Annotated in this window: 56 protein-coding genes and 2 pseudogenes (1 of these 58 only partly in view); 36 read left to right on the top strand and 22 right to left on the bottom strand. The window is 62.8% G+C overall.

What is annotated here, in order from left to right; translation table 11 throughout:
- Both BMF89_RS07615 and BMF89_RS07610 read left to right on the top strand, forming a co-directional pair.
- Positions 1–621: the 3' portion of a GntR family transcriptional regulator gene (locus tag BMF89_RS07615; RefSeq protein ID WP_078106488.1), read on the top strand. 33 nt of this gene lie to the left of the window's left edge; the window shows 621 of its 654 coding nt (coding positions 34–654); the start codon falls outside the window, past its left edge; it ends in the stop codon at positions 619–621.
- A gap of 684 nt (positions 622–1305) precedes the next feature.
- Positions 1306–2670 (top strand): ParB/RepB/Spo0J family partition protein, encoded by a 1365-nt coding sequence (locus tag BMF89_RS07610; RefSeq protein WP_078106487.1) that lies wholly within the window; start codon positions 1306–1308, stop codon positions 2668–2670.
- A gap of 414 nt (positions 2671–3084) precedes the next feature.
- Here BMF89_RS07610 and BMF89_RS22600 read toward each other — a convergent pair whose 3' ends face one another.
- On the bottom strand, positions 3085–3210 hold the full coding sequence (locus BMF89_RS22600) for a hypothetical protein (protein ID WP_290439668.1): 126 nt from the start codon (positions 3208–3210) through the stop codon (positions 3085–3087).
- 756 nt (positions 3211–3966) lie between these two features.
- Positions 3967–4350 carry a hypothetical protein gene (locus BMF89_RS22400; RefSeq protein WP_253190747.1) on the bottom strand — a complete coding sequence of 128 codons (384 nt, stop codon included), beginning with the start codon at positions 4348–4350 and terminating at the stop codon, positions 3967–3969.
- On the opposite strand from BMF89_RS22400, the gene BMF89_RS22395 reads away from it, so the two are divergent.
- The 7 genes from BMF89_RS22395 to BMF89_RS07575 all read left to right on the top strand — a co-directional run bounded on the left by BMF89_RS22395 (position 4310) and on the right by BMF89_RS07575 (position 8522).
- Positions 4310–4465, top strand: a complete 156-nt coding sequence (locus BMF89_RS22395; RefSeq protein ID WP_253190749.1) for a hypothetical protein — start codon at positions 4310–4312, stop codon at positions 4463–4465. The genes BMF89_RS22400 and BMF89_RS22395 overlap by 41 nt on opposite strands.
- A 463-nt stretch (positions 4466–4928) precedes the next feature.
- Entirely contained in the window at positions 4929–5195 is a 267-nt protein-coding gene (locus tag BMF89_RS07600; protein WP_078106485.1) for a glutaredoxin family protein, read from the top strand.
- Complete coding sequence (locus tag BMF89_RS07595) at positions 5195–5932, top strand: single-stranded DNA-binding protein (protein ID WP_253190746.1); 738 nt, start codon at positions 5195–5197, stop codon at positions 5930–5932. The genes BMF89_RS07600 and BMF89_RS07595 overlap by 1 nt, the downstream gene beginning before the upstream one ends.
- A gap of 75 nt (positions 5933–6007) precedes the next feature.
- Positions 6008–6613 (top strand): DNA-binding protein, encoded by a 606-nt coding sequence (locus BMF89_RS07590; RefSeq protein WP_078106484.1) that lies wholly within the window; start codon positions 6008–6010, stop codon positions 6611–6613.
- Complete coding sequence (locus BMF89_RS07585) at positions 6610–6885, top strand: hypothetical protein (protein WP_078106482.1); 276 nt, start codon at positions 6610–6612, stop codon at positions 6883–6885. The genes BMF89_RS07590 and BMF89_RS07585 overlap by 4 nt, the downstream gene beginning before the upstream one ends.
- Before the next feature lie 111 nt (positions 6886–6996).
- On the top strand, positions 6997–7485 hold the full coding sequence (locus BMF89_RS07580; protein WP_078106481.1) for a hypothetical protein: 489 nt from the start codon (positions 6997–6999) through the stop codon (positions 7483–7485).
- A gap of 14 nt (positions 7486–7499) precedes the next feature.
- Positions 7500–8522 carry a zeta toxin family protein gene (locus BMF89_RS07575; RefSeq protein ID WP_078106479.1) on the top strand — a complete coding sequence of 341 codons (1023 nt, stop codon included), beginning with the start codon at positions 7500–7502 and terminating at the stop codon, positions 8520–8522.
- An 89-nt stretch (positions 8523–8611) separates the two neighbouring features.
- On the opposite strand, the gene BMF89_RS07570 is transcribed toward BMF89_RS07575, so the two are convergent.
- The 5 genes from BMF89_RS07570 to BMF89_RS07550 all read right to left on the bottom strand — a co-directional run bounded on the left by BMF89_RS07570 (position 8612) and on the right by BMF89_RS07550 (position 13852).
- Positions 8612–10093, bottom strand: coding sequence for an HAD family hydrolase (locus BMF89_RS07570; RefSeq protein ID WP_078106477.1), 1482 nt, complete (start codon positions 10091–10093; stop codon positions 8612–8614).
- A 45-nt stretch (positions 10094–10138) separates the two neighbouring features.
- On the bottom strand, positions 10139–10618 hold the full coding sequence (locus BMF89_RS07565) for a hypothetical protein (protein ID WP_078106476.1): 480 nt from the start codon (positions 10616–10618) through the stop codon (positions 10139–10141).
- Between the two features lie 271 nt (positions 10619–10889).
- The gene (locus tag BMF89_RS07560) at positions 10890–11786 is read right to left on the bottom strand and encodes an AAA family ATPase (RefSeq protein WP_078106474.1); all 897 of its coding nucleotides are present in this window, start codon (positions 11784–11786) and stop codon (positions 10890–10892) included.
- Between the two features lie 18 nt (positions 11787–11804).
- Positions 11805–13256, bottom strand: a complete 1452-nt coding sequence (locus tag BMF89_RS07555; RefSeq protein WP_078106472.1) for a Mu transposase C-terminal domain-containing protein — start codon at positions 13254–13256, stop codon at positions 11805–11807.
- Positions 13257–13270: 14 nt separating this feature from the next.
- Positions 13271–13852, bottom strand: a complete 582-nt coding sequence (locus tag BMF89_RS07550) for a recombinase family protein (protein ID WP_078106471.1) — start codon at positions 13850–13852, stop codon at positions 13271–13273.
- Positions 13853–14036: 184 nt separating this feature from the next.
- On the opposite strand from BMF89_RS07550, the gene BMF89_RS07545 reads away from it, so the two are divergent.
- The 5 genes and pseudogenes from BMF89_RS07545 to BMF89_RS07525 form a co-directional block, all read left to right on the top strand.
- On the top strand, positions 14037–14597 hold the full coding sequence (locus tag BMF89_RS07545) for a hypothetical protein (protein WP_139359589.1): 561 nt from the start codon (positions 14037–14039) through the stop codon (positions 14595–14597).
- A 183-nt stretch (positions 14598–14780) separates the two neighbouring features.
- Positions 14781–15335, top strand: a complete 555-nt coding sequence (locus BMF89_RS07540) for a barstar family protein (protein ID WP_078106468.1) — start codon at positions 14781–14783, stop codon at positions 15333–15335.
- 213 nt (positions 15336–15548) lie between these two features.
- A complete protein-coding gene (locus BMF89_RS07535; protein WP_078106466.1) occupies positions 15549–16130 on the top strand; it encodes a recombinase family protein in 582 nt (193 codons plus the stop codon).
- A 214-nt stretch (positions 16131–16344) separates the two neighbouring features.
- On the top strand, positions 16345–17025 hold the full coding sequence (locus BMF89_RS07530; protein ID WP_139359588.1) for a hypothetical protein: 681 nt from the start codon (positions 16345–16347) through the stop codon (positions 17023–17025).
- Positions 17026–17149: 124 nt separating this feature from the next.
- Positions 17150–17362, top strand: a pseudogene (locus BMF89_RS07525) (DUF4258 domain-containing protein); the annotation flags it as partial.
- Here the strand turns inward: BMF89_RS07525 and BMF89_RS22755 are convergent.
- On the bottom strand, positions 17293–17466 hold the full coding sequence (locus BMF89_RS22755; protein ID WP_366214760.1) for a hypothetical protein: 174 nt from the start codon (positions 17464–17466) through the stop codon (positions 17293–17295). The pseudogene BMF89_RS07525 and the gene BMF89_RS22755 sit on opposite strands and share 70 nt — an antisense overlap.
- Here BMF89_RS22755 and BMF89_RS07520 point away from each other — a divergent pair.
- A complete protein-coding gene (locus BMF89_RS07520) occupies positions 17425–18879 on the top strand; it encodes a TM0106 family RecB-like putative nuclease (protein WP_171983429.1) in 1455 nt (484 codons plus the stop codon). The two genes, BMF89_RS22755 and BMF89_RS07520, sit on opposite strands and share 42 nt — an antisense overlap.
- A 260-nt stretch (positions 18880–19139) precedes the next feature.
- Here the strand turns inward: BMF89_RS07520 and BMF89_RS07515 are convergent, their stop codons facing one another.
- Together BMF89_RS07515 and BMF89_RS07510 are read right to left on the bottom strand one after the other, a co-directional pair.
- Positions 19140–20306, bottom strand: a complete 1167-nt coding sequence (locus tag BMF89_RS07515; protein WP_078106460.1) for an XRE family transcriptional regulator — start codon at positions 20304–20306, stop codon at positions 19140–19142.
- Positions 20303–20872: a hypothetical protein gene (locus tag BMF89_RS07510; protein ID WP_139359587.1), complete on the bottom strand. Its 570-nt coding sequence runs from the start codon at positions 20870–20872 to the stop codon at positions 20303–20305. The genes BMF89_RS07515 and BMF89_RS07510 overlap by 4 nt, the downstream gene beginning before the upstream one ends.
- 530 nt (positions 20873–21402) lie before the next feature.
- Between BMF89_RS07510 and BMF89_RS07505 the strand changes: the two genes are divergently transcribed.
- On the top strand, positions 21403–22497 hold the full coding sequence (locus tag BMF89_RS07505) for an endonuclease NucS domain-containing protein (RefSeq protein ID WP_078106504.1): 1095 nt from the start codon (positions 21403–21405) through the stop codon (positions 22495–22497).
- A gap of 347 nt (positions 22498–22844) precedes the next feature.
- A complete protein-coding gene (locus tag BMF89_RS07500) occupies positions 22845–24143 on the top strand; it encodes a competence protein CoiA family protein (RefSeq protein ID WP_078106458.1) in 1299 nt (432 codons plus the stop codon).
- A 347-nt stretch (positions 24144–24490) separates the two neighbouring features.
- Here the strand turns inward: BMF89_RS07500 and BMF89_RS07495 are convergent, their stop codons facing one another.
- Positions 24491–24808 (bottom strand): hypothetical protein, encoded by a 318-nt coding sequence (locus tag BMF89_RS07495; RefSeq protein WP_078106456.1) that lies wholly within the window; start codon positions 24806–24808, stop codon positions 24491–24493.
- Positions 24809–25003: 195 nt separating this feature from the next.
- On the opposite strand from BMF89_RS07495, the gene mobC reads away from it, so the two are divergent.
- From mobC to BMF89_RS07470, 5 genes are all read left to right on the top strand, one after another.
- Positions 25004–25396, top strand: coding sequence for a plasmid mobilization relaxosome protein MobC (gene mobC, locus BMF89_RS07490; protein WP_078106454.1), 393 nt, complete (start codon positions 25004–25006; stop codon positions 25394–25396).
- 29 nt (positions 25397–25425) lie between these two features.
- The gene (locus BMF89_RS07485; RefSeq protein WP_253190745.1) at positions 25426–26952 is read left to right on the top strand and encodes a relaxase/mobilization nuclease domain-containing protein; all 1527 of its coding nucleotides are present in this window, start codon (positions 25426–25428) and stop codon (positions 26950–26952) included.
- Between the two features lie 17 nt (positions 26953–26969).
- Positions 26970–27758, top strand: a complete 789-nt coding sequence (locus BMF89_RS07480) for a hypothetical protein (protein WP_078106451.1) — start codon at positions 26970–26972, stop codon at positions 27756–27758.
- Between the two features lie 221 nt (positions 27759–27979).
- Complete coding sequence (locus BMF89_RS07475) at positions 27980–29947, top strand: site-specific DNA-methyltransferase (RefSeq protein WP_078106450.1); 1968 nt, start codon at positions 27980–27982, stop codon at positions 29945–29947.
- A 3-nt stretch (positions 29948–29950) separates the two neighbouring features.
- Positions 29951–32920 (top strand): type III restriction-modification system endonuclease, encoded by a 2970-nt coding sequence (locus tag BMF89_RS07470; protein WP_078106449.1) that lies wholly within the window; start codon positions 29951–29953, stop codon positions 32918–32920.
- 225 nt (positions 32921–33145) lie between these two features.
- Here BMF89_RS07470 and BMF89_RS07465 read toward each other — a convergent pair whose 3' ends face one another.
- The 9 genes from BMF89_RS07465 to BMF89_RS07425 form a co-directional block, all read right to left on the bottom strand.
- On the bottom strand, positions 33146–33571 hold the full coding sequence (locus BMF89_RS07465; RefSeq protein WP_078106448.1) for a DUF4913 domain-containing protein: 426 nt from the start codon (positions 33569–33571) through the stop codon (positions 33146–33148).
- Complete coding sequence (locus BMF89_RS07460) at positions 33568–34227, bottom strand: hypothetical protein (protein ID WP_078106447.1); 660 nt, start codon at positions 34225–34227, stop codon at positions 33568–33570. The genes BMF89_RS07465 and BMF89_RS07460 overlap by 4 nt, the downstream gene beginning before the upstream one ends.
- A gap of 66 nt (positions 34228–34293) precedes the next feature.
- The gene (locus tag BMF89_RS07455; protein ID WP_078106445.1) at positions 34294–36063 is read right to left on the bottom strand and encodes a type IV secretory system conjugative DNA transfer family protein; all 1770 of its coding nucleotides are present in this window, start codon (positions 36061–36063) and stop codon (positions 34294–34296) included.
- Positions 36063–37655, bottom strand: coding sequence for an ATP/GTP-binding protein (locus tag BMF89_RS07450; RefSeq protein WP_078106444.1), 1593 nt, complete (start codon positions 37653–37655; stop codon positions 36063–36065). The genes BMF89_RS07455 and BMF89_RS07450 overlap by 1 nt, the downstream gene beginning before the upstream one ends.
- On the bottom strand, positions 37655–39166 hold the full coding sequence (locus tag BMF89_RS07445) for an SCO6880 family protein (RefSeq protein ID WP_078106443.1): 1512 nt from the start codon (positions 39164–39166) through the stop codon (positions 37655–37657). The genes BMF89_RS07450 and BMF89_RS07445 overlap by 1 nt, the downstream gene beginning before the upstream one ends.
- A gap of 1 nt (position 39167) precedes the next feature.
- Entirely contained in the window at positions 39168–40484 is a 1317-nt protein-coding gene (locus BMF89_RS07440) for a hypothetical protein (RefSeq protein ID WP_078106439.1), read from the bottom strand.
- Complete coding sequence (locus tag BMF89_RS07435) at positions 40484–41209, bottom strand: hypothetical protein (protein WP_078106438.1); 726 nt, start codon at positions 41207–41209, stop codon at positions 40484–40486. Before BMF89_RS07435 ends, BMF89_RS07440 begins: the two co-directional genes overlap by 1 nt.
- A 13-nt stretch (positions 41210–41222) precedes the next feature.
- Positions 41223–41510 carry a hypothetical protein gene (locus tag BMF89_RS07430; RefSeq protein ID WP_078106437.1) on the bottom strand — a complete coding sequence of 96 codons (288 nt, stop codon included), beginning with the start codon at positions 41508–41510 and terminating at the stop codon, positions 41223–41225.
- Positions 41511–41525: 15 nt separating this feature from the next.
- A complete protein-coding gene (locus tag BMF89_RS07425) occupies positions 41526–42143 on the bottom strand; it encodes a DUF6668 family protein (protein WP_078106435.1) in 618 nt (205 codons plus the stop codon).
- Positions 42144–42239: 96 nt separating this feature from the next.
- Here BMF89_RS07425 and BMF89_RS07420 point away from each other — a divergent pair, with 96 nt between their 5' ends.
- From BMF89_RS07420 to BMF89_RS07375, 10 genes and pseudogenes are all read left to right on the top strand, one after another.
- Positions 42240–42545, top strand: a complete 306-nt coding sequence (locus BMF89_RS07420) for a helix-turn-helix domain-containing protein (RefSeq protein ID WP_253190744.1) — start codon at positions 42240–42242, stop codon at positions 42543–42545.
- A gap of 36 nt (positions 42546–42581) precedes the next feature.
- Positions 42582–43640, top strand: coding sequence for a CHAP domain-containing protein (locus BMF89_RS07415; protein WP_253190748.1), 1059 nt, complete (start codon positions 42582–42584; stop codon positions 43638–43640).
- An 11-nt stretch (positions 43641–43651) separates the two neighbouring features.
- Entirely contained in the window at positions 43652–44179 is a 528-nt protein-coding gene (locus BMF89_RS07410; RefSeq protein WP_078106434.1) for a hypothetical protein, read from the top strand.
- A 6-nt stretch (positions 44180–44185) separates the two neighbouring features.
- Positions 44186–45589 (top strand): chromosome partitioning protein ParA, encoded by a 1404-nt coding sequence (locus BMF89_RS07405; RefSeq protein ID WP_078106432.1) that lies wholly within the window; start codon positions 44186–44188, stop codon positions 45587–45589.
- A 56-nt stretch (positions 45590–45645) separates the two neighbouring features.
- Positions 45646–45873 (top strand): hypothetical protein, encoded by a 228-nt coding sequence (locus BMF89_RS07400; RefSeq protein ID WP_078106431.1) that lies wholly within the window; start codon positions 45646–45648, stop codon positions 45871–45873.
- Positions 45874–46176: 303 nt separating this feature from the next.
- Positions 46177–47157 carry a GntR family transcriptional regulator gene (locus BMF89_RS07395; RefSeq protein ID WP_171983428.1) on the top strand — a complete coding sequence of 327 codons (981 nt, stop codon included), beginning with the start codon at positions 46177–46179 and terminating at the stop codon, positions 47155–47157.
- Positions 47158–47914: 757 nt separating this feature from the next.
- A pseudogene (locus tag BMF89_RS07390) lies at positions 47915–48440 on the top strand (tRNA (adenine-N1)-methyltransferase); the annotation flags it as partial.
- A 292-nt stretch (positions 48441–48732) separates the two neighbouring features.
- The gene (locus tag BMF89_RS07385) at positions 48733–48930 is read left to right on the top strand and encodes a hypothetical protein (RefSeq protein ID WP_078106428.1); all 198 of its coding nucleotides are present in this window, start codon (positions 48733–48735) and stop codon (positions 48928–48930) included.
- Positions 48931–49144: 214 nt separating this feature from the next.
- Positions 49145–49576, top strand: coding sequence for a S24 family peptidase (locus tag BMF89_RS07380; protein ID WP_078106427.1), 432 nt, complete (start codon positions 49145–49147; stop codon positions 49574–49576).
- Positions 49569–50867, top strand: a complete 1299-nt coding sequence (locus BMF89_RS07375; RefSeq protein WP_171983427.1) for a Y-family DNA polymerase — start codon at positions 49569–49571, stop codon at positions 50865–50867. The genes BMF89_RS07380 and BMF89_RS07375 overlap by 8 nt, the downstream gene beginning before the upstream one ends.
- Positions 50868–50870: 3 nt before the next feature.
- Here BMF89_RS07375 and BMF89_RS07370 read toward each other — a convergent pair whose 3' ends face one another.
- Positions 50871–51575 (bottom strand): SOS response-associated peptidase family protein, encoded by a 705-nt coding sequence (locus BMF89_RS07370; protein WP_078106426.1) that lies wholly within the window; start codon positions 51573–51575, stop codon positions 50871–50873.
- Positions 51576–51939: 364 nt separating this feature from the next.
- On the opposite strand from BMF89_RS07370, the gene BMF89_RS07365 reads away from it, so the two are divergent.
- Together BMF89_RS07365 and BMF89_RS07360 are read left to right on the top strand one after the other, a co-directional pair.
- Positions 51940–52896, top strand: coding sequence for a ParA family protein (locus tag BMF89_RS07365; protein WP_078106500.1), 957 nt, complete (start codon positions 51940–51942; stop codon positions 52894–52896).
- Positions 52893–53261, top strand: coding sequence for a hypothetical protein (locus tag BMF89_RS07360; RefSeq protein WP_078106425.1), 369 nt, complete (start codon positions 52893–52895; stop codon positions 53259–53261). The genes BMF89_RS07365 and BMF89_RS07360 overlap by 4 nt, the downstream gene beginning before the upstream one ends.
- A 1152-nt stretch (positions 53262–54413) precedes the next feature.
- Here BMF89_RS07360 and BMF89_RS07350 read toward each other — a convergent pair.
- Positions 54414–54608 carry a hypothetical protein gene (locus BMF89_RS07350; protein ID WP_078106424.1) on the bottom strand — a complete coding sequence of 65 codons (195 nt, stop codon included), beginning with the start codon at positions 54606–54608 and terminating at the stop codon, positions 54414–54416.
- A 484-nt stretch (positions 54609–55092) separates the two neighbouring features.
- On the opposite strand from BMF89_RS07350, the gene BMF89_RS07345 reads away from it, so the two are divergent.
- Positions 55093–55524 carry a hypothetical protein gene (locus BMF89_RS07345; protein WP_078106423.1) on the top strand — a complete coding sequence of 144 codons (432 nt, stop codon included), beginning with the start codon at positions 55093–55095 and terminating at the stop codon, positions 55522–55524.
- A 628-nt stretch (positions 55525–56152) separates the two neighbouring features.
- Positions 56153–56515: a hypothetical protein gene (locus BMF89_RS07340; RefSeq protein ID WP_078106422.1), complete on the top strand. Its 363-nt coding sequence runs from the start codon at positions 56153–56155 to the stop codon at positions 56513–56515.
- Positions 56516–56595: the final 80 nt, after the last annotated feature.

Raw genomic sequence — 56595 nt, 5'->3', positions numbered from 1 at the left:
AGTCAGACCCACCGCGCCTTGCGCCGGCAGATCATCCTGGGGCACTATCCGCAGGGCTCCCGGCTGGTGGAAGCCGCACTGGCCAACGATCTCCACGTGTCACGGCTGCCCATCCGGGAGGCGCTCCCGCAGCTGGAGAACGAGGGCTTTGTCCGTACCCTGCCGCGCCGATCCTCGCGGGTCATCGAGTGGACAGCGGCCGACGTCACCGAATTGTTCGACGTGCGGCTCAGCCTGGAGACCCTGGCCGCGCGGCTGGCGGCGAAAGCGGCGGCGGCCGGCGCGACACTCCAGCCGCTGGTCGAGGCGATCGACGCGGAACACCGCGCGCTGGACAGCGAGGATTGGCTGGAAGTGGCCGAAACCTCAACCGTGGTGCACGAAGCGATCGTGGAAGTAGCGGGCAGCGCGCTTCTCACCTCGCTGATGCGCCAGGTCAGCGGCCGCATGACTTGGCTGTTCTACCTCACCAGCGCGCGAGACCAGCGCCAGCAGTCCGACGAGCACCACGGCCTGCTGGAGGCCATCCGTTCCGGCAACGACCGCCTTGCCGAGGCCATTGCCTTTACCCACATCGAGAAGGGCCGCACCCCGTCCATTCGCCTCATGACTGGCGCATAACGCTTTCGCGTGTGTTGCCCAAACGGCGGCACACGAGTGCGGAATGCTGAAGCAGCATTTGCCTTCATCGCCTGATTGACATAACCCAACTCACCGAATCGCTTGCGGGATAGAACCTTGGGGTGGCCGGTCCTTTCGAGGGTCAGTCACCGCGAACGGTCCGCCGCGCGGTGTCCGCCTTGGTGGGGTTGCCGGCGGCGGACCGCCATTCGCAAACCAGGCGCCGGTTCAGCTGCCACCCGCGCCCCACCGCCGTGCCGGCTCACTTTGGGGAGTCGTGGCGGCTCAGGAAAAAGCATGTTCGCAGAGCTCACAGGATTGGGCGTCCGCTGTCGCGGCCGGCTGTGGGGTTCAGGGTGCGCCGTCGCAGGGCTCCGGACCCCCTGAACCTTGGTGTCTACGACGTTTTTTGGCTGCTGTCCTTCGGATTGTACGTGTCCGCTCCACCCCGTCTAGCCCCTCCGTTCCTCCGGGGCCTGCGGCCCGAAGAATCGGCTCCGGCGCTCCTTCGTCGCTTATTTCCTGCGCAGATTCCACGGTCCTTGCCCTGAGGGTAGACAGGCCTCCGTCGGCCACAGCTCCGCAAGCTTCGCCAGCAGCCAAAAAACAACGGGGGAGGAACCGGAAGTAGCTGGCCGGGTCACGCCGCTCCCTCACCAATCCTCTGCAAAGGACACAAAAACCATGACTGAAACCCAGACACCCGTACTGGAAATGCTTGACCCCTCCACCCTCACCGTGGACACCAACGTGCGGCGCGACGCCGCACTCACGCCCGACTTCGTCAAAAGCATCAAGGAACTCGGCGTGCTCGAACCCGTGATCGCCCACCGCAAGGACGACGGCACCGTGCACGTCCTGATGGGACAGCGCCGCACCCTCGCGGCCGTCGAAGCCGGACGCGCGAGCATCCCCGTGATGATCGTCGCCAGCCCCGAAGAAGCCGACCGCATCCTCACGCAGGTCGTCGAAAACATCCAGCGCACGGAACTCTCCGACGCCGACGAAGCCGACGCCTACCACCAGCTCTCCCTCATCGGCGTGTCCGCCGCCCAGATCGCCAAGAAAACAGGACGCACCAAGACCACCGTCGAGGGAGCGTTGAAGGCCAAGGCATCCGAGGCCGGAGCCTCGGCCCTGGGCAAGGGATGCACCATCGAGGAAGCCCTGATCCTCGCCGAGTTCGAGTCGGATGAGGAAGCCATCGCTGAGTTGGAATCGGTCATCATGGACGAACCCGACCAGCTATTCCACGTAGCCCAGCAGCTGCGCGACGAGCGCGAGCGGGCCGCCGCCCTCGCGGTGCTGATCGCGGAACTGGAAGCCCAAGGCAAGACCATCGTGGAGGACGCCGGGAACTACGCCGACGAGGAGAACCTGTACATCTCAGCGGCAAACCGGGCCGATGGAGAACCGGCCACCGAGGAGGACGCCAACGCCTACGTGATCAGCACCGACTACCGGGGCCACCACAACGCGAAGCCCGTCATCACGGGCTGGAAAGAACAGGGCTTCACCCCGAAGTACGAACGCTACGACGGCGGCACTCAGGCCCAGAAAGGCCCGATGACAGATGAGCAGAAGGCCGAGCGCAAGACCCTGATTGCCAACAACAAAGCCATGGAATCGGCAACGACCGTGCGCCGCGACTGGGTCAAGACCCTGCTCGCCCGCAAGACCGCGCCGAAGGGATGGCAGTACTTTACCGCCCACGCGATCACCCACCACCCCGAAGTCGCCAGCGGCTACGACGGCAAGGTGGCCGCCGAAATGATCGGAGCCAAGTTCGACGACAGCGACCGCTGGGCGTGGAACCCGCTCCGGGACCACGTCGCCGCGAGCAAGGCACGGCCCGAGATCTCCCTGATCGCGCTCGTGTGCGCCGGGTACGAGAAGACGATCGTCAAGGACTCGTGGCGCTCGGCCAGCGAGCGGCACGCCGACTACCTCGGCCAGCTCGTGGCATGGGGATACACCCCCGCCGAGGTCGAACAGATCATCCTCGACAAGCACACCACCGCCGAAACCAGCGAGGACACGGCGGAGTAAGACCGGCGTGCCGGGCGGAACCCCACCGCCCGGCACAGCCCCCGGCCACTCACCACCCGCAGCCCGGGAACCGTGAAATGTCGGGCGGGCCGCCGCACCGGGGCGAACCCAACGCTGCTGGTCACCAGCGGCGGCCCGCCGTTCACCGCCACCAACAAGCGCGGCCCCCGGGGTGCCGCGCTACCCCAATGTCAGAGACAGCATGCATGCTGGATTCCAGGCCCGGCCAACGCCCACACCAGGGCCCTCAGGAAGCCGGCCGGTGGCACTATCGAACTGTCCCGCCCCGTCGCCGGGGCCGAAACAACCAGTTCAGCTAAGCTGAACCCATAGATTTCCTTTTGCAGAGGGAAAAACCCCAGGGGCCGGCACATGCCGGCCCCTGGTTGCTTAACCACCAACCAGACCCCTTGGTCAATGACCGGACATCTGCCACAGCTCCAGACCCATCCTCGCCGCCGTCAACAGCAGCGCCGCCGCCGCGATCCAAACGCCGGCGATCTGCCAGGCACTGGCCCGCGGCCGCCGTTCATCCTCCATGCTTCCCCTTCCCCTCACCCAGTGGGGAAACCATCCTAGAAGCCAGGAACGACACCCAACCGGGCTGCTGCCGCAGTCGGATGCGTTGTGCACCCGATACCCACAACCACCCGGGCCAACCAGTCACAGACTGTGGACAATCAGTGCCGGGCCGTCCACAGAAAAGACCCGGCGCCCCCGGAACCCGGGCGTGCCGTTGCGGTCCATCAAGATCCGGAGAACTCAGGTACAGAGCAGGCTTAGGGGCTAGATGGTCCGGAAACCGGACATCGGTAGGAGGCAGTTCCGGGCGCGCCCGCAGGAGGCGCACTGGATGGCGGAACGAGCCACCGGACCATGCCACGTCCGCCGAGACTTCGACGACAAGAGGCTCCACCAACGTCAGACGCACCCTGCCCCGTTCCTTGCTGAACCTGTCAAACATCGTCTCAGCCACCTCCTCCGGCCACGGATGATCCCCGCGAGGTGCCCGCAAATGCATCGCAAGGGATCTGCCGGCGTACGTCGCGAGGGGAGCGGAGCGGCCGACAATCCGTAGCCGCCCAGCAACCGGAAGACCAACCACCGCCGCGGTCGGTTGTGTGCGCGGGCCGATAACCGCAGCGCACACGACATCTACGGACCGGCGGCTCTTCACTTTCAACCACTGCCTCTTGCCGCCCACGTACAGCTGGGAAGCACCCTTGCAGACCAGGCCTTCAATGCCGGTAGCTGGCATCTCCTCGAACCAGGACATCGCCACTTCCCGGTCCCTGGTCACGGGGGAGAGGTCAATGGGGCAGACCAGTCCCGCGCCAGCTCCTCGAGCAGCGCACGGCGCTCCGACAACGGAACCATCCGCGTGTCGTGCCCAGCAACGGCAAGCACATCGAAAGCCACGAACGAGGCCGGGAGCTCCCGCACCAGCGCAGGCAGTGCCGCCTTGGACGTGACCAGGCGCCGTTGCAGCGCGTCAAAATCCAGCCTGCCCCCAGACCAGATGACCGCCTCACCATCGACAACACAACCCGGCGGGATCTGCTCAGCGGCCGCCACCACGAGATCCGGGAAGTACCTTCCCAAATCTTTGTTTTGCCTGGACATCAAGGACACCCCGCCTGTGCCCACCAGGCAAACCGTCCTGAACCCGTCCCACTTCATTTCATACAGGCACCCGCCCAGCAAAGCACCGGCAGCCGGAACTGTCTACACGGCCTTCGCCAGAGCCAAGGAGACCGGCGGAACCAACCCGGCCGGCAAACCCTCAAACACCTAAACCACAGCGCCTCTCGCGCCGGCGGCAACACCGCGGCCTCACGGCCACAGCCTAGCGCTCCCGCAGCGCAAGGGCAGCGGAGAACCGGGACTACCCCATGGACCAAGACTCGATCTCCGGACGCACCACGAACGGATGCATGCGTGCCCTCAGCCGGGACAACACGCGCCCAGACGGCAGGGGCCGACACACACGGGAGGCTCGCTCTGAATTACGGCACGGATCTTCAAGCGCAGGGGGATTCCCAGCGGGCTACTTCGCGCATTCACCCCAGAGTCCAGGACACCTGTTCACGGGTCCCGAAACCGCGGCCACCAACCTCGAAAGCCTCACAAAATGTTAATCAAAATCCGCTTAAAATAAGGGAAAAACGCCTTGTTTTTCATATGAAAATTGATAAAATTGAGATAGAAAGTCACCCAGACGAACGCAACCAGAATCCATACGAAACGCAGGACTGAAAATGACTTCAACCCCAGCCGAGTACACCATCTACACCAAGCCGGCCTGCCCGAACTGCGACAAGACGAAAGCCTACTTCGAGTCCAAGGGCATCACCTACCAGGCCGTGGACATCACCGAAGTACCCGCAGCGCTGGAATACATCACCCAGGAACTCGGCTACTCCCAGGCGCCCGTCGTCGTGAACAACGCCGATGACGAAGACCACTGGGCAGGCCTGCGCCGCGACAAGCTGGTCCAGGCTGCCATGCACCACAAGGCGGCCTAATGAACACCCCGCAGGACCGGTTCGCCCTCACGCCCCGCCGGTATGACCCGGACGAGCACTGGTTCGGACTCGAAGCCAACCCTTCGAGCATAATCAACGTCCCCATCATCGACCCCTACCTGGTGGAGCCGGACCCCGCGGCCCCCTGGTACGACACCGTCCAGGACACCCCTGAAGCCGAAGACGCGACACTCACCCACACCCTAAGGAAGGTCCACATCGTGGCCGGCGAAACAACCATCACAGTGATTGGAAATCTAACAGCGGACCCGGAACTGAAATACTCTCCCAGCGGATCCGCTGTCGCGAACTTCACCGTCGCGTCAACGCCGCGCACCTTCGACCGGCAGTCCAATGAATGGAAGGACGGGGAGACCCTGTTCCTCCGCGCCTCGGTCTGGCGTGAAGCGGCTGAGAACGTCGCGGAATCCCTCACCAAGGGCATGCGTGTCATCGTCTCCGGAAGGCTGAAGAGCCGTTCGTACGAGACGAAGGAAGGCGTGAAGCGCACCGTTATTGAGCTCGAAGTAGAAGAGGTCGGAGCATCGCTCAGGTACTCAAAGGCGAAAGTCACCCGCACCCAGCGCAGCGGCAATCCAGCCGGGCAGGGCGCCGGTGGACCCGGCAACCAGGGCGCGACCCGGTCCGTCCCGCAGGATGACCCGTGGGCTGACCCGCAAACCACCAGCGGCGACGGGTTCCGGGGCAGCGGACCCGACGCCGAACCACCGTTCTAAACTTCAAAATCCGTAGTAGTAGGAGTAGTATCGTTACTACTCCTACTACTTGTTAGAATTGAAGAGGTGCTTTTGATGACGTCCAGCGTGAAGGACCGCGTCTACGCCGCGGCCGAACAGATCAGTGCCGAGCGCCGGCCCACCGTGTCGACCGTCCGCGCGGCCGCCGGCGTGAGCAACGCCGACGCCACCCGGTACCTGAAGGAATGGACCGAGGAAAAACAGGCCGCCGGCGGACAGGTCGCCGCCACCCCCGCAACCCTGCTGGAACAGGCAGCCCGCCTCGCCGGAGTCTGCTGGGCCGAAGCATCCGCCCTGGCCGCAGAACGGCATACGGCCGTAGAAGCCGCCTGGGCACAGGAACGCAAAGACAAAGACCAAGAGATCGCCGAACTCGTCGCCGACCTGGACAAGGCAGCCGCCGACAAAGACGCCGCCGCGACTGCCCACGCCGAGGAAATCACCCGGCTTGAGGCCCAGCGGGGCGCATTGGAGCGCCAGCTTGCCGTGATCGGCAAACAGCTTGAGGATTCCCGGGAAGCCGAGCGGGCCGCCGCCAAGGAAGCCGCAGATGCGGCACGCAGACTGGCCACGGCCGAGGTCCGCGCCACCACCCTTGAACAGGTCCACAACGCCCTGCTGCAGCGTGTTTCTCCGGAGACAAAAGGCGCGGGCGAATGAGCAAGGCCAAACCCGAGAGCTTTTCCCCGTACTTCACAAAGGCGGACGCAGAGCAGGTGAGGGCCGCATATGGTGCCGTGGGGCACCTCGAGGGATACGGTGCGATATCGGACCTCATCGAAGCCGGCACGCTGAAGGAAGTCCGCCGGCTCCAGCGCAAATACAACGAGGGCAAGCCGTGGCCCGGGGTACCCGCAGGGCAGCTCCCTACCGGGCGCCGCTCCAAAGAAGAAGAAGAAGCCCGCCACCGGCAGAACGCGCGTCGTGCGTGAACTTGCCGTAGCCGGCCCGCGGCCACCAAGGTCGCGTCGGCCTGGACGAGAAGTAGGGCTAAGAGGGGCTCCTCGCCAACTGATAAGCTTACTAATATAGGAGGTTCGGAGATGACGATTACCAGTTCCGACCACGCCATTGATCTGGCACGCCGCGCGTTGGCCCGTGAGGACCTGGGCCGTCTGGACTATTTGCGGGCCTTGCGGGAAGCGGTGCAGCAGGGATTGGGGCAGCGCGACATAGCCCGTGCCCTGCACATCACCCAGTCCGCCATCAGCCAGGCGCTGACGAAGGCTGAATCCAGGGGCGTGAAGGCGATCCCGGAAGGGTTCAGCGGAGCCAGCCCCTACGAAATCGCGGAGCGTTACGCAGCCGGGGACATTGACCGCAACGAGATGATCCGCCAGCTGTCCGCGTGGCCCTATGTGAAAGCCCCGGACAACACGGAACAGCTGGCCATGGAGTGGAAGGCGATCCTTCCCCCCAACCCTCCCGGAACTTTCGAAGAAGTGGGGGAGGCTTTCGACAAGGGTCTGATCGACGGGGACGCCTACGACATCATCCTGGACGCGTCCGAGGACGCTCCGGACGTGCCGTGACTACTCTGTAGAGCGTGACTACTGACGATCAGGCCGCAACGCACCGTGCCCATCTGGAACGCCTGTGCGCTGACGGCGGACCGCTGACCGCCCAATCCCGGTACGCGACAACCCAGAATCCGGAATGGTTCAACGTCAAACGGCAGCAACCGCGCCAGGAACGACGCGCCCTGCACAACGAGATCCTCGCCGCCTTCGTCGCAGCGCATCCGGACGTGCTGCGGAACCGCAAGGCCATCGTCCTTGCCGGCCCCCCGGGGGCGGGGAAGTCCACCGCCCAGGATGCGCTCATCGCCCAGACCCGGACCGGCCCGGAGCACTGGTTGTCCATCAACCCCGATGACTTCAAAGACGAGCTGCTGGTGAAGGCCCTTGCCGACGGCAGCTATGACAGCTACCTGGTTCCGGATGAGGTGCGGCAGTTGGAAGCCGCGGGGGAGAAGTTCTACCCGCGCGAGTTGGCGGCCCTGGTCCATAATGAATCCTCCATCCTGGCCAAGAAAGCGATCCGGGACGCCCTTGACCGGGGGGACAACATCGTCATTGACGGCACGCTGTCAGGTGAGAAGAACGCCCGTGCGCAGCTGGACGCTTTGCAGGCCGCCGGCTACGACGTAAAAGTGGCCGACGTCGAGACCACCCGGGCAGTCAGCGAGGCACGCACGCTGGGGCGTTGGAAACGCGGCTACCTTGAGGCCGAGAACGGCAGCGCCACCGGCCGTGACGCCGAACTGGGAGGCCGTTGGGTGCCGCAGTCCTTCCCGGCCTCGCTCTTCACCACTGCCGACGCCAAGGAGTCCATCTGCGCGGCCAACGCCGCCACCGTGGCCACCGATTACGGATGCGTCAGCGAATACCTCGTGTACCGCGTAGTCGACAAAGATGCCAGCCCAAAGCTTGAGACCACGAAGGGGCGCACCAGGCCTGACGGGCCGCTCGTGGACGGAGAGACCCTGGCGGCCGTCCGCGTCGCCTCAACGACGCATACGCCGCAGCACAGAGGCCTGCCACAGGCCGGCAAGGACTTCGGGCGGTAAGACACCCCGGAATCCGCCAGAGGCGGGGCCATCCTAACTACTACTCCTTCCGGCTTACATCATGCGGGAGGGTGCCGGTTGGAGCTGGTTCAGCGAGGTACGGACGGTGCATTGCTTGGAGCCGGCGCTGGCGGGACAACGGTGATGTTGTTGTTGACCACAGGTCGCGGTTGCTCTGGCTTAGCTGGAAGTGACGCTGGCCCGTAGAAGAGAATCGCGAGCATGGTCGCTCCTAGAAGCACTAGTCCCAGCCCATAGAACAAGTTGAGCTTCAAGGATGAGTGCCATTCGACAAGATTGCCTTTGCGCTTCCATTTCTTGAAGCGAATGGGGCTTGCATCCGATATGTAGGTACCGAGCTTAGTTGGCACTCCATGAGCTGTCAGGATGCGCTCCTGATCGGTCCCCTCCTTGACAGCGCCAATCAGGAGTTTATGAAACCATCCTCTGTCCGCAAACCAAAAAGCACACCATAAACCCGCACCCAGCAAGGGCAAGAAAGCAGCGGGACTCACCTCCCACCCAAATACGCGGGTCGGAGCCAGGTTGATGTAGACAAATCCGATGGCGCCCAAAGTGAAAGTCAGAACCGTGAGTGCGAGAGCCCTGATCCTCCAGCCAATGTCGTTGAAGTGCATCTGCACTCCGAGTGATTCCTTCCACAGCTGCAAGTGAGCATCAATGTTCAGCGGCTTTGAGAACTCGAAGAAGGTGAGCAGCTGGTAAAAGCCCTCGTCAAGGACGTAGGAAGCCACAGCCTTGACCTTCGGGTCGCCAGAACTCTCTTTCTCAACAGCTGAAGGCTTCCAATGAGTGACGGCCCGCAAAAGGTCATACCCAGGCTTCTGGTACGTTTCGCCATACTTGGCGTGGACATCAATAACGCCTACTTTCTGCGCCATCTCCACGTCTCGGTCAAGACTGTCTCCCACATAGACGACGCCTCGTCCAGCCACTGCATGCGCCGTCACTATCTCTTGAAGAATCTGGGGGTTAGGCTTCGAAATGCCACGGGCCACATTGCGGTGGATCGTTTGTTTTAGTCCGTACTCCTCCCTGGGAAGAGTGCGGACCGTCTCCTGACTTTCGCCCTCGGGAAAGTCATGATCCGGGGATGAGTACAAGACATCGATCAGCCCATCAAGGCCCGTCGTTCGTATCCGCCACTCCGTCCAAAAACTCAGAGACTCGGTATAGGCCACTATTGTGACACCGGAGGCCTTTATGTGCCGCAATGTCGACAGCACGCCTGGATAGAGATGGGTATTGTGCTTACGCGCCGAATTCTGCGCGTGCAGCACGGAGTCAAAGACCTCGCTTGCTTTCTGACTTCCTCTAAAGGGCTCCAGCATCGGCAGTTCGTCAAGAAGCCAGGAGTACTCAGCGGTGCCCTTCTGTTCATGAACCAACTTGATGGCTGGGATCAGTTCCTCACAAGCTAGCCCCGTCACTTTCTCCAGTTCAGCCAGCAGGGCAGTGAAAGATTTATGCCAAGCGTCGAACCACGTCCAGAGCGTGTCATCGAGGTCTACGACCAATAATCCGATCTGTGGGGGTGCGCTTGTAGTCATGTACCCAACATACGGGGACCGACTGACACCCTTCACATCTGTCTGTTAGTTGCTGTCAGTTGGGTGCGGCCTTCGCAACAGCCGAGCGACCTCCGGGGTCATGGAGTAGCGCTCACCGTCCCAAGCCCAGATGTAGTGCCAAGAATTACCCTTAGGGGTGGTGTACACGGGAAGGCCTGCGCGACGGATCGCCTTCCCCACGCCACCGAGCAGGCCAGCCACCCCTGCCTTGCCTTTCGGGTGGCCGATTCCGTTGGCGATTTCTTCTGGAAGGAAGTGCGTGGTCTCGTCGCCGGTCGTTCGTGCCATGTATCGGAGAACTGACTGTCCCGGCCCCGAGACCTCATCCCAAAGAGTCGCGGCGATTGCTGGAGCTTCGTCGATCACAACCCAGGAGGGGACGGTCCCTGACGGCAGCTGTGTGGGCGCATCGGGGTTAGGGACGTCGGCGATGAATTCTCCGAAGCGGATGTAAAAGTCCTCGACGCGATGGTCCGGGACGTGGACGGTAATCGGAATAATCATGGGCACTCTCCAAGGTAGGTTGCAACCGGGGTTGATGTTCTGAGTTTGACTTCCGATGATTCCAAAGTCAAGAGGGGTTGTAACCTGGCTTGCGCGCCCTACCTGATTAGATGACCTGGAAGGTGTCCCAACTTCAGCCCCTCGCCGTCTCAGAACCCTAGGGATACGAGACGTCTCACCAGCTGAACGTCCGCGGAGATTGTATTCCCCTGATCTGTGAAGTTGCAGGCTATGTGGCAGGGAAATCGCAGCGGTATTTGGCAGTCTGATATTAGGTGCCGATCAGGAGTGCTTCTCTGGCTGCTTCGACGACTTCTTTGGTGACGGCTGTGATTTGGTTGATTTCGCGGATGCGGCTTATCTGGGAGAACAGGCGCTGGACCAGGCGGAAGTTTCCATTGGTGATGCGTGAGATTGCCGCGATGGCTTCGGCATCGGTGAAATCGCCCGGTTCAATGGTTAGGCCGAGGTCTGCCCAGCGGTGTTTGAGGACGAATGCGAGTTCTTCAGGGCTGAGGCGCCGGTATTCGTGGGCGAAGCCGATCCTGCTGTAGAGCTGGGGATAGCGGGCCAGTCGTTTCTCGATGCCGGGCATGCCGATGAGGATGACGCCCATGGTGTGCTTGTCGTAGTAGTCCCTGACCTGTTCCAGGGCTGGCGGTTTGAGGCGGTCGGCTTCGTCGATGATCAGCAGTTCGGTGAGTCCGGACATTCGTGAGTCGCGGTGGGCGAAAGGGTTGATGTTGCCTTCCTGATCGTATTCGACGGCCCAGGAGATGCTTTGGCAGATGGAGGGCAGGATCTGGTCGATCTGTCGGGGGCTCACGGTTACCGTGGGTGTCCACATCGCGGTGCGTGCTTCGAGCACACGCGGTGGAATGGGCCCGAGGTCCGCATCATCAAAGCGCTGCCATTGTTCCCATTCGCTGGCACCGGCATAGGTTCGCGCGGAGAGGGTTTTTCCCACGCCGGGAGGCCCGTAGCAAACACCGATGTGCCGGTTCTTGCGCACCGTGTTGGCGAACTCTTCGAATCGTCTGTGCTCTTTAGTGACCAGAAAGGTGGGGGTATCGGCAGGAACGGGAGGGGCGCTGACTGATACTTCGCCGTGCCTTCCGGTCAGGAATCGCCTGCCGTCCTCGCCGTCTTTAAGCACGTTTAACACCATTTTGCTTTTCCTCCTTGGTCAGTCTTCTGCGTAAATGCGCAACCTGGTCCCTGGCCCGGTGGCGGGAGCCTCTGGCCGCGATGGTTCCGGCGGGACAGGCGGCGCGTACCGGTCGTCAAAAGGCAGGGCGTCTGCGAGGCTGAGCTTGCCCTTGAGCTGCTTCTTGAGGTCCTTGCGTCGCAGGGACCTGGCAGCCTGGAGCTGTTTGAGTGAAATGGCTCCGGACGAGAGTTCCGGAGCGATGGCTGAACACAGAAATGCGTCCTGGAGGTAGACCCGGATCTCTGCCATGTCCCGAGGGTTATACCGGAGCGTGACGGCTTCCCCGACATAGGCGGAGAGCGTGAGGGACAAATAGCGGATGCCTTGGAAGTGAATGCCATCGCGATGGACCTTGCGCTCGGTGGCGACAGTGAGTAGCAATAAGTCGAGATCTTCGTCGCTGGCCGGCATTCTGGGTACCCAGCCGCCTGCTGCCCAGCGCTCGATGGGTGCCTGCTGGGTTTCGGAGTGCTTTTGCCTGTTGTACTCCTTGACGATGAATTGCTCGAGTGCGTGATCGAGCTGTTCCAGGGATAGGGCCGGCGCGGTGATTGGTTCCCCGTTCCGGCCGTGTGGGATGAAACCGGGAAGGTGCGGGAGAAGGCCCTCGGTCACCGTCCGGTAGAAGCGTTCGATTTTTCCGCGTCCCTGCGGGACTCCCGGCTGCGAGTGAATCAGCCGGACATGGGTGTCGAGACAGACCCGTTCCAGGTGGATGCTGGTGAAGTCAGACCCGTGGTCGCTGTAGAGCACGTCGGGCAATCCCATCACGGGCCATCCGGGAACTGTCTTTCGCCGCATGGCCTGATGCAGTGCGAGTCCGGTTTGGAATGACGTCGGAGCTCCGAGGAAGACTGTGTATCCGGCGGCCGCCCTGGAATAGTCATCCAGGACAACTGTGAGCCAAGGGCGGACCTGTTTTCCTGAGGAATCGATCACAGCGATGTCGAGTTGCGTGTGGTCGCATTGCCATTGCTCATTCGGGCGGGAGGCCGTGCGCCGGAAGACAACTTCAAAGCGGTCGCGGTAGGCTGAGTCGCCTTCATGTGCCATCGTGCGCATTCCCGGGTCTATGCGGCTGACGATGGCTCGTACCGTTGAATAGCTCGGCGGCCGCAGGCCGCGGTCCTCGGCTACTGCCGAAATCCGGCGATGGATGAAAGCGAGAGTCGGGGGCGGGCGGCGAAGCGCCAGGCCCTCAATCGCGTCTGCCAGATCGGCCGGAAGGGACCGGATCCCTTGATCAGATCGCTGCCTGCGTTCCAGGCTCGCGATCGTCTGATCCGCCCGGTACTGGCTCATCCATCGGTGAAGTGTCCGGACGGGAATGCCTGCCTCCGATGACAGTGCGGCAAGCGGAATGCCCTCGTCCAGGTGCCGGCGGAGCAGGACTGCCCGGTCTTCAGCCGAATACCTCGCCCGGACCACCGTACGATCCTTGGCTACCGGGCCGCAGCCGCCGTGGGAGCCGGCATCGCCTGGAGATGCCGGTAAATGGTCGGCCGGGAAACGCCGAACGTGTCGGCAATCTCCTGCACCGTGTGCCCGCCGGCGTCATACATCGCCCGGGCTTGGGCGATCTTCGTCGCCGTCATCTTAAACTTCGGACCGCCCTTCCGGCCCCTCGCCCGTGCAGCAGCCAGACCGTCCTGGGTGCGCTCGACGATGAGGTCGTGCTCGAACTCGGCAATCGCGGCGAGCATGTGGAAGAACAGCCGTCCACCCGGAGTCGTCGTGTCGATCCCCTGTGAGAGTGCACGCAGTCCGACGCCGCGTTCCTGGAGATCGTCGGCGATCTGCTTCAGGTTCCGCACCGACCGGCCCAGCCGGTCCAGCTTCGTTACCACGAGCGTGTCGCCGTCGCGCAAATATCGCAGTGTCTCATCGAACACCGGGCGGCGCGCGAGGACCCCGGAAGCATGCTCGACGAATACCTTCCCGCATCCGGCCGCGCTCAAGGCGTCCGTCTGCCCCTCCGGATGCTGTTCCCGTGTCGACACCCGTGCATAACCAACCAAAGCCATGTTCGCGAGTGTATCGCGAACGTGGCTTCGTTGACATAGATCACGGACATGGGTCATGAGACACAAAACGCCGATTTTTCGGTGACAGTGGCCGACTGTCTCGTCAACGGTCGTTTGTGAACTGCCGTTGCCATGCCAGGATGTCGCGGGCCATGTGGCAGTCGCCGTCTGAGACGATCTGGTTATGGGCATTAGCGCGAGCGGCGAACCGGATCAAATGGTCATCTCCTTGGGAGCCCGGCGGGCGTCAGTGGTCGACGACGAGCTGACCGCGTCGTTTGCCCCGGGCCGGACCATCCTTGAGTCGGTTCATACGAAGTCGTCGCGGGACGCCCTTCGGCCGGTCCGTGCCGTTGTGGAGATCGTCCGACACGCCGGTGGGTTGATGCCGCGAGCACTCCTGGGAGGTGCCTTCACGCCCAGCGAATGCGAGGCTGATCTTCTCATCGAGGTGCAGACCTCGGGAGAGGACAGCACCGGAACTCCTTCGTGCAGGAGCCGCTTGTGGACTCCGCTGATTCCGGGACTGCCCGACGAGTTTGCGCAGCCGGTCGTCGACGGATTCATTCGTCGCCCGCTGCCGGCCGGCCGCATCGTTGTAGATCGCGCGGCTTTTGATCCGGTCGAGTCATCACCCTTGGCGTTCGAACTGGCTGCCGAGCTCCTGGCAATCGTGCTCCATTCCAGCTCTATGGGACGAGGAGTGGAGCGGTCAACGCGAGCCGCGATTGAGGCCTGGCCGTGAGCGTGGGCTCAGCCAGCTAAACCAGTGGGCGGGCTTCCGCAGCACGGTGATCGACTGGCTAATTGGCGGACCTGACTGTGCCATGAGCCGGTCGGTGCCGATCGCGTGTCGTTCGACTCGCCGGGGGCGTTGTCTCCAATTTGTCGAGGCTGGCCGTCAGGTGAAGGCCCGTAAGATCGCTGCATGAATGCTTTCGGCTCCGAGGCAGATGTTGAGCACGATCTAGACTTCCGCCTATTGATCAATACGGCGGTCTCGTTGTTTCATCGGCGACCGGTGCTCGATGAGACAACCACATGGCTGGCCGAACAAGGCTACCAAGTCACTATTTTGGACGCATCATCGTGGTCGAGTGAGGCGGATGTGCACGCGGCGATCTCCGAGGCGCTTGATTTCCCGAGCTATTATGGCCGTAACCTGGACGCCCTGAATGACTGCCTTCGGGATGTCATCTCGCATGACTACGGTTGGGACGCCGACGCCACAGGGTTCGTGTTGGCGTTCCTCGGATACGACGCCTTCGCATTGGCTTGTCCCGGGACGGCGCAGACCCTTCTGGATATCATCGCCCAGCGCTCCCGCGAAGCCGCTCTGTTCGGGCACAGGATGATCTGCCTTGTGCAGAGCAATGATTCCCGGATCAGTTTTGATCCAGTCGGCGCTACGCCTGTGCTCTGGAATGACGCGGAGTGGCTTGATTCGAGGCGGCTCGCGCCACAAGCGGACACTGGCGATTAGTCGAGCACCCCCGGTGATGGATCCTCCCAACGGGCTGCAGAGTGACAAATAGCGCTGCGAAAAGACCGCCATTTATCGTTGCGAGTCACACCCCTGATCTTTGTGGAATCGTGCGAGTTTTTCCGGGCCCGGCGATTCTCGTAAGTATGTCTCGAAACCTTCTGGTTGAATCGCCGTATTCACCATTAGTTACGAGACACATCGGAGCAGCCCATGACGAAGTTGATTGGCTATGCGCGCGTTTCGACGCGGCAGCAGTCCACCGACCGGCAGCAGTCGGATCTTCAGGCCGCCGGAGTCCGACCCGATGACCTTTACGTGGACCACGGTGTGTCCGGAGCGCGAGCTTCACGACCCCAGTTCGATCGGGCGCTCGACGCGCTAATCGATGGCGACACCCTCGTGATCACGACGCTGGATCGACTTGGGCGATCCACCCAGAACATGCTCGCCCTCGCCGACGAACTCCGCGGTCGGGGCGCGGGCCTACGCGTTCTGAACCTCGGCGGTGGCGACGTTGACACCGCGACGCCCATGGGGTCGATGCTGTTCACGATAATGGCCGCTCTCGCGCAAATGGAGCACGAGATCAAACGCGAACGCGTCACTGATTCCATCAGCAAGCGCCGGGAGGCTGGAATGGACCTGGGCGGCCGACCGTGTCGGATCACCGATAGCCAGATTCGAAACGCTCTCCGCCTAGTCGAAGGCGGCGAGCCCGCTGCGCAGGTTGCCCGCGATCTGGGTATGTCACGCGCAACGTTCTACAGAAGGTCGCGAGCACTTAACGGTTAGCTGTTCGTCTCGTGGTCCCGGACGTGACACGACGCGATTGCAGAACGTCACCAAAGAGCGATCAATCGCTTGGATCCCAACCCGTCACCTCGTTTCAGAATTGACGAAGCCCCCGACTTTCCTGGCTCATTTTGGGCTGCACTTCAAAAGGTCTTGCTCAATCCTTGCCTAATGCGCAGTATGCGCATAGTGTGTATAAAACGAAGGAGGAATGATGGCTCGGTTGAACATCTACTTGCAGGACGACTTGGCCGCGTCGGTGAAGCGCGCAGAGTTGGAGGCATCTGCTATCTGCCAGCAAGCGCTTCGCGACGCGGTTGAATCATTGGAGAAGGGGATCGGAACGAAGCGCGAGGCGGTGCGGGCGGCGTTACGGCTCCGTCGCACGACCCCGCAAGGCCGCAGGGAGGTCGGCGCCGCCGACGGCGCCCGGTGGGCGAAGGAAGCTGCGACCGCCAAGGAGCTCCAGGACATCGATCGGCTAGTTCTCGAGCAGCTCGAGGGAGACGAGGGCGACGATCCCATGTACATGGTGGGATGGTCCGACGATGCCTCTGGTGGCAGTCAGAGCTTCCTGCACCTCGGCGAGGATACGGACTTCGAGACTCTGGGTCCATGGCTTCAGAAACACGGCTCTCCGGGTTTCTTCGCCCCTGGGGAGGACCTGGCGATTGACGCCGACGACTACCTAGCAGGATTCGTGGACGCAGCGCAGCGCACGTGGCATGAGCTGAAGCCCTTGATCGAGGAGGACGAAGCCGTCCTCCGCCGACGCATCGAGCTCCTGGATGACATGGAGCGCAACATAATGGTCCGAGACAGCACCACCGCGCCCACCTCGGTCGAAGCCCAACCTGAGGTTGATCCGGACTCCCAGGATGGCGCCTCCACCTGACCAGAATGCAACGAAGGGCCCGCTGTAACGGGCCCTTCGCGCCAGGTGCCGTACCTACGCACGGTCCTTCCAACTCCAAGCGTACGATACGGACCTGGCTCTCACCCACTCACAGAGAGAGTCAATGATGTCCGAGCAAGCACAAACACCTGCCCCGAGCTGGCACCTGACCCACCATGCCAAAAGGCGAGCCGCTGAGCGGGGAATCCCCGACGTAGAGTTGTTCCGTGCCCTAAACAACCCGGACGTGACCTACGACCAGAACGACTACGGACCCAACCGCCAGGTGCGCCGACGCGGTCGGATCGGAGTCGTCGTGGACCGGTCCACAGGTGCCGTCATCACAGCCGTGTTCTGCAGCCAAGCCGAATGGCTCGACCAGCTTGCGGCGAGTGTCGCATGAGCACCCCGACTGTCACAGCGCTGTCGAGCATCGTTCAGGACTGGGTGACCAAGACCGAGCTGATGACCTATGTCCGCTGCCCGTACACATACTCGCTTCTCTACCGGGGCGAGATCGACAGGGCCGATCTGTTCGACGAGTTCGTGCTTGAACTTCTAGCCGAAGGCCAAGCGTTCCACGATCAAGTCGACGCAACGGCCCCGGGCATCGAGCTGGCCACCGCCGAGCAACTCGACGAGCTGTTCGCGTCGGGCGTGACCGTGCTGCATCCACCAGTCCTGTTCAACGACGATCTCAGGATCTACGGAATGCCTGACGGTATCGATCCGCAAGGCGGAGCGTTCTGGCCTATCGAGTACAAGTCGCACAAGGACGTCCAGCCCTACGACGAGCTCGAACTGGCCTTCTACTGGCTGCTACTTTCACCGCGACGCACGCAAGGAATCGACGACCCGAGGGGCATTGTGGTGCTGCGCCGCGACGGTGAGCCCCACCCGGTTGAGGTCGCGATCTCCTCGCATCGGCTCGCCCAAGTGTGCGGTCTCCTCACCGAGGTTCGCCAAGCGCGAGTCTCTCCGGTACAGCCCCGTCTGTGCGGCTGCCATGTGTGCTCGAGGGTGCGCCGTGACGAGGTCCTCCAGAGCACGATCGCCCGCCGACACGTGAGCCTCCTTTTCGGTGTTGGCCCCAATTACGAACGCTTACTGTCTGCAGTCGGGGTGCACGACTACCTCACTTTGCTTTCGTGGAATCCTGCCGATCTGGCCGTAGAGCTCCGCCAACGAGGGGCACCGCGTTGCGCTGCTTCGATGATTGAACGCTGGCAACACCACGCTCGCGCGTACCGCGACGGCAAGGCTCAGGCTTTTGGTGATCCGCCGCCCGTCGGCGATGCGTTCATCGTGGTCGACCTTGAATACCTGACACCGCCGTTCGGTGAGCGGGTCTGGCTGGCCGGTGCCGCGGTGGAGACGGGCGCCGGCCTGACCCAGATCCACCAGTTCTGGGCTGACGACACAGACGCGGAAGAACGCAAACTTCTCGCAAACCTCGGTCACCTTCTCGACGCGCATCCTCAGCTGCCGGTCGTGACATGGTCAGGTTGCAACGCCGACCTTCCGACGACGCGCAAGGCTGCCATGAGGCTCGGGGTGGATGACCCGCTCGCCAGCCGCGAACACTGCGATCTGTTCGTGTGGGCCCAGCGGAGTGTCCGGCTGCCGGTACCCTCTCTGGGATTGAAAGGACTAGCCGATTACTTCGCCGTCCCCCATACCTCCGACGTCGCCAACGGGATGCAAGCCCAGCTGCTGTATCGCCGATCGACTGACCGAACGAGTGATCCGGAACCTGACACGAAACAGCGGTTGCTGGACTACAACCGCGAGGATCTGGACGCCACCCTTACCGTATCGCGGGAGCTGAAAGCCCTGGCCCGCGGAGTGACATAGTCAACACAACCGGCCATCCAGGCCGATATCCAAACTGATGATTCCCGGTAAGAAGGATAGCTGCGGAACGGCATTCGTGGCGTGTCACCGCTGCTATAACTCGCTATTGCGACCGTATGAGCCTCCGGCATAGGGCGGTTGTCGGCCCGGGCATACAGTGTTTTAGCTGAGTACTGGAACTCTCGCCCTCGTGGTTGCTGAGCCTCCGGTCGTTCATCGACCGGCTATCGGAACTCTTTTTTACCGCCCGATGAACGTCCCTACCGGACCAGGCGTAACTTCGGCCGCGTGTCCTTAATTCCAGCGAGTCGGCGCACATGTTTGGGCGTCACATGCAGTTCGCGGGCGATCTGCGAGATCGGAATACCTGCCTCGTCCAGTGCCTCCAGAGCGTTCTTGAGCAGTTCAGGTTGTTCGCCCGGGAAATTCTCCACCGGCTGTGGTCGGATCGTTCCGTTCGCTGTGAGGGTGTTGAGCGTGACGTACGCACGGCGCGCAGTAGCCTCCGAAATGAGTTCGAGCTCCTTTGAACGGAAGACGAGCGATTTTATCGAAGCTCCCCATTGAAGGCTGAGTTCTTCAAGCTTGCCAAGGCTAAATCGGGTTGGCAGCTGGGTGCGGATGACGTCCCGCGGCGTTAGGAACTCTGCTGCGAAAGCATCCGCTTCCCGTTCGAGCTCGGCATTTGAACCAGGGCGCCAGCGATGCAACACAATGTGGCCAAGTTCGTGCGCGGCCGAGAACCTGTGACGCATCACATCGTCGGCTTTGTCAGGCGTAAGCACGATGATCGGCCGAGGAAGTGAACTCGTCGAGAAAGCGTCGATGCGGCTCTTTTCGTCTGAGTCCTCATCCTCCTTCATCGAGAAGAACACGGTGAGAATGCCGTGCTGCTCGAGCTCATAGACAAGGAACCTAATCGGTTCGACGCCAAGTCCCCAGTGATTCCGGACCTGCCGGGCCGCGGTGATGGGATCTGGGCGTGCGGCCATTTCGTGTTCATCTGTCATCGCCCACTGCGGGAGATCCAGCTCTGGGAACTCCACGCTCTGTTCCAGATGGCTACTGAGCTCCCATACCTGTTCGGCGTAAGAGACGGCTTGCTGCTGCTGAGCCACGGACGTCGCTCGTAGTCTCCGGAATGACGCTTGGGCGACGTCCAGCCGCGCGCGTGGCCGCCCGAGCGCGAAGAAGTCCGGGGGTACATTGAGCGCCTTTGCCAGGGAGATCAAGGTGTCAACGCGCGGCGTCGCCTCTCCGCGCTCATATTGTCCGATCGCCGCAGCGGATACTCCGACCGCTCGATGGAGATCGGTCTTCGTCAGTCGACTCAGTTGGCGGGCCTGAATCAGCCGCGATGGGTCGAAAACCCTCGCGATCTCTTGCAGTGATGTCCGGTCGAAGTCGGAGTTTAGGGCGTCAATCATCGAGTGTCCGGAGCTTTCGGGGTAGTGCGGAGTTTGGTTGCGGTACGTGGACGCGTGCCGTCTGCAAACGTTTTTGAAGCGACTATCCTCGTTGCCGACTGTGCTGTGGAGCTCGCAGATTCCACTACGTACGCCAAACTCTCCGGCGACAAAAATTCGAGATGGTGAGTGCCGGACAGTTTGGCTGGTGCCCAGTAAATCGAACCGACTCCCGCAGGCGTGCAACTGTAGTAGGCGACAACGAGAGCCTTGCCCTCATCAATCAGATGTTGGTGCGCGAGTGCCTCGCTGATGCTCGCAGGCTCGTCTGGGCTGGGTGAGTGGAGATTGTCGAACAGCGCCGGCTCGTCGAACTTGGTCGTGTTCGACCTCCGGAACATTTCCTGACGTTGTTCGGGCATATATGAGACGCGCACCCGCGTATGGTTTCGAGGCATCTTCGCGCCGATGCGTAGCGGGTAGAGGTGGACATTGTCGATGGCGATCAGCTTTCTGCGACTCCCCTCTACTTCGACCTCGCGAAAGCCTGGTACTTCACTTAGTAATTCCACGAGCTCCTTGTACACGCCCCGAGACATACCGGCTCCGTATACGTACTTGTCGCCGTCCTTGTCGCCATACGCCGCGTGGGCGTTCGCACTCCGAGTCTGGCTCCGCTGAATGCCGAGTGGAATAGCGTGCCGAACGGCCGAGAGGCTTTCGTCTGAGAACTCGCCGTGCCAAGGTCTCGCCGGGTGTTGCGTCATGTTGCCTCCGCGGTTTGGGTAGGTCTACAAGGTATCACACAACTTTAGTTTCCAACCCGAATCGGTCAAAAAGAATAGATTCTATGGCTAGGATGCGGATTTGGGGCTTCAGTTTCAGCGAAGGGAAGAGCGCAGGAAAAGGGTGGATCCGCCCCTCCTCCCTTTGGACGTCCCGTTTGCCTTGGTCCGGGCGACTTGAGGGGGTGCACAGGCGACCTCATATGCGGTCGAGCCGGCTTCTGTATTCCGACTCCAGGAAACAGTTTGACTCGTCAAGCTTAGGTAACTGGAGCCTGTAGGTTGGAACCGGTGCGGTGGCGCAGCGCCCCGAAAAGACGGAGGACCAGAGGATGCCGGTAGAAGTAGGCCTATGGCGGGTGGATGACCGACCGCAGCGGATACGCCCGGCGGCCATGCCGCTGGAGGCTAAGCTCGAGCAGCTGATTCTGGACGATCCAGAAATCCTAGAAACCAAACTGTTGTTGCTCGGCAGACAGGTTCCCACAAAATACGGCAAGTACATCGACCTCCTGGGCCTCGACTCAGAAGGTGTGTTGCACATCCTGGAACTCAAGCGGGACCGTACTCCGCGGGATGTGGTCGCCCAGGCCTTGGACTATGCCTCCTGGGTTCAGGAACTGGGCAACGAGGACGTCCGGAACATTTTCGCCGCGGGCAACCCCGGCAGCAGCCTAGACGAGGCCTTCGCCCTGCGGTTCGACGGGGCACCTGTCCCCGACGAGCTGAACTCAGGACACGTCATGACCATCGTCGCCAGCGACCTGGACCCCGGCACCGAACGAATCGTCGCCTACTTGAACAATTCCCATGCTGTGCCGATCAACGTCATGATGTTCCGGTACTTCAGCGACAACGGCCACGACTATCTGGCCCGCACGTGGCTGATCGATGAGGCCGCCCCCGTAAGCGTCTCCGGGGCAGCCCGGACCAAATCGACCCGGGCCGCTTGGAACGGGCGGGACTGGTACGTAGCTTTCGGCATCGATGGCGGAGAGCGATCCTGGGACGATGCGCGCACATACGGATTCATCTCTGCGGGAGGTGGCGACTGGTACTCCCGGACGCTGAAAGGCCTGCCCGAAGATGCCCGCATTTTTGTACACGTCCCACAGCACGGCTACGTCGGTGTGGGCATTGTCCGGGGGGCTGCCAAACCGGCCGATGACGCGGTCCTGACGATAGATGGGTCCGAGCGGTCGTTCCGGTCGCTGCAGCTGCACGGCCAATACCGGCATCCGGAGGCAGAAGCGGGAACCGATGCCGCCGAATACATCATCCCTGTCCAATGGATCGAAACCGTGCAGCTGGATGACGCGGTGTGGCGGCAAGGCATGTTCGCCAACCAGAACAGCGCCTGCAAGCTGCGTAACCAGTTCACCATCGACGAACTGACCACAGAGTTCAAACTTACAGATCAGCCCTGATCCGGCCCAGCCGCGATAGCACGAGAAGAGTAGGAGCTTCGCCGGCCAGCACCTTGCCGAGCGTGGATGCCAACACTTAGTGCGCATCGCTCTTCTTGGAATCCTTCGTTGTGAGAGTGCCGGGGGAGCCGCCCCTACTCCGTCACAGCACCCCGCTCCGCATCGTTGATGCCACCGGATCGCCCGAACATTTCGGCGTCCCCGCCGGATATTAAAAGTAGTCGGGTGCGCCGTCCAGGACGCCGGTCAGTGTCGCTGATCAATCGTGGATTGACGTGTCCGGCCCTCGCGCCCGGCTACCGACGGTATTGTCCAATCCGAGAGCCAATTTCGCCGGGGAGGAAACCATGCCGCTTGCCGCCTATCTGTCCGATGAGCGAATCGAGGCGCCATTCCTGAACGACGAGGAATGGGCGGATCTCCGACGCCGGTGGAAGGCCGGAGAACCGCTGATCATGGCTTGCGGCCAACCGGGCAAACCCCGGGTTTCCCCACGCGGACTCAAACACTTCTATCACCACGCCGACGCACACTGCACTCTGCATCCCGGCGGAGAATCGGCCGACCATCTGGAGATGAAGTCCTTGGTCGCAGCCGCCGCGCGGGAGGCCGGCTGGGACGCGGTCATCGAATATCCGGCTCCTGACCGGTCGTGGATCGCCGACGTCATGGTTACCCGGGACGATGATCGATACGCCGTGGAAATCCAGTTCTCGCGTCAGGACGCCGACGAGTTTCGGCGCAGGCAGAAGCGCTACGAGGCGGAGGGGGTTCAGTGCTTCTGGCTGGCCGCAGAGGTGAACAGGGAGGCATCCAGCGTTGTGCCATCCGTGATGATCGGTGGTGCGTCCGGTGCGCGGACCCTCAGCCTGCCGGCGGCCTTCGCCGGGGCCGACCCATTGGATGCGGCAGAGGCGATCGCGCATTTGCTGAATAAGAGGGTGAAGTCTTTCATGGAACCGGTCGTCCGGGCCTACTCGCTGGATACGGCCATGGTGAAATGTTGGCGCGAGGGCTGCAACCGGTGGATCACTGCGTGGCGCCTGGATGACCTCCAGGTCGAAACAAGGTGCGGTCAAAAAGGCACTCTGCTGGCCAAACATTATTACGGCTCCCGGTTCTTCCTTACCGACAGGATCGAGCGAATCGTAGTCGACCGGGTGGTGCCTGTCCTGAAGAAGTCGGATTTGCCTGCACCCATGTTCCTGGCAACCAGATTTAGCAAGGCTGCCGGTTGCTCTTACCTGGCGTTGTGCTGCCCGTTCTGCAACAGCCTCCAGGGCGATGTTCTGCTTCGCGACCAAGGAGTCACGTGGCGGAGCTACCTCGTCGAGGACTGGCTCCCGTTGCCCATAAAACGAAGCGCGGTGGCCGTCCAGCACCTCTGTCTGGACATCGGACGCGGGCACTGCAACCAAGAACCCTCTGAGCCTGAGGGGCCAGCCTTTCCAGATGGCAGGCTCGTCGACTCGGAAGCGTCCCCCTTGCTACTGACGCAGGAACTTTCTCCGCTGCCGAAGCGAGGCCAGCCAAAGAATACTGATCCATATGCACACAACTACAAGCCCCGCTACGAACAAGGTCGATACACCAACGCGGATGCTCTGGAATTCGTGAAGCAGATAGATTCCGCTCACACCGGCTGAGCTTTGTCCATCAGACCAGGCGCCTGGTGGTCGGACGATGACGCCAAGCGCCGGCGTCCGTAAGGGGAAGCGACACTATCGACGCCTTGTGCGCCAACTCGACGACTACCCTGTCCGCCAACACCCCGCTCAGCGCCCTTGTACGGCCGGCCAAGAGCAGTGACAATCAAAGGCCGGGGTGGGGGAACTCAGGAGGCTGTGCGCATCCGCCGGTTGCATTGGGTGAGCTTCCTGCGCGTGGTTACCTGGCGGTTGTGTGCAGGCGGTCAGTTGGTTCCTGTCGTCCATCATGTGTGCAGGAAAAGCCCGGAGGATTTAGCTTTTGCTGTGCACGTGTGGGCGAGAGGCTACCCGTGGTGCGCCGGCTGTTCGCCCTGCTCCGATGCCTTCGGCGTCGGAGTGGTGCTACGTGCTGCGCGCTTGCGAACGCGCAGCTTCTTCTCCGGTTCGCCAAGGCCAGCAGAGCGCAGTTCGTCGACGGTCCAGCCGGCCGCGAGTGCCGCCTGATAGCGACGGGCGTCTTCGTCTTCGGCTGCGCCTAGGGCGTCGCGCGCGTCGGACACTTTCTGCCTCGATTTGACCAATTCACGCACGGAGTCCATGCGGTTGTTGAGTCGCTGCTGCAACTCGTGTTCAATCTTCTCTGCATCAATACGGGTAGACATGGCACTCAGTTTAGCGGAGCGGATCTTGAGCCTGCCAGACTGCTGAAAGACACAGCCGCTGACGCGGAGCAAGCTATACACTTATGTGCCATAAGTGGGCCTGATCCTCGACTTCGTGCCGAGGATGCGACACACTTGACGTGTGACCCCGGAGATTCCGGGGCGCTGCGCTGGGCATGGGAAAGGCGGCACGACATGGCGGAGGAACAGAGCTCCAGCCGCCGTTTCGGGCGTCGCCGTCGTGCCAACATCGACGGGCAGACCCAGTACGTGCGCGTCTCCATGTCGGAACAGGAGCGTGCGCGACTGTTCATGTTGGAGGAGCAGACGAGGCGCAGCGCCTCGGAGATCCTTGTCAGCGGTGCGCTGTACGCCGAGAACGCCGAATCACTTGCGGAGCGTCGTGCCCTGGCTTCGGAGCTGATGGCGGTCCGGCGCTACCTTGCCGCGCTGTCCAACAACGTGAACCAGCTGGCCAGGCACGCGAACGCCACCGACGAGTTCCCGGAGGAAGCGCGGGTTTCGCTGAACCGTGTTCGCGCCATCGCTGAGCGGGTCAACAAGACCATTGACGGGTTGGCCGGCTGATGATTCCGAACATCACCAAAGGCGACCGCATGGTCGGCCTACTCGTGTACTTGGCTGGCCCCGGGCGGTCCAACGAGCACACCGACCCGCACCTGGTGACCGGCTCTGCGCCGATCATGGCTTGGCACAACGACGACCAGCTGAACCGCGACGCCGCTCTGTCGATTGCGCACCAACTCGACCAAGCGAAGAACGTTCTCGGGGTGGACGTCAAGGGCGGCCACGTATGGCATTGTTCCCTGAGTTTGCGTGCGGAGGAAGGCGACCTTACCGACGACAAGTGGGCCGAGATCGCCAATGAGTTCATGGACGAAATGGGGTTCACCGAAGCCAGCGGAAAGGCTCCCGTGTCATGGGTGGCGGTCCGTCACGGACACAGCACAGCCGGTAATGACCACATCCACATTGCGGCTTCCATGGTGCGCGAGGACGGCACCAAATGGAGCAGCCACCTGGACTACAAGCGTGCCCAGGACGCGGCCCGGGGCCTTGAGAAGAAGCACGGCTTGGAAGAGCTATCCCCCGTCTACGCAATGCGCGGACTGCGCCCTGGTGAGCGCGAAGCGGCCGAGCGTCGAGGCATGGACGAACCGGAACGCCGTTCACTCGCCCGCAAGGTCCGCGCGTGCGCCACTGCGGCGGAGGACGAAGCCGAGTTTGTGCGTCGCTTCCGTCGCACGGGTGCCATGATCAAACCGCGATACGCAGCCGGCCGTGATGACGTCGTGGCGGGCTACTCTGTTGCCGAACGCCCGCTCAAGGGAAGCCGGCCAGTGTGGTTCGGCGGCGGGCATTTGGCCAAGGACTTGACCCTGCCTCGACTACGCGGAGCGTGGGCCGACAGTCCCGAGCTGGCGGGCGCAGCCGTAGCCGAATGGGGAGCAGCCGCACGCGGTCGGCGACCCGTCAACATCGGCCGTGAGGCCCACGAACCAGACCCGCAAAGGTGGGAGCAGTACAGCAACGAGGTTGCCCGGCTGCGCGAGACCTTGCGCGCCGTCCCGATGGACGACTACGCGACCTGGGCGCACGTCGCCCGGGAGACATCAGGCGCGTTCGCCGCCTGGTCAACTGCCACGGAATCGACGCCGGGACCGTTGGCCGCGGCGGCCGACGAGCTGTCCAAGACGGCCCAACTGCGCCGCTACCCAGCTCCGCGAGTCCGCAGCGTCGGACCGTCTGCCCGGGGCGCGTCCCTGGTCCTCATAGCGGCCACCATGGGAGGCACCGGAACGGCAGCCCAAGCGATCATGTTGCGCCAGCTGCTGAACGTGGCGAAGGCCGTCCACGACATGCACAAGGCGTCAAACGACCTGCGTAGGGCACGCCAGATCAGTGACCTGGTGAAGAACCAGTTGAGCCAGGTGGCAGCCGCGCTGCCGAGCGTCCCCGTGTCAGTGCCGGCGGTAGACGACGAAGCAGCCGAAGCTGTGCGTACGAGCGCGGCCGGCCAGACTCCGGGACGCTCCGGCTCGGTGCTGCCGCCGAAGTACGAACAGGCACGCACCCACGCAACCACCCGAGGCGGGACCACCCGCCCGGACATTGAGATATGACACCAGGAGGGGGAACCATGAGTGAATCTGACGGCATCGAGGAGGCTATCGAGGGCATGTCACGCGTCGGGCTGACTGTCGCCGGCCGGCTTGGTGAGCAGGCGGCCAGGGCACGCGAGCAGGCCCTGCGCCGCGCCCAGGCGGCAGAGGAACAGCAGGCCCGGGAGTTGCAGGCCCGGTTCGACGCTGAGCGGGCGGCGGCCCGTGCACAGCTCGCCCCGGTAATGGACAACCGTTGGTGGGACACGGCCAGCGGCCGCGACGTCGAGAGGGTGCACGAGGCGGCCACTACGTGGAAGGACCACGACCAGGCGGCGCGCAGCGCGGCCGAGGTGATCCGGGACCAGGTGCAGCGGCGTTACGGGCTGGACGTGGACAACCTGGGCGCTGACGACGCGTCGGTGGCCGCTGCCCTGGCGAAGGCCGAACGGGACCGCGATCAGGCAGAGCAGGAGCGCAGCGCCGGCCGTGACGAGAACAGCCAGGCTGCGCAGTTGCTGGCTGAGGCCGATCGGGAAGACCGGGACCGCGAACAGGACGTGACCGAAGAGAACCAGCGGCCCGAGGCGTTGGCCGAAGAGGCCGCCCTCAAGTACGACTCGGCCGAGCGCCGGCAGGAACTGGCGGCCAGCCTGGAGGGCCTGGCCGACCGCGAGGCCGTTCAGGCGCGGCTCAGCGCCGACCAGGACCAGGGCACCCCGCCCAGCGCGGCCGTGGCCAAGGCTCCCGGCCGTAGCCCGAAGGCCCGCAAGACGCGCGGAGCCAATGGCCAGAAAAAGCTCCTGCAGAAGGGCATGAGCCGCTGAGCCGGCGCGGTTGAGGCTGTTCATCAGAGCGAGCCTTGGCCATCCTTTGGTGTTGCATCATTCAGAGAAGTCGGCTGGATGCTGACCTGCGATCTGTTCAGCTCGGATCTGAGCATTCGCCCGTGCTGGGATAGGCTCAAGGCCTTGGCGGGTCGGCCGTTTAGTAGGGGCCCAAGCCCAGCAATGGCCTGTTGAGCGACATACTTTATAGGAGAACACAATTGATCAGAGACGTCCTCGAGCACAATGAGGCGGTTTCCCCGAACGACTTCGAGATCGCGCGGATTCGGGCGGCTCTGCCGGAATACTTCGATAAGAATGGCAGCTTCATGTTCGACCGGCTGCAGGAGTCTCTCCGCTCCGGTGAAGTGACTCTCACCAGGGAAGGCTACGAGCTCAAGTTCCTCGGCAAGTCTTACGCCAAATACCTCACTTCGACGAAGACCGGGACCGTGGTGGTACCCGATCTCGAGCATAACTCTGAGCCCCCCAATGCCGAGTCCAAGAACCTCTACGTTGTTGGAGACAACCTTGACGCGCTCAAGCACCTACTCGGCTCGTACAGCGGACAGGCCAAGTGCATCTACATCGATCCGCCGTACAACACTGGATCCGACGGATTCGTTTACAACGACGACTTTGGATTCAATGCGCTGCAACTGGTAGAGAAGATTGGTCTGGACGAAGATGAAGCAAGCCGAATTATTGACTTGCGTGGAAAGTCTTCGCACTCGGCTTGGCTAACTTTCATGTATCCCCGCCTCGAGTTAGCGAAGGAAATGCTCGCTGACGACGGGGTGCTTTTTGTAAGCATCGATGACAACGAGCAATTTAACCTTCGCGCACTTTGTGATGAAGTATTCGGGGAGGAAAATTGGCTTGGGAACATTGTCTGGAAGAATGCGACGGATAACAATCCGACACAGGTAGCTATTGAACATGAGTACGTGCTCGTCTATTGCAAGTCGCGCCAAGATGTTTCTTCTGTGTGGAAATCTAAGGTTTCCGCGATCAAGGATACGCTTATTTCTATCGGCGATCAGCTCAATCAAGAGCACTCCGAGCCGGTGAAGCTGCAAGCAGCATATTCCGCTTGGTTCCGTGAGAACAAATGGCAACTTGGCCGTCTGGACCGATATAAATATATAGACGCTGGTGGCGTCTATACAGGAAGCCAGAGCGTCCATAACCCTGGGCGAGAAGGCTATCGCTATGACATCCTGCATCCGATTACCCAGAAACCTTGCAAGCAGCCGCTATTCGGATACAGGTTCCCCGAAGCCTCAATGAGTAAGCTTATCGAGGACGGAAAAATTCTCTTTGGTAAAGACGAGAGTAAGATCGTCGAAATCAAGGTCTACGCGCGGGAATACTCAGACAAACTCGATAGTGTGATTGAGTTGGACGGACGGGCCGGTGCAACTGAGGTTGGTGATCTCTTTGGCGACAAGGTTTTTACGAATCCAAAGCCAAGCCAGCTTCTGACCCAGCTACTCGACTTTGTCACGTCCCCCGACGATATCGTCTTTGACTTCTTTTCTGGGTCTGCAACAACGGCTGACGCAACCATGCAACTGAACGCGACTGATGGCGGTAGCCGGCGCTACGTGCTAGTTCAACTGCCCGAGGCGATCGCGGAGGGCAAGCCCGGATGGAAGCAGGGCTACCGGACCATTGACGAGATCGGACGCGATCGAATCCACAAAGCCGCGGCAAAGATCCAGTCAGCGACCGGCGCTGAGATCGACTACGGGTTCCGACTGTTCCGTCTCGAGGAGCCGAATGGTAAGACGCTGGACCAGTTGCAATCCTTTGATCCGGCCCAAAGCGATGCCCTGTTCTCGGGCGACTATGTATCCAAGTTCAATCTCAATGAAACTCCTGGTCGCGACGTGGTGCTGGCCACGTGGCTGCTTCAGGATGGTCATGGCTTGACGGACGATTCGGAAAGCGTCCGCCTGGTTGATTACGAGCTGGATGTGTGCGACGACTCGGCATACATCATTGAGCCAGGGCTGACTAGTGAAGACGTCATGGCCCTGGTATCCAAGCTAGAGAGCGGCGAACTAGATGTATCGCGTGTGGTTGTATTTGGGTACTCAGTGGAGTTCTCCGTGATGCACGAACTGAAGAAGAACCTTAGCGTTCTCAAGTCCGGGCGCTCTGTGTCCGTGCTCGAGAGGTTTTAGTCGATGCAGATTAGGCTCCAGACGCTCGAACACCAACAGCGGGCGCTGCGTGCGCTGACCCACGTCTTCGACGGTGTAGACCTCGACCACAGCTCTCTTCTCGAAGCCAATCCGACATTCGACGCGGCAGACCCTCAGATCGCTCACAACATCGCTGAGCTTCAGTCCGGGGCTGTGGACGGCGTTTCGGCGATTCCTCGTTTGTGGCGGGGTGGCCGAGTCGACAACGGCGTCCTTGGTGTAGACGCGAAGATGGAGACAGGCACCGGAAAAACGCTGGTGTACACCCAGCTGATGCACGAGCTGAACCTACTCTATGGGTTCACCAAGTTCATCCTTCTCGTGCCGTCGACTCCCATCAAGGAGGGAACGAAGGCTTTCGTTGGGTCGGACTATGCCGGCAAGTACTTCGCCGACGCATACGGCGGGCGACTAAACCTCAAGCTGGACGTCTTGGACCCGCAAAAGCGTTCCAAGGGTAGGAAGATGTTCCCGAGCGCCATCTCGAACTTCGTCCATGGTTCCCGGTTGTCCAAGGGCCGGATCTCGGCACTGCTGATGACGGACGGCATGCTCCTGTCGAAAGCGACGATGGCCGCGAACTATGACCAGACAGTGCTGGGGTCGTCGAGTGTGCCGTACGAAGCGCTGCGCGAGACGCGGCCAATCGTAATCATCGACGAGCCGCACAGGTTCCGCCGTGAGAATAAGGCCTATCAGGCCGTCATCGACGAGTTGCAGCCTCTGGCGGTGTTCCGGTTTGGGGCGACCTTTCCGAAGCAGGACAATGGCGGTAAAACCGACTACAACAACCTGGTGTTCAGCCTCGGAGCCGTCGAAGCGTTCAACGAGCAACTGGTCAAGGGCGTCGCAATCCAGTACCCGCAGGACGCCGGGGGGCAGACCACCCGCTTGAGGTTGACAAACCTGTCGGCTAGCAAACCGAAACAGGCTACCTTCCAGAACATTGACACTGGCAAGTCCCTGACGCTTGACCTTGAAGAGTCCCTTGCAGAGGCAGATGGGGACTTCGCAGGGATCAAGATCGATTCGATCGGCAAGACTGACAACCCATCGATCAAGTCCGGGGTCACCCTATCGAATGGGCAAGTTCTCGCCAGAGGCGACACGATAGCGGCCAGAGTCTACTCGGACACGTACCAGGGCCTGATGATGTCCCGAGCTCTGGAGAACCACTTTGAGACGGAGTGGGAGAACTTCCGAAGGGTGCCGAGGGTCAAGACGCTGACGCTGTTCTTCATCGACTCCGTGGACTCGTACCGAGGCGAAAGCAACGACGGGCACCTGCGAGCCCGTTTCGAGGAGCTGCTGACCGCCAAGTTGAAGAACGAGATAGTGGCTCGACAGCACGATTCGTCGCAAGCGGCCATGGACTATGTGGCCTATCTTGAGGCGTCCTTGGAGGATGTGAAGGCCACCAATGGCGGCTACTTCTCAGCCGACAATTCGAGCTCCGACGAGGACATCAAGTCCGAGGTCGATCAGATCCTGCGGGACAAGCAGACGCTGTTATCCTTCGCCCGCCCTGACGGCTCCATGAACACCATGCGGTTCGTGTTCTCCAAATGGACGTTGCGCGAGGGCTGGGACAACCCGAACGTCTTCCAGATCGTCAAGCTCCGCTCTTCTGGGTCGGATATCTCCAAGCTGCAGGAAGTCGGCCGAGGCCTGCGCCTACCGGTCGACGCGAGGGGAACCAGGCTGGCCTCCGAGCAGTTCTACCTGACCTATTTGATCGACTACAGCGAGAAGTCTTTCGCGGACTCGCTTGTGACAGAGATCAATGCCGACGCTAAGTCCGATATCGCGACGGTCAAGGAACTTCTACCAAAGGTCGCGGCTGAACTCGGAATCGATGAGACTCAGCTATTCATCGACCTTCTGACTAAAGGTCTGGTCGATTCGGACAAAAACCTCGTCCCCGGGAGGGAAGGAGACCTCTACGAGACTTACCCAGGGTTCAACAAGGGTGTGCTGCTCCCCGGCAAGGTGATCAAGGACTCTCGCAAGACGCGAGTCGGGATCCGCCCCGCCCGGTACGCAGAGCTAAAGGATCTGTGGGAGTCGGTCAACGCCAAGTACTTCCTCGAGCTGGACGACCTCTCTGTCGAGGAGATCGATGGCTGCATCGACTCGATCCTCGAAGCGGGCGTCTACCGCGAGCAAGAGGGGCGGTTCACCCAGGAGATGGTCGTCATAGGCGAGGACTCGGCTCTCGAGACCAGGACTGAGACCAAGGCCGTTTTCGATGCCACCGAAACGATGCACTACGGGGAGTGGTTGAAGCTCGCCTACACCCAGACGTACCTCCCCATTGATCGGATCCATGCCGGTCTGGTGAAGTCCAACGCCAAGCGAGCCCTGCCTGCAAAGTTCTTCAACAAGGCGACGCTCGGGGAGTTCGTGGCGCAGTTCACGGAGTGGATGCAGAAGAAATTCATCAACCGATTCTCCTACACCCGAATCGATGGTCAGCTCGGAGCGACGGCGTTGACAGACGCTGAGGGTAAGCCGCTCGAAAGCATCGTGCAGGGCAACGTCGGTATCTACCGCGATGCCGGAGCAGCGGTGCCGGAAAAGTTCCTCTACGACGCATTCGTCTACGACGCGCCCGGAGAGCGTGCCACGATCAGGGACTCGATCATCGATGAAGTCGTGGTTTACGGCAAGATACCCCGCAGGTCGATCAAGGTTCCGCTCTACTTTGGCGGCACGACGAGTCCGGACTTCATGTACGTGCTCAACACTGATGACGGCAGGTATTCGGTGAACTTCATCATCGAGTCGAAGGACGTTGATCGCGAATCCGACCTGCGTGGAAGCGAGGGATTGCGCATGGACGCGGCGAAGAAGTTCTTCGCCGCCATGAGCGGTGAGAACTTCAACGTCACCTTCAAGCCCAAATACAACCGTGACGACATCGTCTCGATGATCAAACAGTTGCTCGTATGAGGACCGATCGCGCTTAGCCCCTGCGATGAGCCCGGTTGCCTCGCTCGAGGTAAGCCGGGCTCAGTCGTCGTCACATTCTGACCCGGTGCATTAGCCATCAATTCGTCGCGTATATCCCACTCAGTGACCGGGCCGCATACGTACGCTCACTGCACGTTGTTGACGGGCGTGTATTCACGACCGCGGAAGGCGGTGCGGTCAAGAGACCAGTGGTCGTTGGTCGCATCAAAAGAGCCCTATGGGTGGTTCTTCACAGGGCAGAGGCGCCAGCTTGGTCCGGTGGCCGTCGTCCGGGCTACAGCCTTTGAACGGTCCGTCGGCTGAGAGCAGCACGGACATGTGGTGGTCTGCGTGGTCGCGCCACCACACGCTCATGCCTGTACTGCCGTCCAGGCGCAGGAATTCCCAGGCACGCCAGAGCGCTTCAAGGCGGCTGATGGCTTCGGCATGCTTCCACCACTGGGGGCACCAGGTGACCCCGCCTTGCACGTTTATCTGCCGGCGGTAGGTGGTGGCCAGTTTGTCGCTGACGAATTCGGCGACGTTGGGGTAGAACAGCTCGGGCGCGTCCGCGTCGTCCTCGGCCGGTTCTGTGGCGTCGGCTGCGGAGCCGGCCAGTTCGTCATCCCACTCCCCCAGGCCATCAGTCATCGGCCGGTCCCGTGTTCGGCAGTTCTGCGCTGGGCAAAGCGGAACTGTGCGTTGGCCGCGGCTCCCTGGCCGGAGGCTGCGGCCAGTGGGCTGCGGTTCGGCTGGTCCGATCTACCCAAGGCAACGGCGGCCTGGGCCTCAGGGGTCAGGGGTGGGCGGACTGCGAGTCGGCGCAGCTGCTCGCGCTGGAAGTCGATGCCGGCGAGGGTAGCCCGTTGGTATCCAACGGTGTCCTCGAGGTGGACCGGCTCCTCCGCCATCCTTTCCTTCACCAAGCCCAGCCTGACGAGTGAGCCGCCGATCTCCGGGTTGCGCATCTCGTAGTAGCCGATGGCGTAGTCGTAGTCGTGTTTGAGCATGTCCACGTGTGAGTCCATGCCTTCCCAGCGGCCCAAAATGTACGCGGCTGATTCCAGATCGGTATGGGCGGCTTCGGGCAGGGCATAGGAGCGGTCGTTGAGGCGGTGAAGGATCACAGAGAAGTCGTCGCCGGCCTGTACCTGGGCGCGGGCCCAGGCTGCCTCGGCCAGGTGGTCGGTTTTCCGGTCGGCAAGGTGGTCCCGTTGGGCTAGTCCGACGGTGACCCGGTCTTCCTGTCCTTTGTAGTAGGCGGCGCACATGCGTGTGGCCAGCTCTTCGTTCAGTTCTTCGCACATTCCGGTTCGTCCCTTCTACTTGCGGCTGAGAGTTGTCCTCAGTCCTGCTTCTTTATTTCGCGGGCCTTAGTCGTCGGTGGCCCCTGCCGTGATCCACCGGTTACCGGCAGCAGCTGTCGGCCGGTTGGCCGCGTCATGTGCGCCGATTGAGGCCCGCACTGCTTCTGCGTGCGGGCCGCTCATCCATGGCACCGTTTCCAGCAGTGCAGCGGGGGCGCCGGAGGCGAACATGATGGCGCGGCCCCGAGGGAACGAGGCCAGGTCCGAAACGTCGAGGGTGCGTTCCTTCCGGTCGTCGTCGTGGCTGTAGGAAGTGCCCTGCCGTGACCGGCTCTTGGTCATGTTGGAGTATCGGTACTCCCCGACCAGCTGCGCGAGCTCGTTCAGGAACTCGGCTTCGGCCACGCCGCCGCCGTAGACCTTGATGTTCGCGGCCGACCAGAGCTTGCGCATCCCGTCACGGCCCCAAACCTCCACGCCCTGGGACCAGGACTGGAGGATGGTCATCAGGACGATGCCCCGGGAACCGTAGTGGCTGTAGAGGTTCGGCAGCTCGCGCCAGCGGCAGACGTTTGCCGCTTCATCCAGGACGCCGATCATGGGCGTAGCCAGCCGGCCGCCAGGTGAGTAAACGGCCAGCTCTTCGGCTGCTTCGACCGTGGCCACGGTCAGCGCCGTTACCAGCGGGCCGGCGGTGCCTTTGCCTTCCTTGGAGAGGCTGTACAGCGTCCCCTTGGACCGGACGAACGCGGCCGGGTCGAACTGCGGCCGGCTGTCTTCTTCGCCCTGCGGTGTCACCCATCGGGCCACTTGCCGGTTGGTGAGGCAGGACGCCATTTGCAGGGCCGTGCCGTAGACGCCGCCGCGCTGCTTCTCGGGGGCGTTGATGACGCCGCCGACCGCGTTGGAGGTCTGGATGTAGCCGTGGGCCTTGAGAATGTCCACTGCCTCGTCGTCCGCCGGGCGCGTCAGCCAGGTGTGGACCTGCGTGATCGGCCGGCCGTCGAGGGCGGCCGCGAGCAGGAGGCCGGCAAGGAGATCCTGTCCGGCAGGATCGAAGTAGGCATCTGTCTTGGCGTCGGGGCCACGGGAGCCGGCGGCGAAGTGGTCAGCCAGGCGTGCGGCCCGCACTTCGTCCGTGACGTAAGACAGGGGGTTCCACCACCAAGAAGGTTCCTCGAGCGCGACCGCCTGCGGATCGAAGACCCACACCGGCCCCTCAGCTGCGCGGACGTCGCGCGTGCCGTCAACGATGTCACGCTTGTTCGAGGTCACCAGTGCAGCGCCCGGGGCGGCGAGAATCGCCGGGATTGCCCGGGACGTCGTCTTGCCCGTCCGTGGCCCCCAGATGTCGATGTGCATGTCTTCCCAGGAGCCGTAGACCATCTGACCACCCAACACCGTTTTGCCGACAGGGACACCGGGTGAGCCTTTCACGCCCAGGCGCTCGGCGGTCGCCGTCGCCCCGCGCAGGCTGAGCGCCCGCAGATCCCGGCCCTTGGCCATGTGCCGGGCTGCGACGTCCACGCGGGATCGCTTGGAACGGCGGCGCAGCACGGACCGTACGATGAGGACGGCCAGGGCCACGATCACGACGCCGAAGCCGATCAGCACCCACGTGGCGGCCGCCGGCCAGGTGACTTTGTGCGTGAACAGGCCGATGACCAGTTCGAACGGGTTGGCCGGCAGCTTCTGGCCGTCGCCGGCCAGCAGCGACCCCAGGTGAACGGCTCCGGTCACGGAGCCGACCCCCAGGACCACGGCGGCGATGAAGATCCAGAGCAGGATCGTCTCGCCGTCGAGCCGGGAACGTTTGCCGCTGTTTGGGGCACCCATCAGCTTTCCCCTTCGTCGTGCCAGCGCTTGTTCGTGTCGTGCAGCGATTCCTCTACGCTCGTCAGCTTGAGCGCGACCGGGACACCCGGGCGGCCGCCGACCTTGAAGAGGAACTTCCCCAGGCCCGGACGGACCCTTTTGCGGGAGCCGCCGACGTCGGTCCACGACCCCGGATCAGCCCAGGAGATGAGACGGGCCTGCTCGGCCCGGGAGAGCGTGACCGCCTTGTTCAGCTTCTCCATCTCGGCCCCGGGGAGCGCCCCGCAGACGACCATGCCGGAGCGTTCCACGAAGCCGCGGGCCTTCATCCGCTCGGACTCGGTGGGCAGGGCCTCTAGGTCACTCATGGTGTGGGTGATCATGGCCTGGCCAACACCTTCGGTGCGGTTGAGGCGAGTCAGAGAGTCGACGCGGTCCACCATGCCCTCGCCCGAGCGCAGCGCCCGCCACAGTTCGTCCATGACGACGAAGTAATTGCGACGCGGTTCCAGGCCGGCGTCAGCGAGGGTGTGGGCGACCTGGACGGTGGCGAACCCGGTGGACCAGCAGGCCAGCAGGCAGGCCGCCTGAATGTCCCGCTGCGTGTCGGAGATCCCCGAGAGGTCGAAGGCGACCGGCTTGGTGAGATCCATCGGCTGATCAGTGGGCTTGGAGAACATGTCTGAGAACCGGCCCGAACCGTCGAGCGAGTAGAGAGACTGGCGCAACTGGTCCGTTGCGTCCAGGTAGCGGGACATGTCGCCACGGTCCAGGGCAATCGCCCGCAGCTCGTCGGGCGCGTCCTTGATGACCTCGATCAGATCCCCGATCAGGGGCACCCGGTCCAGACGCTCGTCCAGGATGTGCAGCGCCCGGTCGATCAGCGATTCCTCGTGTGCACTGGGCTTGGCGTTCCGCACAATAGTGATTAGTGCCGTGATCATGTTCAGGCGCCGGTTGTGAGAGTCCGCCATGAGCTGTTCGGCCAGCTTCTCCGCCTTCGCCGCGGCGGCGAGCAGAGGCGTGGCCGTCTCCTGGTCCGTGACACGGTTCGCCTTGGCCCGGTGCTCTTCGGCCGAAGCGAGCAGCCGGACAGCCGCGCCCGTGGCTTCCCCCGGGTCCAGGACGTTGAGATGGCCACGACCGGGCCCCAGGCTGATGACCTGCCCTCCCAGGGCGCGGATGAGGTCAACGTAGTCGGGCTTCAAGTCGCCCAGGATCAAAGGATTGATCCCCCGCCCGGCGAGACCCAGCACGATATGCCGGACCAGCGTGGACTTGCCGTAATGCGGCAGCCCGAGAACGAACATCGACGGGTTGTTGATCATCCCGTGCATGAACCAGCTGATCGGATCTCCCCCAAAGGGCGCTCCGGTGTCGGTGTGAACGCCGATCGGCACGCCCACGATCGGCGTGCCACTCCCACCCACAAAGGGCCACAGGCCGCAGACCTGAACGGAGGTTCCGCGCCACTCATCTGCGGCCGTGACATAGACGGCTTCTCCCTGCCCACGCCCGCGCCAGCCCCGAAGACCTGGCCTGCGGACGACGGCGCCCGGCAACGTACGCGTGCCGGCCGGGGTGCGCTTGTGCTTGATCTTGCTGCCAAACATCACATGGCCTCACGGATCTCTTCAGGCACCTTCAAGTGCTTGGGCAAGACCAGACCGAGCGGCAGGGAGGCAGCAAAAGCCGAATCCTGGGAGCCATATGCCCGCCGCAGCAAGAGACGGGCCGACGGGCCGAGGTTGCCCTCCACCACGGCCACAGCGTCATCCAGGGCAACCGAGGAAAGCACCGTGGCCGTCACGACCATGCCGAAGTTCACCAAGCCCGCCCCTTTGGCCTCTTCCGCTGCAGTGGCCTGCGCTGCGCGGGCGTCCACCAAAGCGCGCGCCGTGGGCCGGTTGGTCGAGGAGGCCCGGGTCAGGGCGTTGGTCTGGTCCGACTCCACAATGGAAGCCGCGCGGCCCGACTCGATGGGCCGGTACAGAAGCGTGACGCGTTTGCGGTCGATCTCCCCGTGCGGGGCCACGAGGCGGGCGAGCACCGACGCCAGCACGTGGCCGCGGGGCGCTCCGGTCATCGTCCAGGACACCGAGTGCCCGGAATCGTGGCGGTATGCGTCCCAGCTGGCCTGATGCGCTGAGGGTCCGACTTCGCCCCAGGTCAGGTCGACGGGCGTGCCCTGGTAGTGGGCTTCGTCAATAAGGCGCGCGGCGGCAGGATCGTAGGCGACCCGCACGACTTCGCACAGCTCCTGAGCGTTCAGCGGCGCACACGCACCGGCGCCGGTGGATTCCAGCCGTTCTGTCAGCCCGGGAAGGCGGGAGGCCAGATCGCGGGAGATCTCTTCGGCGATGCGGCGCTTGCCGCCGGCCCTGGCGGCGGCGCTGAACGTCAACGCCACCCATGCGCGGATCGTGGCCGACCCCTGGGGATACGTCTGAAGGGCTTCCCGGAGCATGGCCTTCGCAATAGCCGGGGCATCCTCGTGGATGTTCGACTCGACTTCCCGGCGCAGCCGCGCCCCCGAGTCCGGCGCCGTTTCGACCGTGACCGATGCTGCCACGACGGCCGGCTCATTGCCCAGGGACGCCAGCCAGCCGCCCCAGTTGGCCACCCAGGCGTCGACCTGCTCGGGATCGACTAGGGACGCACCGTCAGGCTGCGTGCCGAAAACGACCGTGTAGTGAGCTGTGGACGGAAGGTGGATCAACGCGAACGGCCGGCCATAGGAGTCCGCGAACTCGTAGAGTTTCGAGCCGGCAGAGATCCCGGGCAGCTGGTACTCACCCCAGGGAGTCAGCCCCAGCGGGCCGGAGCGGTAGATGTTCGCGCGTTTGCGCCGTGCCGCGCGGAAGGCCAGCCGAGCGAAGACCCGTTCGCCCACCGACTTGTTGTGCTTGTCCGTCACCGAGACGACGGCCAGCGCCAGCCCGAGAATGAGCAGAGCGACCAGGCCGGCGATCCAGCCGCCGACGAAGAAGCAGATCACGGTGGCGATCAGGCCGATGAACAGCCCTGCTGTTGCAAGACCGCCCAGGGTGCCGATGCCCGCCTTGCGTGGCCGCCGCCAGTTGCCATAGGTCGGTTCCCGGTACGTGTTCTCGATAGCAGCCATGTCAGGCACCCCCCGTTGATTCTTCGCTCATGTTCTTGACTGCCCCGGCGGCTGCCTGGCCGGCCTCAAGGCCCTTTTGTGCTGCAAGGACGCCGACGCCGACCGGGCCGGCAGCCGCTGCACCACCAGCTGCGGCTCCACTGCCTCCGGCCGTGGCCGGTGCTCCGGTTCCTGCCTTTGCACCTGTCGCGGCAGGCGCGGTTGCTGCGGATCCCTGGCCGCCCGTCTTCCCTGCCGTACCGGACGTACCGGCTGTGCCCTGGCTCCCGGTCCCCGAAGGCCCCTGAGATCCAGGCGACTGATTCGATGTGCTGCTCGGGGTCGTGCTGGTCGATCCGCCGCCGCCCCTGCCAGCGCTGCCCATGCTGATAGCGCCCGAAGCCAGGCCGCCGACAGCGCCTGCCGCCAGTCCACCGCCCCCGCCAGCGACCGCTCCGACCATGGGCGTCACGAACCGCATGAGTGCCGGCATCGCGAACAGGGCAATGACCATCAGCGCCAGCCCCGTGACCGTTGTCAAGAGTGCAGAGCCGAAGTCCTTGCCGTCGCCACCGTTTCCGAAGATTTTGGTGCCGGTAAGCCGGAAGGCCGTCGCGTAGATAATGGCGGCAGCCGGCTTGTAAAGGATGAATGCGATGAGCCAGGCCGTGCACTTCTGGAACCAGCCCTTGCCAGCCTCAGTGTTCGTAAACGCTGCGGCTGTGGGGAAGATTCCCGTCAGGACGACGAGCAGGCCGCCGCGGACGATCATGAGCACGATCTGGAGAACCGAAGCGAGAATCGCAATCAGTCCCAAGAGGATGATCATGATCGCCCCGACTGGGCTGGTGGCCGAGAGCTGCAGCATGGTCGTGATGTTGTCGTTGAACGATGTTCCGTTCGTGGAGTTGTTGATGATCCACGCGGAAAACTGATCAGCAGCCACAGTCAGGAGTCCGACCGCGGCAACGCCGGCACCGGAGACGACGACCAGCGTTGCGAGAGAACGCGCCAGATCCCGCAGGGGCGCGCCCCTGCGCTCAATGATCATCTTGGCTGCTCCCACGAGCACAGACAGCACGGCAAGAGCCGCTGTCCAGAAGTAGAGGCTGTTCTGCAGGAACAGCACGGGATCACTCGCGGTGCTCCCGCCTGGCGCAGTCGTCAGGTTCGGAGTGCCGACGTTCACCCAGAACGTCCCGAGTGTCTTAACGGTCTGTCCCACGGCGTCAGCAATCGCCTTGGCCATGTTCTTGACCGCATCGTTCGCGACATCCTCGATTGCCGCCCCCGCATGGCATAGAGGATTGAATGCGTTCCATCCTGAGCAGTCAGCCATTACACACCGGCCCACTCGATGTAGCCGCTCAGGTCCGCGATCTGCCGCGCACCGGTGTCCCCGGTGGCAGGAACGACGATCTTCCAATCCCCGCCGAACCACTGCAACGGAACTGGGATGGACACGAACGCTCCGTTTGATCCCTTGAAGGCAAGATCAATGACTGTGCGCTCCGAGTCGTAGGAGCGAACCGTGAATCCCACGAGCTGAGCAGGAACAGATTGTGGGGCGGCGCTGGGCGACGACTTCAACACAGCGTCACGTTCCGGTCCCGGAACAGCAAGCTGTTCGTAGACCAGGTTCGCTTTGCCCGATCCCGAGAGCGCAGCCACGTTTACAGCTGCGTACAAGGCCCCCATCGGAGAATGCGCAAAGCACGACCGAAGGCCGTTCGATTCCGTCTTTCCTGGGCCGAACTGCTTGGGCGACGTAGGTGCAGCAATCTTTCCGACCAGTTCCCACTTCGTGTCGGCCGGTGCGGTGGCCGGTTTGGCCTGGTCATCGGCCGGTAGGCCGCACACGCTGGCAGCCTCAGTGGCCGAGGGCTGCGTGCTGCTGGTGCTCGCTGCGGCAGTGCTTGGTTCGGGCGCCGTGGTTCCGTTGCCATTTGGCACGAGGGCGAGGATGATGCCAAGCGCGACGATGATCGCCACGACAACGGCCGAGATGATGAACTTAGGTTTGGTCAGCGGATTCTGGTCTTCGTTCACGGTCGGTTCTGTCATGGCTCGCCCCTTCTTAGACCAAGGCACCGACGATGCCGCCAGCGGAGGCTGCGAGAATGCAGCCGCCCAGAACCCAGGCAAGGCGACCGGCATGCTCGCCACCCTCGCCGCGACGGTTGTTGATCATCATCGTTCCAGCGGTGATCAGGATGCCTGCGACGGCCAGACCGAAGACGATCCAGGCGACCCACTTGAGGATTGTGAGAAGACCTTGGGAGCCGGGAGGCGCTGTGCCGGTTCCCGGGTTCGGGATCTCGGTGATGACGAAGCTGGACCATTCCATGGCCTTGGAGAGCAACATTTGGTTTTCCTCTTTCTAGTTGGTCGGGAGTGAGGCTGTGGGGGATGCTGCGATACGCACCTGGTCAAGCACGGCGCGGGCTTCCTTTGGAAGTTCCTCGGGTGGCACATCGTGGCCGAAGCGCCACGACTCAATCCAGGGGATGTGCCACAGGAGGGGCACTCCCCCGCCGACGACACGGGCAAACTCGCGGATCTCCCTCGGGAGCCGACCAGGAGCGTCGGCCAGGACTACTAGGCCGGCGACGCGAATTCCTGGAACCGTGCCCGAGGCCCATTCGGTGGCGGCCAGCTGCGCGGCGCGCAGGCCCGACACGTTGGACCGGGCAGCGAGGACGACAGTGGATCCAGAGGCGGTCAGCGGCCAATGATGCTCAGCAGCTCTCGTGCGCTTGTCCAAGCGTGCGAGCGACGTTTCGCCCGCGCCTCCGTGGACGCCGAGCCACCAGTAGTCCGGGGTGATCCCCGAGACGTTCCATCGAGGAAGCCGGTCGGCGTGGTCGGGCTGCGGGACGCTGAGCTGAGGCCTCGTAGCCCCGGTAGGCACCAAGACGGGAGGCGCTTCGACGGCGGAAATCGTGTCCTCCACGGCTGCAGCGCCGAAGGCCACCCACCTGTTTCTTGAGATCGACATTTAACATCCCCCTGTTATGTCCGCAATGATCGTATCCATAGCCACCGTCTCCGAAGGGCACCGAATGTATTCGATCATACGCAATAATACGCAATCATGCTGTATTATCTTCACATGTGGTGGGGAGACGCGCTGATGGACCGAAAGTACGTCGACGCTCTGTTTAGCGGATTTCCCGAGCGATTGACAGTCACACAGCTCTCTGAGGCACTGAACCAGTCAAAGCAGACGACCTACAAGTGGCTCCAGGCTGGGATCATCCCGGCCTACCAGCTGGACAAGACGTGGCTGATTTCACGCGATGAAGTCGCGGATTGGGTCTGGGAGAACCGGAACTCACTTCGTGCGGGGCACACTCCCGAGCCACACGAAGAGCCGGAGCTGACCGACGAGCCGGGCTAAGCCCGACAAATGTGAGGGGGACACATTTTGCAGCCAATCAAGGGCGCACCATTGCTGGTGGTGGGGGCATTTGTCGCCCCTGTCGTTTTGGTGCTCTCGATCATCCTTTTCGGTGGCGGCTCCCAAAGCGCCGCCGACATTTGCGCGCCTGCCGGCGGCAGCGTCAGCGTTGACGCCTCCAAGCTTCCCAAGGTGCCCGTGGCCGGCTACCAGAGCGAGCAGCTGAAGAACGCCGCCCTGGTCATCAACGCCGGGAAGGCGCTGGGACTGTCCGCCAGAGGCCAGACCATCGGCGTCATGACGGCCATGGGTGAGTCCGGCCTGCGCGTGTTGGACCACGGCGATGGCCCAGGCCCCGACTCCCGAGGCCTGTTCCAGCAGCGGGACAACGGCGCGTGGGGGTCCTACCCCGACCGTATGAACCCCACCATCTCCGCAACGAACTTCTTCAAGGCCTTGCAGAAGGTCAGCGGCTGGGAGCAGCTCGAACCGACCATGGCCGCGCACAGGGTCCAACGCAATGCCGACCCCTACCACTACCAGACCTACTGGCCGGCGGCTGTGGAAGTCGTGGCCGCGCTGGGCGACGTCAAGACCACTGACGCCGGCGGCGAAAGCTCCTGTGGCATCCCCGGCGAATCCGGCAAGGGCGATGACCTGCCGTGGCGAACGGCCACGATCTACGAGCCCTCTCCCTTGGGCATGTACAACCGCGAATGCGTCGACTTCGCCCTCTGGCGCGTCAATCAGCAACTGGGCAGCAAAAGCGCCCCCTACAAGGAACTCAACAGCACCTTCCGGCCTGACGGCGGCGTGCTCGGCTCAGCTCTCACCTGGAAGGACGGCTGGGACGCCAAGGGCTGGCCTACCGGCAAGACACCGCGCGTCGGCGCAGTCGTCTGGTACTCGCCAGGCACGGGCGGCGCAGACGGCACCTACGGCCACGTCGGAATCGTCAAGGCCGTCAACGGCGACGGCAGTTATCTGGAAGAGGGCTACAACGGCAACCCGGCCCCGAACGACCACACCTACTACACGCGCACGGTCCAGAGCGGCACACCCAGTGCCTTCCTGTACCTGCCTGGCAGCCAGTAACCGGAGGAAACATGAAACGCACCCTGACAGCCCTTGCCGCCGTGCTCGTGTGCACGGCCTGCGCGCCTATGACAAACACAGGAGGAGGCCCGGAAAACCAGGAGGTATTTACTTCCCCGGCAGTATCTGCGCCACCCTCGCTCAGCGCAGGCGGCAAGTCCCAGGCCCCCGGCGGCACCGCCCCGGCTACCTTGGGCATCGCCTGGGATGAGCCGAGCAGGAAGGCAGCGCTGGATACCGCAACCAAGGCCATGACTCTGTACGCGAGGCCCACGGTTTCAGACAAAGTGTGGATCCAGGAGCTGGGCCAGCTCCTGACCGCCCAAGCCGTTGCCGACTATCAGTACGTTGATCCGGCCAACATCCCGGTCAAGAAGATCACCGGCCCAGGCCAGTTGAAGATCGATGAAAGCAACGGCTTCGGCTGTCATGTAGCTTTCCCGACCGATGCCGGCGACTACGACGTGCAGCTGCTCCGCAGCGCGGCCGACAAGCCCTGGCTGGTCAATCGCTTCACACCCCCGAACGGCAGCAAGTAAGGACAGATGATGGAAACCCAAGCACTCGACTTCCCCAAGATCGACGCCGTTCTGCGCGCCAACGGAACCGGTGAGGTTACGATCAACGGCACCTCCCACGCGATCCAGGCCGACGACGAGGCCGCCGTCCTCCGCGAGGCGCTGCGCCTCATCACCGACACCGCCGCCCAGCTCGGCCGGCCCGTCAAGGTGAGCACTACTGACCCGGACGGCCAGGGCCTCATCGTGGTCTCCCCCGAGGGCCTCGTCAGCGAAGCCTCCCAAGCCAAACCCAGCCCCCGGCGCCAGAAGAACCCAGAGCCGGCTGTGTCTGACCCAGGGCCCGTCCAGGCTCCGGCACCACCGGCGGCCGAGGAAGTCGCTGCCCCGGCAGCGCCGGTCACGTTCGGAGCTGCAGTGTCCCGCGTCCAGGAACCCGCGCCAACGGCCGAAGAAGCCGTCCCGGAGCCTGTCACGCGCCGAAGCCTCAAAGAGACATCGTTCCTGGTCAGCGCGCCCGTGCTGGAGCCGGCAACGCGCGGCTGGCGCGGCGCTCTCACCCGCCTGGGCTTCCGGATGGAACCCTCCCCCGAGGAGCTGGCTGAGCGCGAGGACATTCGCACGGTGAGCCAGCACTGGCCCGGGCCGCGCACCGTGGCCGTCGTCAACCGCAAGGGCGGGGCGAACAAGACGCCCACTGTCGTCATGCTCAGCGCGATTCTGGCCCGCTACAGCGGCGCCGCAACCGTCGCCTGGGACAACAACGAGAGCCAGGGGACACTCGGCTGGCGGACCGAGCAGGGCAGCCACGACAACAGCGTCCTTGACCTCATCGACTCATCCCAGACGCTGCTATCCCCCAGCACGAACGCAGCCGAGATCGCCCGGTTCGTCCATCACCAGACCTCGGACAAGTTCGACGTCCTGCGCTCGGACGAGAACGACGAGGGCGACCACGAAGTGACCGCTGAGGAAGTGGACATCGCCCACCAAGTGCTCACCCGCTACTACCGGCTGATTGTCATGGATTCCGGCAACACGGCACGCTCCGCGAACTGGCGACAGATGATCACCCACACCAACCAGCTCGTGGTTCCCGTGACAGCCATTGAAGACCGCGCCGAGGCCGCGCGACTGACTCTCCAGACGCTCGAATCCCGCGGCGGGCACGATGCCGAGCTGGCCCGCAACGCCGTCGTGGTCGTCTCCGAATCCACCGACGCCAAACGCAGCATGAACGGCGACGCGCTCAAGCGCGCCAAGGACGAAGCCCGCAGGATCGCTGACGGATTCGCCCCGCACGTACGCGCCGTCGTCCGCATCCCCTATGACCCCGCCCTGGTGAATGGACCGATCCGCTATGAAGCCCTCCAACAAGCCACCCAGCGTGCGTGGCTTGCCGCTGCGGCCGCCGTCGCCAAGGGTTTCTAGGCGACACACCGCAGATGCTCCCGCTTAACGGAAACTGTTACCGCTTGAATGAGGCTATGGCAGCTACAGGAAATCGTGGAGGCGGACGCCGCAGCAAAGGCGAACGCCGACTTGTTGGTACCCGCATGCCCGTCGCAGACGCCGATAAGTTGGCAGCAGTCGCCGAAGCCCGGGGCATGACAGTCAGTGACTACGTCGCTCAACTCGTGACCAAACACCTTAGCCACGTCCAGCTGGACAAGATCAGCAACCAGGAGGCTTTGCCGATCCCACAAGCTTCTTAAATGGAGAAGGCCCGCCTAGGCGGGCCTTCGTATCAAGTTATTCAAGCTCTTCACCCTCATGCTTGCCGGCCGAGGTGAAGGGCTCCCGCTTCCGCACCCTTTTCGAGGAGCATCCGCTTGCCCCTAAGTTTACATGCCGAGCCAATTTCGGCCAGCCTTACCGCACCTATCCGGGTGAGGCGTGTCAACCGCGCCCGCGAGACAGCCACCGATATCGTCCTTGCGGCCGTTCCGAAAGGCAGCGTTCGCGCTGCACACGGACGCCAGACCATGTCGGCCCTGCGAAGTCATGAGAAATTCGCTGTGTGCAACCGCAATGGCCAGGCCACGATCATGGCCGTTCTACGCGCCCTGATCGAGCGTGCCGACTACGAGAGCATGACGTCCCGCCCGGGCTGGGAAGCCCTCATCCAGGCGACAGGAACGTCCAGGACAACCGTGGCGCGCGTTCTGCGCCTCCTAGCAGCCTGGGGCCTTATCGGCCGGGTAGCGTCCGGACGGCAGGCAAAATACGCTGCCGCAGGCCCGGACGGCGAACGCATTAACGAAGCAGCCGTCTATGTACTCTGCACGCCGTCGCCGCTGGCACTTGTGAACAAAGTTGGCACCCCTCCCGCCCTAGGCGGTTCTCACCTTAAAGAAAAGAAGTTAACCCATACGCGCGCGCAAGAAAAAAACTCTCACACCGACGTGGCTACGCCCCGACTCATTCCCAAAGGCGCCGCAAGCGGCGCACCTGCCGCCCAGGTGCCGTGGCGTCCAGAACTCCTCTGGCCCTTACACCGGACGACAAAACGCCAGATACAGCGTGTCGCCGCCGCATCCGAAATTCGATACCGGAGCTTTCCCTTACGTTGCATGACGCCCAAAGACGTCGCCAGCTCGTGCCGGGATTTCTTCCTCGCCGGCTGGACCGTCGCTGACGTCCTGCATGCCCTTGACTGGCGGCCCGACGGCACACTGTGGCCACACAGCGGCGCACCCGACACGAAAAATCCCTGGCGAATGCGCGGCTGGCTAAGACACCGCCTCAACACCTGGCGCACCGAAGCCGGCGAGCCGCTGCGCTCCCGCGATCAGCAGGCGGCCGCTCGCGCAGCAGCCCTCCGTCGCGAGCAGGAGGCTAATCGCCGCCGAATATTGGAACGCCAAGCCGAGCGGGCGGCCCGGCTTGACGTCGACGACTCCCCCGCCAAGGTCACCGCCCTGGCGAAGATCCGAGCCATGTTCGACATGGACAAACGCCAGCGGGCGGCCCGCCGCAAGGCAGAACAACCAAGCTAGCAGTGCTTCATTGGACGCGACGGCACCGCGTCCATCATCGAAGTCATCGGCGAGGAAAGTCCGAAGTCCATGGATCCTCGCCGCTTCGCGTAGACACTGAAATTCATCATGCTTCTACCGTCCTCCGTTGCATGCGCTCTTGGCCGCTGTACGCCGAGAAGTCCGCGGTCCCGCGGGTGTCCGAGAAGCAGTCCCGCCGGCCTTCTCGTCGTTCCGCTGTGTCGGGGCTGTGGTATACGATCCTCGCAAAGGAAGAGAGATTGGGGCGAGGGAATGCGTAGCATCTTGATTGGGGCGGCCGCGCTGGCACTTGGGATAGCTATGGTGGGATGTTCTAACGCCGGAACGCCGTCGCAGCCTGAGAGATCAGCCTCACCGAACTACACGCCAGCGGCCCCATCGGCGAGACAGGCCCCCGTCGTCCCGCCGGAACCGACCGTGGACCCGAGCCTTGCGAAAGCCTTCGTGGACGGACAGGAGGGGGTTTGGGCATCGGCGGCGGCAGAAAGATCCGCTAGGCTCCCGGGCGAACAACGCGCCTGCTCAGCGGTCGGCGGGATGGTGAAGACCGGCTATTACTTCGATGAATGCTATTCTGGCGCCAGCAGTGCGGCATGCGCAGACGCGATGGTCAATTTCTGGCAAGACGGGACGATCCGTGGCTCTGATCTGGCCCGTGCCCGATCGTCTTATCCCGGCTGTTTCTAGGGTGGGTCCGCGCGTCGGTTAGGCCCTACACGGCGGCTTCCTGAACCACAACGTGGAAACCATCTTCGGCGGTCCGCGCCCCGCTGGAAGATCTCGCTGGGCGACTTCCGGGAGGAAGTAGTCCGCAGCGAAGAACCAGGATCCGTGGACCGCGTGGTGATCGACATGCTCGCTCCCTGGGAATGCCTCGATGCAATGGCGACGGCCCTGGCCCCCGGCGGCGCGTGGATCAATCATGTGGCCACGGTGACCCAGCTCTTCCGTACCGCCGAAGCGATCTGGGAGTCTATGGTACGTGGATGGCAACCTCTGAAGGCTTGGCAGTCCGTCCCGACCACCGCGTGGTGGCCCACACCGGCTTCCTCTTGGAGACCCGCCGCCTCGCCGACGGCGTGACCGGGATTTCCGTCAAGAAGCGTCCGTCCAAGACCGAGTTCAGCGAAGAGGACCGGAATGCCTGGACACCGGGAGCCATAGGGGAGCGTGCGGTTTCGGACAAGAAACTGCGGCGGGCGGCACGACGGGATGCGATTGCCGGCACCAACGTCAGGGACAACCTCACACCGGTTCCCTAGGGAAAGATCACAAACTGGTCCGCATTCCGGATGTCACAGGTTTCCCGACGCTTTTGAGGGCTAAGGTTTTTTTATAGGTCAGGAAACCACCTGGCCCTAGCTGGTTCTTAAAAGAGTGAGGCCTCCGCTGGAACGGAGGCCTCGACATCCCAAAGGAGCAGCCATAACCAAACAAAACCGTTCAGGGAGACCGTCCAGGGGTGTACCTACACCTAAAGCCTACTTCCTGCGAAGCCCGGAAGCGCAAGCATCCGGGTAACGGTTACGACGTTTTTTTGAAAGGAAAAACGCCATGACCAAGCAATGCGAGTGCTCACAACGCCGATGGGCCTTGCCCAACCTCGTGGTGAACCTGATCCGCCTGGCGTTTGCAATCTGCGCCTGGGGCATCATGCACGGCGCTACCCCCGCGGTAGTGCTCCACTTGGCGGTAAATCTGTTCCCCATGTCTGTGGCGATCTTGATCGCAGTATGGGGTGTTCTTCTTTAACCGCATAAAGGAGCCCCGCCCGGGAAAACCGGGCGGGCTTCTCTTCACGGAGTCATCTTATTGGTGCGGGCTGGCCTACTCGTTGTGGCCGGATTCGTCCCGCGCTTGAAGGCACCATGAGGTTCCGTGTCGATCCCTTCCGCAGCGAGGAAGGTGAAATGTCAGTATGAGCGACTAGACTTTATTCGAACATATTTTCGAATAAAGGTGTGTCATGAGTCGTGCTTTGGACCCTCGCATGATAGATGCGGGGGCGCCTCCGGGGCATGTCCCGGTGGCACCGGTAGCCGTCCCGGCGGGCTACCCCTCTCCGAGCCAGGACTATTTTTCCTCCGAACTCGACCTGAACGAGCACCTGATCAAGGACAAGACCAGCACCTTCATCGTTCGGGTGTGCGGGGACTCCATGGAGCCGGGCGGCATCAGCGACGGCGACGAACTCATCGTGAACAAGGCATTGGAACCCAGGGACGGGTCCGTGGTGGTGGCGATCCTCGACGGCGAATTGACCATCAAACGGCTGCGGATCACCAGGGCCGGCGTGATCCTGCAGGCGGACAACCCCAAATACCCGCCGATCCGCGTCCAGGAACTCTCGGATCTTCGGATCTGGGGGGTTGCGGTCAGGTGCCTCCACTATGTCTAGGCCGGCGGTGATGCGCCGCATGCAGGAAATCGCGCACATCGACGTCAACTGCTTCTACGCCTCAGCCGAGCGGATCTTCGATCCTTCCCTCGAAGGCAAGCCGCTTATCGTCCTCTCCAACAACGACGGCTGCGCCGTGACGCGCTCGGATGAGGCCAAGAAGCTCGGGATTGTGCTGGGTGATCCGTGGTTCAAGCTGGCGCCCCGCGCCAAGGAATGGGGTCTCGTGGCGAGATCTAGCAACTACGAGCTCTACGGATCCATCAGCGCCCGTGTCATGGAGCTCCTGGCCCGGTATTCCGCCTGGCAGGAGGTCTACAGCATTGATGAATGCTTCCTCGGCGTCAAAGGCTCCGGAGAGGATCTGCTGGCCCTGGGCCGGTCCATGAAAAACGCCTGCCGGACGCACGTCGGTGTTCCCGTTTGCGTAGGCATAGCCCCGACCAAAACCCTGGCAAAGCTCAGCAACAAGTGGGCCAAACACAACCCTGCCTTCGAGGGTGTATGCCGGTGGGAATCCGTGCCGCCGGCCCAGCGCGAAGCACTCATGTCCCGCCTGTCCGTCAGCGAGATCTGGGGCGTGGCGACCAGGCTCACAAAACGCCTCGCAGGGATGGGGATCTACTCGATTCTCGACCTGTCCAGGGCGAATCCCGTCGCGATCCGGGACAAGTTCTCGGTGGTGATGATGCGCACCGTCCTCGAGCTGCAGGGAACCCCCTGCATCCCCATGGAGGAAGAACGGATAGGACGGGACCAGCTGATCTTCTCCCGGTCCTTCTCCAAACCCATCACAACAACGGCCGACATGCGCCAAGTCATGAGCGTCTACGCGCAACAGGCCAGCGCCCGCCTGGCCAAACACGACCTGCAAGCCAAAGTGCTCACCGCCTTCGCCGGCACCTCCTACTACAGCCCCGGCGACACCTCCTACCCGTCGGTGTGCGTCGCGCTGCCGATGCCCACCGCCGACCCGGTAATCCTCACCAAAGCGGCCCACGCCCTCATTCCCAAGATCAACGACGGCGTGAAATACGTCCGCGCCGGGATCATGGTCACCGACCTGCGCCCCAGCGGGAACCAAAAGCCCCTGGAACCGTTCGAGAACGTCCACGAAGAACGCGGCATCGGCCCGCTGCTGGAGCTAGTAGCCGGGAAATACGGCCGAGGGTCCATCGGGCTCGGCCATGCAGGCATCAAGGGCGGCCCAGACTGGACCATGAAGCGCGACATGCTCTCCCCCAGATACACCACCCAGTGGGACGAACTGCCGATCGTCAAGGCTGCTTGACGGCTAAGCCGTCGCCAAGTCCACCGGTTCGAGCAACCGTGGATCTTCACGCGGAGCCGTGCGCACGTTGTTCAACTCCCGGCTCACCGGATGGGTGTACAGCTTGGAGGCAATGATGTCCGAACCGGCCCGGACATCCCTGAGCAAGGCGGCACCGTCCTTCGGCGCAAGCGCCTCCGGGTTCAGCCAGGAACCCATCAGCTCCGGATTCAGGAAGAGCGGCATCCTGTTATGGACATCCCCCGCCGCGTCCTTCCCCTGGACCGTGATGACCGTGTAAGTCTCATCCGGCGACCACAGGCCGGCGGCCAGAAGGAGCGGCGCGGCAGGATCGTGGATGAAGATCGGCACTTTGTACTTCGGCTTGGTCTCGATCCACTCAAAATAACCGCTCATGGGCACCACCACCCGCATACCTGAACGGTAGAGGTTCTTCCAGACCTCAAAGAAGTGAATTGAACTAAGCCGGGCATTCTGCATCGGTTTTCCCAGCCGTTCCGGGGCCGGGTCAGGAACGCCCCACCGCAGCAACGCGCCCTCTCGCTGCAGCTCCCCGCCGTCCGCCAGCCGCTCCCGCACTACCGGTGCTGAATTGGTGATGGCCAGGCTGTAGGTAGGCTCCCAAGCCAATGCGCTGGCCGGGAAATGAACCCCCAGCGTCTTGGCCAGATCCTCACCTGATTTTCCGATGGCATAGCGTCCACACATGTTCCCTATTCTGCGGGCAACACCGCTGGAAAGCACGGTGCGCCAAAGCCAAGGGCAAAAGAATGCCCCGCCGGAATGGGGAGTGCCGACGGGACTGAACCACCGTGCCAGTGCTGCAGACAAGCCCGCACCCCGCTTGCCCCCAAGACTGAATCCACGCGGAATCCTTTGTTCACCGTGTTCACCGTGTTCACTGTGTTCACAAGTGAAACAAGCGAAAACAGGAATATCGTAAACACATTATTTACAAGTTTCACTTTCTTAACTGGATTCACAAGTGAAAAAAGAGAAGACACGGAACCCAGCTTCACAAGCAAAGCCAGTGTTGCTGGATACGCTGGAATCACTTTGGAAGGGAAATCTGATGAAACACGATCTGGACCGCGGGGCCCTCAGCCGAGTCATCGCGGTAATCAACGGTAAGGGCGGGGTCTTCAAGACCAGCCTGGTAGCCAATGTAGGCGGCCTCCTGGCCGAGGGCGGATCACGTGTGCTGCTCATAGATCTTGACCCCCAGGGAAACCTCGCCGAGGACCTTGGCTATGCGGACCAAGGCGACGGCGGCAGGACCCTGGCGGCTTCGCTGTGCTTCGGGGGAACGCCCGACCTGCTGCTGGGCGTACGCCCCAACCTGGATGTCATCGCTGGAGGGCCTCACCTCGACGATGCTGCCGCTTTCCTCGGAGCCAAGGCCCAGAAGGACCGCGATGCTGCCGCTTTCCTCGGAGCCAAGGCCCAGAAGGACCGCGATGCGGCACAGCTAGCCTTGGCCAAACTGCTTGCCGAAGTTGCGGGGGAGTACGACCTGGTGCTGCTCGATTGTCCGCCGGGGAATGAGCCGCTGCAGGCGGCAGCTGTGGCTGCCGCCCGGTACGCAGTGGTGCCGTTGAAGACTGATATGTCGAGTCGTAAGGGTGTCGCTGCGGTCGCAGCACGCATGGATAGCGTCGTCGGACTCAACCCGTCGCTGGACCTATTGGGCGTCGTCCTAGTCGGGACTGGCACAAATTCCAAGCAGGTCCACAAAGTCACTCGTGATCACCTCACAGCAGATTTTGGTACAGACGAAGTGCTGTTCCCGATGACCATTCGCCACGCAGAAGCAACGGCCCAGGCGTGCCGGGAGCGTGGATTGCTGGCCCACGAACTCGAGCGGGAACTCAGTAAAGGACCGAAATGGTGGGAGGTTCTGCGCGGGGAAGCGAAGGCCGGGAACACGGGACCGAAGTCCGCTTCCAGCGTGGCCGAGGACCTCCACGCAGTCGCCATGGAAGTGACACGACGCATCGCCGTGGCAGAATCTCAGGAGGTTAACGCGTGAGTGCGGAGCCAACACCCAACCGGCCCGCGCTCGGCCTGCCTCCGAGACGCGTCGCCGCACCTGCCGAAGAGGCTCCCCTGGCACGGATGCTCCCCGGACACCGGCCGGAGACGCCGAGGAAGGCAGATCCCAAGGACATCGAAACGGCGAATATGACGGTGAGTATCCCCGCCGCGCTCCGTAACAGGGCACGGGCTGCGTACCGGGCGACCAGCTACGCCGAAGGGGATAATACTTGGAGCCATTTCGTGGCTAAAGCGATCGAAGCAGAGACGGCCCGTCGCGAAGCCGAGCACAACGAAGGCCAGATGTACCCGTCCTGGGCAGAAAACCTTCCCGGTGGCCGACGGCTCAAGGACAGCTGATCCAGTGGAACCGTCTGCAGTCGAAAGACTTCCCGCGGGTGGTTCCTAGCGTCCCTTGCCACCTGTGCATTTCGTAACTTGCGCGCGGAGGCGGTAGCCGATGTACGTGGAGGATTCCGCGGTCCTTCCTCAAACTGTGGGTGGCTGGTGAATTCGTCAACGCGAGGCATCGGGGCTCGTCAGCATGTCTTTGTGCACGTCAGAGAGTGGCTGTGTGCCCTCTGGTTAGTCGTTGCCCCGCGGCTTGGTAATGTCGGCTGTCGATCCTCCATGCTTCTCCTTCCCCCCGTCGCCCTGTGGGGAGATCCATCCTAGAAGCCAGGAACGACAGCCTTGCGGCCGCCTCGTTCAGGTTGGGATGCTTGTGCACGCGTTGCCCACAGCCTCCCGCGCCCTGCCGCCCGCCGCTGTGGATAGCCGGCGCCAGGCCATCCACAGAAAAGAGCCGGCGTGCCGCCATCGCCCGGGCGAGTCGTCATCCACACCTGCCGTCTGATCGCCAGTGAAACTGCACAGGGAATGGAGACGGGACCCCTGACCGGCTGCGCACCATCGCCTCGGGCGCCGGCAGGCACGGGTTTATACCCAATGGGGACAGCTTTGAGCTGTGCGGAGGGCTCCACCTGACCCCCAGTGGGCATAACCCGTTCCCAAGACCAACCAACATCGTGAACTTTTACGCTGTCACTGGTGCCCCGGCGGCGTTGATCCTGGACCGCCGGGGGAGAGGCCTGCACCGCCTACTGGTCTGCCAACCGTGGCCTCTCCGGAGCTGCCCCTTCTGCGCGGTAGTCCCTGAGCGTGGCAGCCAGAGCCCGGACGGCAGCCGGATTTTCTTCCCAGGAGGAAGTCCCGTTCCGCGTGCAGGCACGGAAGCTGGTCACACCGGCCCCTTCGGCCGCCCGAGCAAGCTCGGCCCAGGCCTGTTCCAGCTCAGCCCGCTTCTCCGGCGTCGATTCTCCGGCCTCCGGCCCGATCCCCCCGGCCGCGGGCAGGCTCCGGTCCGCACTGGCCCGGCTTTTCCGGAAAAAGTGTCGTAAACCCATCGAAGCGTGCCTCTCTGACCTTGGCAAAAGTCGTGACGCCTTCGTCTTGCCGCAGCGGCAAGATGAAGCCACGTAGTTCACCGATGCCATGCTAAAACGGACGCGATCATTCGGAACCGTCGATCTTATGGAACCCCGCGCGGAGTACGGCGTCCGCATCGTCGTAGGCGTTCCGGTTGCACTGACGCGGCTCGGTAACCGGCCTCATCATCCCGGCCCGCCTACGTTGGGCGTTGGTCAGCGCAATCGCCAACTCTTCCCGTTCCAGTGCCAATTCTTCATCTTCAGTCAGGTCACTCATCGTTCTTCCTTCACTGCCGCAGCGGAAACCAACCGTGCTTGTTCGTAAAACCGTTTGGTGAATCCGGAGGAGACTTTTGCCTATTATCAAGCACCTGGTTTGCGCTGCGCTTCAACCAGTATTGGGGCGTCCGCTTCGCGGCCGGCTGTGGGTCCAGGGCGCGTCGTCGCAGAGCTCCGAACCCCCTGGCCTTTGTTTGTCTACGACGTTTTCTGGTTGCTGTCCTGCGGATTCTAGGCGTCCGCTCCACCCCGTCTAGCCCCTCCTTCGTCGGGGCCTGCGGTGCGCGAATATCCCTGAGGCGCTCCTTCGTCGCTGATTTCCTCCGCGATATTCCGGCGCCTTGCCCTGCGGGTAGACAGGGCTCCGTCGGCCGCCGAGCAAGCAAGCTTGCCAGCAACCAAAAAACAGCGGGGGAGAGGGGACGCTGGCCGGTCACCTAAGCCGCCCCACCCACCACATCCTCGGAAAAGGACACACAACCATGAACGCAATCGGCAAAGCGACCGTGACCACCACGGACACCGGCGAAGAGATCCACGGCGTCACCGTGCTGGGCGATTACCACCTGAACGGCGGCTACGACTGGATGGAACTCATCGGAGAGCACGGTTGGGCCGTGATCCCCAGCTGGGGGTGCGATGGCTGGGACCTGGGCCAATGGCCCTATGTCATGGTCGCCGCTACCCGCACCGCCGACAACATCGGCAACCTGTTCGGCGTCGCGACCTACACCGAGGGCGACGTGACGTGCACCTTCTACCGGAGCAAGGCCGCGCAGTGGGACGCGATTACCGAACAGGCGTTCTTCCACTGGAAGAACGGCCAGGCCGAAGGACCGGAAGACCTGCCCATGGCGGCGGCCGAGCTGCCCAGCCGGTACCGCCAGCCGTGCACCGTCTTCACCACCCCCTAACACCCGGCGGCAGGTCCCCGCTCCGACCGGAGCGGGGAACCCCCACCCCGGACCTCCATCACCGCGGCAAACTCGCTTTCCGCGCTGGGGCGGTCCGTCGTCGTGGCCGGGTGCCGCTATGGTCACCGGCGACGGACCGCGGTCCGCCTGAGGGCCGCGCGTGGTGGCTGATGCCGGCGGCCTGCCCTGGGGGATGGCCGGCGCGGGAGGATCCATCCGCGTCCTCGGGCATGTCCTGGTTTCCGCTGCGCTGCAACCAGGTAATCGGGCGTCCGCTTCGCGGCCGGCTGTGGGGTTCAGGGTGCGCCGTCGCAGGGCTCCGGACCCCCTGAACCTTGGTGTCTACGACGTTTTTTGGCTGCTGTCCTTCGGATTGTACGTGTCCGCTCCACCCCGTCTAGCCCCTCCGTTCCTCCGGGGCCTGCGGCCCGAAGAATCGGCTCCGGCGCTCCTTCGTCGCTTATTTCCTGCGCAGATTCCACGGTCCTTGCCCTGAGGGTAGACAGGCCTCCGTCGGCCACAGCTCCGCAAGCTTCGCCAGCAGCCAAAAAACAACGGGGGAGGAACCGGAAGTAGCTGGCCGGGTCACGCCGCTCCCTCACCAATCCTCTGCAAAGGACACAAAACCATGATTCACAAACGAACGGCCCTCATCGTCCCTGCCAACCTGAGCGAGCCGGTCCGGGTCGAACTGATCGACACCCGACGCAACACTTTGCAGGTCATCGTCGACGGTGAGCTTGAATCCGTCACCTGCGGTGACTGGCACGTGTACGTCAACACCGACGCGATGGCCCGGAACCTTCACCGGAACCTCCGCGCCACCGCCCTGCTGCACGACGTCGGGCTTGACCTCGCCGGTATCTGCCAAGGAAACGCGGTCTTCCTCGGCCACGACGAACACGGCTACGAGGACAACGCCCCCGGGCATCTGATCCGGCGCGCCGAAGACCTCTTCGACACAGCCCTCGTCAGCCACGAGCTCGTCTAACTACAACCCCGGTGGCCGGGCAACCGGGCCCCCCCCCCCCCCCCACCCCGGGAAACGACACAAAAGCCAAGAAACCACAA

It is taken from the genome of Arthrobacter sp. SRS-W-1-2016, assembly GCF_002009585.1.
In the GTDB taxonomy this organism is placed as follows: Bacteria; Actinomycetota; Actinomycetes; order Actinomycetales; family Micrococcaceae; genus Arthrobacter; species Arthrobacter bambusae_A.
This window is presented reverse-complemented; position numbering and strand designations above follow the sequence as displayed.

Excerpts from the sequence above, each read along its gene's own strand:
- BMF89_RS07410 (WP_078106434.1), top strand. The coding sequence starts at position 43,652 with ATGAAACGCACCCTGACAGCCCTTGCCGCCGTGCTCGTGTGCACGGCC.
- BMF89_RS22400 (WP_253190747.1), bottom strand. The coding sequence starts at position 4,350 with ATGAAGTGGGACGGGTTCAGGACGGTTTGCCTGGTGGGCACAGGCGGG.
- BMF89_RS07435 (WP_078106438.1), bottom strand. The coding sequence starts at position 41,209 with ATGACAGAACCGACCGTGAACGAAGACCAGAATCCGCTGACCAAACCT.
- BMF89_RS07535 (WP_078106466.1), top strand. The coding sequence starts at position 15,549 with ATGACGAAGTTGATTGGCTATGCGCGCGTTTCGACGCGGCAGCAGTCC.
- BMF89_RS07590 (WP_078106484.1), top strand. The coding sequence starts at position 6,008 with ATGACGTCCAGCGTGAAGGACCGCGTCTACGCCGCGGCCGAACAGATC.
- BMF89_RS07365 (WP_078106500.1), top strand. The coding sequence starts at position 51,940 with ATGAAACACGATCTGGACCGCGGGGCCCTCAGCCGAGTCATCGCGGTA.
- BMF89_RS07460 (WP_078106447.1), bottom strand. The coding sequence starts at position 34,227 with ATGTGCGAAGAACTGAACGAAGAGCTGGCCACACGCATGTGCGCCGCC.
- BMF89_RS07520 (WP_171983429.1), top strand. The coding sequence starts at position 17,425 with ATGAGCACCCCGACTGTCACAGCGCTGTCGAGCATCGTTCAGGACTGG.
- BMF89_RS07570 (WP_078106477.1), bottom strand. The coding sequence starts at position 10,093 with ATGACTACAAGCGCACCCCCACAGATCGGATTATTGGTCGTAGACCTC.
- BMF89_RS07455 (WP_078106445.1), bottom strand. The coding sequence starts at position 36,063 with ATGGGTGCCCCAAACAGCGGCAAACGTTCCCGGCTCGACGGCGAGACG.
- BMF89_RS07440 (WP_078106439.1), bottom strand. The coding sequence starts at position 40,484 with ATGGCTGACTGCTCAGGATGGAACGCATTCAATCCTCTATGCCATGCG.
- BMF89_RS07430 (WP_078106437.1), bottom strand. The coding sequence starts at position 41,510 with ATGTTGCTCTCCAAGGCCATGGAATGGTCCAGCTTCGTCATCACCGAG.
- BMF89_RS07610 (WP_078106487.1), top strand. The coding sequence starts at position 1,306 with ATGACTGAAACCCAGACACCCGTACTGGAAATGCTTGACCCCTCCACC.
- BMF89_RS07445 (WP_078106443.1), bottom strand. The coding sequence starts at position 39,166 with ATGGCTGCTATCGAGAACACGTACCGGGAACCGACCTATGGCAACTGG.
- BMF89_RS07505 (WP_078106504.1), top strand. The coding sequence starts at position 21,403 with ATGCCGGTAGAAGTAGGCCTATGGCGGGTGGATGACCGACCGCAGCGG.
- BMF89_RS07340 (WP_078106422.1), top strand. The coding sequence starts at position 56,153 with ATGATTCACAAACGAACGGCCCTCATCGTCCCTGCCAACCTGAGCGAG.
- BMF89_RS22600 (WP_290439668.1), bottom strand. The coding sequence starts at position 3,210 with ATGGAGGATGAACGGCGGCCGCGGGCCAGTGCCTGGCAGATCGCCGGC.
- BMF89_RS07540 (WP_078106468.1), top strand. The coding sequence starts at position 14,781 with ATGAATGCTTTCGGCTCCGAGGCAGATGTTGAGCACGATCTAGACTTC.
- BMF89_RS07595 (WP_253190746.1), top strand. The coding sequence starts at position 5,195 with ATGAACACCCCGCAGGACCGGTTCGCCCTCACGCCCCGCCGGTATGAC.
- BMF89_RS07345 (WP_078106423.1), top strand. The coding sequence starts at position 55,093 with ATGAACGCAATCGGCAAAGCGACCGTGACCACCACGGACACCGGCGAA.
- BMF89_RS07565 (WP_078106476.1), bottom strand. The coding sequence starts at position 10,618 with ATGATTATTCCGATTACCGTCCACGTCCCGGACCATCGCGTCGAGGAC.
- BMF89_RS07425 (WP_078106435.1), bottom strand. The coding sequence starts at position 42,143 with ATGTCGATCTCAAGAAACAGGTGGGTGGCCTTCGGCGCTGCAGCCGTG.
- BMF89_RS07550 (WP_078106471.1), bottom strand. The coding sequence starts at position 13,852 with ATGGCTTTGGTTGGTTATGCACGGGTGTCGACACGGGAACAGCATCCG.
- BMF89_RS07580 (WP_078106481.1), top strand. The coding sequence starts at position 6,997 with ATGACGATTACCAGTTCCGACCACGCCATTGATCTGGCACGCCGCGCG.
- BMF89_RS07585 (WP_078106482.1), top strand. The coding sequence starts at position 6,610 with ATGAGCAAGGCCAAACCCGAGAGCTTTTCCCCGTACTTCACAAAGGCG.
- BMF89_RS07545 (WP_139359589.1), top strand. The coding sequence starts at position 14,037 with ATGGGCATTAGCGCGAGCGGCGAACCGGATCAAATGGTCATCTCCTTG.
- BMF89_RS07380 (WP_078106427.1), top strand. The coding sequence starts at position 49,145 with ATGAGTCGTGCTTTGGACCCTCGCATGATAGATGCGGGGGCGCCTCCG.
- BMF89_RS07600 (WP_078106485.1), top strand. The coding sequence starts at position 4,929 with ATGACTTCAACCCCAGCCGAGTACACCATCTACACCAAGCCGGCCTGC.
- BMF89_RS07385 (WP_078106428.1), top strand. The coding sequence starts at position 48,733 with ATGACCAAGCAATGCGAGTGCTCACAACGCCGATGGGCCTTGCCCAAC.
- BMF89_RS07370 (WP_078106426.1), bottom strand. The coding sequence starts at position 51,575 with ATGTGTGGACGCTATGCCATCGGAAAATCAGGTGAGGATCTGGCCAAG.
- BMF89_RS07465 (WP_078106448.1), bottom strand. The coding sequence starts at position 33,571 with ATGACTGATGGCCTGGGGGAGTGGGATGACGAACTGGCCGGCTCCGCA.
- BMF89_RS07515 (WP_078106460.1), bottom strand. The coding sequence starts at position 20,306 with ATGATTGACGCCCTAAACTCCGACTTCGACCGGACATCACTGCAAGAG.
- BMF89_RS07400 (WP_078106431.1), top strand. The coding sequence starts at position 45,646 with ATGGCAGCTACAGGAAATCGTGGAGGCGGACGCCGCAGCAAAGGCGAA.
- BMF89_RS07470 (WP_078106449.1), top strand. The coding sequence starts at position 29,951 with ATGCAGATTAGGCTCCAGACGCTCGAACACCAACAGCGGGCGCTGCGT.
- BMF89_RS07350 (WP_078106424.1), bottom strand. The coding sequence starts at position 54,608 with ATGAGTGACCTGACTGAAGATGAAGAATTGGCACTGGAACGGGAAGAG.
- BMF89_RS07405 (WP_078106432.1), top strand. The coding sequence starts at position 44,186 with ATGATGGAAACCCAAGCACTCGACTTCCCCAAGATCGACGCCGTTCTG.
- BMF89_RS07560 (WP_078106474.1), bottom strand. The coding sequence starts at position 11,786 with ATGGTGTTAAACGTGCTTAAAGACGGCGAGGACGGCAGGCGATTCCTG.
- BMF89_RS07480 (WP_078106451.1), top strand. The coding sequence starts at position 26,970 with ATGAGTGAATCTGACGGCATCGAGGAGGCTATCGAGGGCATGTCACGC.
- BMF89_RS07530 (WP_139359588.1), top strand. The coding sequence starts at position 16,345 with ATGGCTCGGTTGAACATCTACTTGCAGGACGACTTGGCCGCGTCGGTG.
- mobC (WP_078106454.1), top strand. The coding sequence starts at position 25,004 with ATGGCGGAGGAACAGAGCTCCAGCCGCCGTTTCGGGCGTCGCCGTCGT.
- BMF89_RS07420 (WP_253190744.1), top strand. The coding sequence starts at position 42,240 with ATGCTGTATTATCTTCACATGTGGTGGGGAGACGCGCTGATGGACCGA.
- BMF89_RS07495 (WP_078106456.1), bottom strand. The coding sequence starts at position 24,808 with ATGTCTACCCGTATTGATGCAGAGAAGATTGAACACGAGTTGCAGCAG.
- BMF89_RS07375 (WP_171983427.1), top strand. The coding sequence starts at position 49,569 with ATGTCTAGGCCGGCGGTGATGCGCCGCATGCAGGAAATCGCGCACATC.
- BMF89_RS07450 (WP_078106444.1), bottom strand. The coding sequence starts at position 37,655 with ATGTTTGGCAGCAAGATCAAGCACAAGCGCACCCCGGCCGGCACGCGT.
- BMF89_RS07485 (WP_253190745.1), top strand. The coding sequence starts at position 25,426 with ATGGTCGGCCTACTCGTGTACTTGGCTGGCCCCGGGCGGTCCAACGAG.
- BMF89_RS07500 (WP_078106458.1), top strand. The coding sequence starts at position 22,845 with ATGCCGCTTGCCGCCTATCTGTCCGATGAGCGAATCGAGGCGCCATTC.